We start from the raw sequence: 57,671 nt of genomic DNA on the forward strand, positions 1-57,671 counted from the left end.
GTCTAGAACGTCAAACCACCCTCTACTGGGGGCGCGTCCAACTGCGATGGTCATTGAAATAAAATCCTCTTTTTTACTAAAATTTCAGCGTTACTGAGGAATTAACGTTTTTTTTTGACAATTTTCAGTAGCCTTGAAACTACCGATATTCTGAGAAATTACTGCCTAGTCAGTCAGCATTTCTCAGGGTTATGCCATTACCCGTACCATTGGCTAGTAGTCTAGTCTGTGGTAACTTAATGATTCTTAACTTATCACATCCATTCGGGTTTTTGACCGATCCACGCAAGTGAATCAGGTGATTTAACACGAAGCTATTAAATATTATGAATATCAGAAATTTTACAATCTGACACAACTTTTCTCATAAATCTCAAAACTAATAGTTCCTAAACTTGCAAGACATACTGCTCAAATGGCAGACTTTTAAAGGGTATATCTCACAGGCCAAGGTAGTTCAATGACGGCATCAACAATTAACAAAGGCGATTCACCTAACGGCGATAGCTCCACGGCACGCATCCTACATCAAAAGGTTCTAGGTTCTCGTCGGTTCAGCAACTACTGGTGGGCAGCTGTCGTTACCTTAGGAGCTACAGGCTTTGTCTTAGCTGCAATCTCCAGTTATCTAAAAGTTAATTTACTCATAGTTACCGATCCAACACAACTGGTTTTCGTACCCCAAGGGTTAGTTATGGGGTTGTATGGATTGGCTGGCTTACTTTTAGCCTTATACCTGTGGTTAGTGATTTTATGGGATGTAGGCGGCGGATATAATGAGTTTAATCAAGAAACTGGCACAATCAAACTTTTTCGCAAAGGATTTCCTGGTAAAAACCGTCAAATAGAGGTAGAAAATCGCATCCAAGATGTGCAATCTGTACAAATAGCCATCAAAGAAGGCCTAAATCCTCGTCGCGCACTCTACCTACGAGTTAAAGGACGGCGAGACCTCCCTCTAACCAGGGTAGGTCAACCTTTATCCTTAACAGAGTTAGAAATTCAAGGTGCAGAGTTAGCTCGCTTTTTGGGAGTACCTCTAGAAGGACTGTAAAGAATTTTGAAGTTGGCATTTTTGGATAAGACGTAAATCCAAAATCTAAAATCATCGAAAACGGTAAGATACTCTGGTTGAATCAGTAATTGGTCATGCGGTTAAAATTTCCACAATTTTTGGTTGCGCTTGTGATTGTTGGTGCGTTGGCGTTGGGAGGATGTTCAACACAGCAAGATGCCTCTAAAGCTTCTGCTCCTACCTCAACAGCTACTTCAACAGCAACCGAGACAAGCAGCAGGACAAGCGCTGAAGCAACGTCCGTATCAGAAACCACTAGTGAGAGTATTCCTGGAATGAAAGATTTACCACGGCTCGAAGGTAAAGCTACTGTGGTGATAACGGTGAAAGGCTCGCCGATTACTATCGAGGTAGACGGCACTAATGCCCCAATTACAGCTGGCAACTTCGTAGATTTAGTACAACGGGGTGTATACGATGGAACAGTGTTTCATCGAGTAGTGCGCGATCCCCAGCCGTTTGTAGTTCAAGGGGGCGATCCCCAAAGTAAAGATCCTAAAGTTCCAGTAAATAGACTGGGAACAGGTGGCTTTATTGATCCCAAAACCAAGAACGAGCGCTATGTACCCTTAGAAATCAAACCCAAAGGGTCAGATCAACCGATTTATGGCAAAACTATTACTCAGCCACCTGTTTTGACCCATAAACTCGGTGCAGTAGCAATGGCGCGATCGCAACAACCAGACTCTGCATCTTCTCAGTTTTACTTTGCTCTAGCAGATCTGGGCTTTTTAGATGGGAACTATGCTGTATTTGGCAATGTCACCGAAGGCTTTGATGTTGTGAATAAAATTCAGCAAGGCGATCGCATTGATTCTGCTAAAGTCACCAAAGGCGCAGAAAACTTAAAAACCCCTGGTCAATAGTTAGAGATTGAGTAATGGGTAATAGTTTTTTCTATTACCCATTACCAATTTAAAATGCCAAATTCAAAAGCCCAAATTGGTTAAGGTAGTTGTTACTGGTATTGGTCTAGTTTCTGCATTAGGAGAAAGCTTAGAAACTAGCTGGCAAAAACTGATAGCAGGTAAATCTGGAATTAAATTTCAGCAAACGTTTCCAGAACTGGAAGTATTTCCTTTAGGGTTAATTGGGCAACAACCAGCCTCATTGGAAATGCTGACTCAGTGGGTTGTGGCTGATGCTTTAAAAGATGCTGGATTATCGCCGCCTTTACCTGACTGTGCTGTGGTCATCGGTTCGAGTCGCGGTCATCAGGCGTCGTGGGAAATGCTGGCGCGGCAAATTTACGGCAGCGATCTTCTTCAATCCTCCTTACAAATCAGGGAGATGGAGAATTGGTTAGATACTTTGCCTCATATGAATGCGATCGCCGCCGCCAGACAAATCGGTGCATCTGGGAGCGTATTAGCACCAATGGCTGCCTGTGCTACTGGAATTTGGGCGATCGCGCAAGCTACTAGTCTTGTGCAAACTGGACAATATCAACGGGCGATCGCCGGAGCAGTTGAAGCCCCAATTACACCCCTGACTTTGGCAGGGTTTAAGCAGATGGGCGCTTTAGCAAAAACTGGAGCTTATCCCTTTGATATGCGCCGTGAAGGCTTAGTTTTGGGTGAAGGTGCAGCTGTGTTTGTCCTAGAATCAGCAGACTTGGCAAAGCAGCGACAAGCCAAGATTTATGGTGAAGTTCTCGGTTTTGGCTTACTTAACGATGCATATCATCAAAATGCTCCCGATCCAGAGGGTAGAAGTGCGATCGCATCTGTTAAGCAATGCCTAGAGCGTAGTTACCTGACACCAGCCGATATTGATTATATTCATGCTCATGGTACAGCAACTCAACTAAACGACCGTATAGAGAGCATGGTGATTCAGCGTTTGTTTCCCCAAAAAGTAGCAGTGAGTTCGACTAAAGGGGCTACAGGTCATACTCTAGGTGCATCAGGAGCTTTAGGCGTAGCTTTTTCTCTACTAGCATTACAACATCAGATTTTGCCACCATGTGTGGGATTACAGCAGCCAGAGTTTGATTTGAATTTAGTCAGAGTGGCGCAGCAACATCAAGTTCAATCCACGCTTTGTTTCAGTTTTGGCTTTGGTGGACAAAATGCAGTATTAGCTTTAAGTAAAAAGCTTCTTGAAAACAGCAATTAGGAATTGGGTCATTACAAACTGTATTGTTTTTGGGGAGGGCAAGATGCTCTCCATAACTTATACAACTTAAAGATACATTAGCTAATTAACCTGAGCTCGGGATAAGAAATCCTCAAACCCTTTGATTTTGCGTTGTCCGGTCTGAAGCTTGGTTTTCATATATTCTCAATAAGGCATGTTGTTGATATTAATCTCATTTGTAAACCTTATTGACGCAACGATTCCACTTTAATCACTTCTTTTACGACTTAGAATTTTTCTCAATCTATACACAATAAGCTTTTTAGCTTCTGGCTTAACCCGAACTCAGGTTAATTATGCAAAAGTGCAGTAATTATTCTTTGCCTCATTTCTACCCATTTACTTAGTAGCTGATGATATTTTTGTGACTGATGGCAATATTTATGAATCTAGTATGGAGCTATAGTCACAAATTACCTCAACTACCATCTCAAAACCCTAAAATAAATAGTTTTTGAATTTTGAATGAGTAAATTTTAAATTCCGTGCAGCGGTACTACTTGTCGGGAACAATACGAGTATCTTTTCGACTGTTATCAGAGTGTAATACCTTTCTCCGGGTAATACTATATTTTAGCTTCCCAATAATTCAGTACTTCTAGAGTCTATTGATTGCCTCAGTTGATAGTTGCCAAAATTTTGGTTTATTAACAATTAAGGCATTTTTATGGTTATATAACTAGTTGAGAGGGGATTTAGGCATGAAATGGATCAAGCAGTCTCTATGTTTAGTAGCCTTTTCCATACCAATGTTGTTGGAACTCGCTACTATTCCTGGTCTACCAACACGAGCACAAGCCCAGGTTGACCCTGCATCGCTCAGTCAGCAGCTAAAACAACCTTGGCTAATCTCTCAGGTATTTAAGCCACCAAAGCGGGGATTACCGCCAGAAAGCGCTGGTGGTGCTACTCGTCAATTTACACCTCCACAGAGGGGATTGCCACCTGCAAGTGCTGGTGGTGCTACCCGTGGCTCCTCCTCTTGCGTCCAAAAAAATCAGTTATTAACTCCTTTAGTACCAAAAGAGAATATAGGGCTGACCTTTTCAGAACGTCCAACCTTTTTCTGGCATGTACCTCAATCTACTGTCAAAACAGCCCAGTTTGTAATCTTGGATGACACAAATAAGGATGATGACACAGTTTATGAAACAACTTTGACCCTGCCAACTAAATCAGGAATTATGAAGTTTACCCTTCCAGCGAGTGCCTCTCCTTTACAAGTAGGTAAGCGCTACCATTGGTACATGACATTAGTTTGTGATGAACAAAATCCCAGTAGAAATCCTAATTTAGAAGGATGGGTGGAACGCACACAACCAGAACCAACGCTATCAAAAGCACTACAACAAGCAGATTTGCGCAAGCGTCCAACTCTTTATGCAGACGCTGGAATTTGGCATGAAGCACTGACCAGTTTGGTTGAATTACGTTGTGCTGAACCAAATAATTTGAAGCTCATATTTGATTGGAGAAAATTTTTTCAATCAGTAGGCTTGAGTGAGTTCGCTTCAGATCCAATACTTGACTCTTGCACAAACAAGCGATAATCACTAACGCCGTGCTAATTGATAAATTTTGTAGACGCTGTTGCCGCTTCTTGTAAGGTGTGGTGCCAGCGCTTTTTGCGTAGACGCGTTCGAGGTATGGTGTAGCCCACTCGTATTGCTAGACATAGCAACTTCAGGAAATTAGCATCCTATTGAGCCAGTGCTATGGAAGGGTTAACCTAACCTAGGCGACTGGCACAAGTCTGGCAATAATCTCAACTTTAAATTAGTATGAATGTCGATGAAACGACCTCATGCAGAGATTTAGGGGTATTACTACTAGAGAGATGTAATAAGCTTTGCAAAGAAAGAAGAACGAAAAGATAACAATTGCTGACTCTACCTTTTTTTTGATGCAAAATAGTGTTCACAAGTTTTATCAGTAGTGTTAGCTAAATTAAATAAATTGAAGACTAGCTTATAACAATTAAAAAATCGGATTGAAAGCCTTATTTTGCTTAAATTAATTTGAAGGGAACCCTAGTAAGGGATTTACTCTTAATTAGAGCTAAGCACTTGGAACTCTGGAATTAATAGTATGCGTGCAAAGCTAAAACAGCTAATCTGGCAATGGCGGGGAGTTTTGTTGGCAGTGCCCAATGTGACAGCTGTTGTGATTGCGCTGCGGGTTACAGGATTACTGCAATTATTAGAGTTGACAACGCTAGATCAGTTTTTTCTTTTGCGTCCACAAGAGCCTGTTGATGAGCGCATTGTCATAGTTGAGATTAATGAGCCAGATATCAGCAAGTTGAAGCAGTGGCCTATAAGCGATGGTGTACTTGCCAAAGTCTTGGATAATTTAAAGCAGCAACAACCTAGGGCAATCGGCTTCGACATTTATCGAGACTTACCTGTAAATCCTGGTCATCAAAACTTAGTAAAAGTATTTGAGACTACACCTAACTTAATTGGAGTCCAAAAAGTATCTCATAAATCTGATAGTTTTCAAGTTAATTCGCCTCCAGAACTTAAGCAGCGCCAACAAGTGGGAGCAAATGACTTACCTTTAGACGGAGATGGTAAAATCCGTCGAGGTTTGCTGTATGTAGGTTTAGACGATGGCAACACTCTGGAAAGCTTTGGGCTGAAACTGGCATTGCTGTACTTGAAAGCTGAGGGGATTACTGAAAAACCCGCAGCAAAAAATCCAAACTTCTTGCAGCTAGGTAAGGGTATTTTCCCTATTTTTGAAGCTAATGATGGAGGTTACGTTGGAGCAGATGCAGGTAGCTATCAAGTACTTTTGAACTACCGAGGCACAATTAATCGGTTCCGAAAAGTTTCTATAAATGATGTTTTGGAGAACCGCATTCCCACAGGCTTGATGCGAGACAAGATTGTTTTAATTGGTTCTACAGCTGAGAGCTTGAAGGATCTCTTCTGGACACCCTATAGCAGTAATTTGTTCAATGCTCCCGAACGCATGGCGGGTGTAGCAATTCATGCTAATTTGATTAGTCAAATTTTGAGTTCTGCTTTACAGGGTCGTCCAGAGATCAAGACTTTGCCTGAACCACTAGAGTGGTTATGGATTTTAGTTTGGTCAATAGTAGGTGCTACTTTGTGTTGGCAAAATCGACATAGTAGTGCTGAGAACAAGAAATTGGCCTTACTCACAAATACTACTAGCGGTATTGTATTAGCAACTAGTTGTTTGGTAGGTGGGAGTTTCTTGGCATTTGTTTTTGCTTGGTGGATTCCTGTGGTACCACCGCTGTTAGCTTTAACTGGGTCTGCGATCGCAGTTACTCAGTATATCGCTCGTAGTGCTGCTGAAATGCGACGTACCTTTGGTCGCTACGTCACAGATGAAGTTGTCGCCAGTTTACTAGAGACTCCATCTGGGCTACATCTGGGCGGAGAACGAAAAAAAGTCACAGTCCTCATGTCTGATTTAAGAGGATTTTCCGCCGTATCAGAACGACTACCACCAGAACAAGTCGTAGCAATCCTCAATGTTTATTTGGGAGCTATGGCAGATGTAATTAACGAGTACAACGGTACGATCAATGAATTTATTGGCGATGGCATCTTCGTGATGTTTGGTGCGCCTGTAAGCCGCGAAGATGATTCACAAAGGGCGATCGCCTGCGCTATTGCCATGCAATTGGCGATGAAGCCTGTAAATGAGCAGAATCAGCATATGAATTTACCGCTTCTAGAAATGGGAATTGGCATTCATACAGGTGAGGTTGTAGCTGGCAATGTAGGCTCTCAAAAACGTGCTAAATATTCAGTAGTAGGTAGCCATGTGAATCTAACCGCCCGGATTGAATCTTATACAGTAGGTGGACAGATTTTGATTTCTGAGGAAACCATAAAAGACGCGAACATTGACCTCAAAATTGATGGGCAATTAAGGGTAGAACCTAAAGGAATTAAAGCTCCCATTACCATCTACGACATTGGGGGCATTGGCGGTAAGTATAATCTTTACTTGCCAAAATCTGAAGAGAATATGGTGAAGCTGAATCAGGAAATCCCTCTAGAATATACGATTTTAGAAGGTAAACATGCAGTGGGAACCATATTTAAGGGTCAGCTTGTCTGCTTGTCAGAAAATGGAGGGCAATTGCGCTCAGAGCATTCACTAGAACCCTTAAGTAATCTCAAAATGAAATTGTTAAATGCACCAGAAGTGGCTCCTGGTGATGGCGATATCTATGCCAAGGTGCTGAAAAAATCTACTGCGGAGGAACATCATTTTCTGATTCGTTTTACAGCCGTTCCCCCACAAGTGATTGCCATACTTGATACACTGCGTCAGTCTGTAATGTAATACTTAGTAAGTATTTAAAACAGTATAAGACTTATATTTGATTTTTGAAAAACTCACTACATCTCAAAGAGCCTTCTTTTCTCTTCCTAATTCCCTGTTTCCTCGCTACGCAAGTAATTTCAGAAATAAAATTGGATTCTTAATATCAACCAGCAATTGATGCCTTTAAAAAAGAAATAGCGCTGCGGTAAGAAATAAGCGATCGCAATAACCTTAAATTTGCCCATACTTAAATAGAAGTGGCAATTGCAATTTTTGAAAATATCCGCACTAAAGTTACCAGCCAAGATCTGTGGGCTTCCTACTTTGCCTCAGTTCAAAAATATTCCCAGTTCTACATCGACCTATTAATGCAGTTGCACAAACAGCAACGATCCAAAGGATACGATGACCAGCTAGCGAACGCATCCGCAACTTTCACTTTCTAAGGTGAGTGGCAATGAGGTGTTCTAAAATTGTTGTATGAGATGTACGATTAGCTGCTTGCAAAAGTCAATTTTTTAAAAAAGTACAGATAAATAACGATAAACACTGATAAATATTGTATCTGTGCTTCCGAATAAACAACTTAGGATTTTTGCAAGATGTATAGTAAACGCAATTTTTCAGTCAAAAATACAGTCATAACTCACAGAAGGGTGGGCGGTTTAATCTCAAGGCAAGTGCTATCAGTTTTTAGCCATCGTACTTTTGTTCTCTTTGTCAGTATGATTTTGTTGTCATCTTTTGGGATGACAGCTAGGGCAATCAATGTAGAAATCACCCAAAAAACAACGAATGCTCCGCAAAATCTCAGCCCTGCTCAACAAAAAGTATACGCACAGGGAAAGCAACTTTTACAACAAGCAGACCAACTCTTGCAGCAGGGAACATCCGCATCTCGACAGCAGGCTCTTGCTAAATACTCACAAGCACTAAAAATTTGGCGCGAAATAGGCGATCGCGTTAATGAAGCTGGAACGCTGTTAGGTATTGGCACTGTTTATTATCTCCAAAGGGATAACGCAAAAGCTCTGGAATATTACAATCAGGCATTAGTCATTAAACGCGAATTCAAAGACCGTTTTGGGGAAGCTCTAATGCTGCAATCGATCGCAGGAGCATACTCCAACTTAGGAGACAAGCCCAAAGCTATAGAATCTTACAATCAGGCATTATCAATATTTCAAGCTGAGAAAAAATCTAATTTTGCAGCTATTACTTTAGTTAGCATTGGTAGAGTTTATTTCAGTTCGGGTGAAACTAAGAAGGCACTTGACTACTACAATCAAGCTTTGGAGATTCAACGTGTCATTGGCGATCTTGGTGGACAAGTAGATACCCTCCAGACCATTGGCAAAGTCTATGCCCAATTTGGCGAAGCACAAAAGGCTGTAGCAGCTTTAAATCAAGCACTAGAGATTCAGCGTACAAACAAAGATATAGCTGGGCAAACTGATACGCTGACGATAGTAGCTACCCTCTATAGCTCATTAGGTGAGAGCCAGAAAGCGAGGGAAGCCTTAACCCAAGTACTGGAATTGCAAAAACAGTTACCACAAATTGACCCTAGCAGACAGGCAGTAACTTATATGGGTATAGGTGTAACCTATGTAACTGCGAGCGATTATCAAAAGGCTTTAGGCTATTTTAACCAAGCGCGATCGCTTTTACAAAAGTCCGGAGACCCCTATGCAGAAGCCGAAGCCTTAGCGCAGATCAGCTTTGTCTACGACCAATTGGGACAACAGCAAAAAGCCCTCGAAGCATTAAATCAAGCACTTGCACTCCAGCGTGCTCAAAAGGATCGCACCAGAGAAGCCTTCACACTCAACAATATTGCCGACATTTACTCATCATTTGGCGATTATCAAAAAGCCCTCGACTTTTATAACCAAGCCCTAACTCTCCAGCGTCAGATCAGCGATCTGCCTGGGGAAGCAACTACACTCACCTATATTGCTAAACTTTATCAAGCATTGGGCAATTATCAGCTAAGTATCGACACTTATAACCAAGCGTTAGATAAATTCCAGGCTGTAGGCGATCGCAGCAGAGTTGCCCAAACCCTTGATAGTATTGGTGGTGTTTACCGCAGTGCAGAAGATCCGCAAAAAGCATTGGACTATTACAATCAGGCAATAAAATTGTGGCGCGAACAAGGCGGATTATTCCAAGAATTCACTACGCTTACAGGCGTTATCAGAGTTTATGAGTCATTAAAGGATTATCCCAAAGCCTTAGATACTACCAACCAGGCGTTAACATTGGCGAGAAAACAGCAAAGCGGTTTGGCTGAAGCCTCTGCTCTGGGACTTTTAGGTAGGGTATATCTAGCAGCAGGCGATTATCAAAAATCTCTCGATTTCTCTACGCAAGCTGCCTCCAAATTTCGTGCATTAAGCATTCCTAGTGGAGAAGCCAACACTCTACGTAATATAGGCAAAGTCTACAATTCATTAAAGCAGCCCCAGCAAGCAATCACGAATTATAATCAAGAACTAAAGCTGTTGCGGCAGTTGGGCGATCGCACAGGAGAAGCAGAAACACTGTATAACATGGCAGTAAGTGAACGCGATCGCAATAATCTTGAGGCGGCTCGTAATCAAATCGAATCAACAATTAAAATCGTTGAGGATATCCGCACGAGAGTTACCAGCCAAGATCTGCGGACTTCCTACTTTGCCTCAGTCCAAAAATACTACCAGTTCTATATCGACTTATTAATGCGGTTGCATAAACAGCAACCATCCAAAGGTTACGATGCTCTAGCACTACAAGCCAGCGAACGCGCCCGCGCCCGCAGTCTTTTGGATCTGCTCACCGAAGCTAATGCGGATATTCGTCAAGGTGTAGATCCCAAACTCCTGGCAGCAGAACGCAGCTTGCAGCAACAACTCGATGCCTTAGAAAAACGCCGACTCAAATTATTAAGTGGAAACGATACCCAAACCCAAGTACAAAAACTAGAACAGGAGACCGAAACTCTTTTAGAGCAGTATCGGCAACTGCAAGCAAAAATTAGAGCCACCAGCCCCCGTTATGCAGCACTAACGCAGCCCCAACCTCTTTCGCTCAAACAAATTCAGTCCTCAGTACTCGATGACAACACCTTGCTGTTAGAGTATTCTCTCGGGGAAGAACGCAGCTACCTCTGGGCTGTGAGTAAAAACAACATCAGCAGCTACGAACTGCCCAAACGCACAGAAATTGAAGCCGCTGTTCAACAGTTCCGTAAAGTCCTAGTCTCACCAATTCAAAAGACGAAACCAGGCCAAGCCGCCAATGCTTTATCACAGTTGGTACTCGCACCAGTCGCCCAGCAATTGGGACAGAAACGCTTAGTTGTTGTGGCTGATGGGGTTTTGCAATATATTCCTTTTGCTGCTTTGAATACACCAAATCAAAAAGACAGCAATTATGAGCCATTAGCAATTAACCACGAAATCATTACTCTACCATCAGCCTCAACAGTCGCTGTACTTAGACAAGAAATCGCTGGGCGTAAAACAGCACCGAAAGCACTAGCTGTAATTGCCGACCCCATCTTTTCCCTCAATGATGAGCGCGTCAAGGGTCGCACAACGAATCCGCAAAATATTAGCAACAGCAGTCAGAACTTGGATTTGCAACAACTAGATAGGTCTGCTAGAGAAGCAAACATCAACTTTGAACGTCTACCATTCACCCGCCAAGAAGCCGAAACAATTCTTTCTCTAGTGCCAGCAAAAGAACGTAAGCAAGCCTTTGACTTTGTTGCCAATCGTGATGTGGCTACGAATGCGGAGTTGAGCCAGTATCGAATGGTTCATTTTGCTACTCATGGCATTCTCAATAGTCAACATCCAGAATTATCGGGTGTGGTGCTGTCGCTATTTGATGAAACTGGCAAACCACAAAATGGCTTTTTGCGTTTACATGATATTTTTAATCTCAAACTTCCAGCCGAACTAGTAGTGCTCAGTGCCTGTGAGACTGGTTTGGGTGAAGAGGTTAAAGGCGAAGGATTAATCGGCTTGACAAGAGGGTTTATGTATGCAGGAAGTCCCAGAGTCTTGGTGAGTTTGTGGAGTGTGGATGACCAAGCCACCTCGGAACTAATGAAGAAGTTTTATAGCTTCATGTTGCAAGATGGCTTAAAACCTGCTGCGGCACTACGAGCTGCACAAACCCAGATGTGGCGCGATTCCAACTATAGTGCACCATACTTCTGGGCGGCTTTCACTCTCCAAGGTGAGTGGAAGTAGTTATGAGATTGAGAGCGATCGCTAAAAGCTAAAGGTCGTTCTCAATCCACCAATTACAATATCTTTGTTATCTGCATCCTGGTTTGGTGCTGTTATCCAGGTGAGAGAGGGTGTAATCGAAATCTTGTCTGAAAGCCGATGTGCATAGTAAGCTTCGATATGCAACGACAGATCATTTTTAAATGGGGCATAGGGGATATTGCTTCTCACACCCGTGAGGGTAGGTTCCATACCGACAATTAATCCCCCATGATTACCTTTTTTAAACAGATCGGGAAAAGCAGCTTGAATCGAGTAAGTCCAAATATCGGCATCTCCTACTCCTAGAAGTCTGGCTTTGATCAGGTTAGCCCAACCGCCAAGAGCAAATTTAGGGCTAAGAGCGAAGTAACCACCAAGTGAATAAGCATTAGTAGTAACAGCAGATGCGCGATCAAACAACACACCAGCATCATCAAAGCGGTTTGCTAAAGCTGTACCGACAAAGCCATTCCCTCTAAAACCTTGACCATTATTAAACCCAAAGTTACCAGGGTAAAAGTAACCGTGTTGATATACAAATTGCAAGAACAAACCAGGATTAGGATTGTAGTTAATTTGGGCAGCAGCTAAGTATTCTCCCTTAAACAAACCTCCAAAAGTTGAGTTATCACCGAAGGTTGCTAAGTAGCTCAAATTTATTAGTGTCGAATCTAAAACTTTATAGTTGATTGAAATTCCTGTACCGCCTCCGATCATAAAAATTGGTGGTACTTCTGAAAATGTCCCCACAGGGCCTACACCACTTATATAGTATGGGGCATATTTGGAAAGTTGAATCGGATTAAAACGAAATCGGTTCCCAGCGATCAAATTTACGTTTAAATTATCACTGAGAGGAAATTGATAGTCTAAACTAATGATGCGGAAGTTACTGCCAAGATCGCCTGCACCGGAGGCATTACTTGCGCCCTCCCTAGTTCCCCCAACTTCTCTGCCATTATTAGTGGATGCTGTCTCAGCAAAAGTTGTGTTTGTAGTGCCTATACCAGTTAATAACAAATCCCGACCAGTAAAACTAGTCAACAACCCCAGGAAGGTAAGATATTGAATGTTCGCTTGTGCCTTTTCATCACCTGAAAAATACGTATTAGTCTGTACTATGACATTACCAAGAAGTTTGGTAGTAGGAGAGAACTGATGTGCCTCCAACTCTGTAGTGCGTGCAGTTAAAGTATCCACACGACCACGCAAGGCTGCTAGTTCTGCCGAAAACTCTTCTTGTAAGCGCTGTATAGATGTGAGATCTTCTTTTTTAACGAGGTCAGAAGTAGCTGTAGCGATCAGTTCGTTGATCCTCTCTAGACAAGCATTGATACCTGCGGCAAATTCATAACGGGTAATAGCTCTGTTACCGCGAAATGTACCATTAGGATAACCTGCAATACAACCATAGCGCTCAACTAAAGATTGCAAAGCTTGAAATGCCCAGTCTGTTGGTTGCACGTCCGAAAACTGAGCAACGCTGTTGACTTGTGCCATGTTATCGTCAGCATTGCTTTGAGCATCGTCTAACTCGTAGGTTGATGAGAAGACATTTGGTAGTGGTTCTAGTTGGGTATTGTCTGCTAGTTTGAGATTCGATGGCGTATTTTTAGCAGTGGGATCAGATTGGGCAATAGAATCAGCAGTTGCGAGATTTTGAGTATTTACCGGATTTAATAGCGGAATTTTAGGCTTTATTAGATTTGATGAGTTAGGAATAGGTATTTCTGGAAGTGGAAATGTTTGAGATGCAGTTGAACCATCTTTAATTGATGCTTGAGAGGGACCTACACTAATAATTATTGATGAAGTAGCGATCGCCACCACTTTTGCTATCGGACTAGCCAAAAATTTTTTTAATTCAAACATTTGCTTTCTCTCACACATCACACTAAATGCGCTGATAACTGGAAAACCAACTTAATACTTGAACTTTTAGACTAGAACCTTTTTAAACGTTGGTATTGAGTTAAAGATTGTACTTTTGTAAAGTATTGCCAGAAGAACCAATACGCAAAGACATCACTATATATTCAGCTGTGATGCATTTAAACTGTAGATTGACTCGTCAGGGTCGTTCTTTGTCATTAGTCCCCTGTTACAAAGTTCAGATCGCCGGAACCCGGTGATCTGACGCCAGATGCTTTCCGACGCAAGGCGACACGCCACCCCCGCACTGGCTCGACTTTGCGCTTTGCCCTTTGTCAACACAAATGATTAATGACCAATGACAAATGACAGTTTTCACGAAAAAATGTCTTATTTAGACACGTATTAGCTTAATGGGTCAGATGACACAAGCATAGCTATCACCCAGTTATGGCAGACTCAAGATTGAATCACACTGAGAATTTTTTAGCTACAAGCGTGCCAAATGACCCACTAGAACTATGCCAGACTCAAATTTACTTTGACAATGACATCGTTATAATCTTTATCACCACCACTAGGCAGATCTTCAAAGCCAAAGATGTTATTTCCTAACATCCGAACATGATCTACCTTATCTGAGTTAGCTCCTAAGAAGGGGAAGTAAACGGCAGGATCGTTACTGGCATTCCCATCTAAAATGGCATCTGGTCTGCCATTGACAATAATAAATGGCACGACGATGGAACCAGGCTGGAAATTTCCTGTAAATTTTGCCGTACCTTGGTTACTAACTGTGAGGCTAATATCCGAAATACTCTTACTAATGGCTGCTTGAGTATAGCCAGCCTGTCCTGGGAGAATATCTGCTTTACCATCACCGTTGGTATCAATACCACCATTCTCATCAGCCGTTTGATAAAAGCTGATAAAGTTATTGAAAGCTGCTTCTCTGTTGACCACAAACTCAGCTTTGATTAGTTGTGTCACATTACGAAAATCAAGCTGTTCTCCTTCTGGTTTTCCTTGCAGATTTGTACCAAGAGGTAACGAGTCATTTGTAGACTGGATATTCACTACCAGATCGTTGAACTCTTTACTGCTACTATTCACCTTCCAACCGAGAGAGAAGCCATCTGCGCCTAAATCTGTAATTTTTTGTGTTGAAGAATCAGCAAATACCACTTCTGTGGTAGAGGCTCCTCCAGCCAATACAGTCTCTAGAGTGCTATTTCTAACTAAGAAAAATCTCAGGTTAGCACCAGAGTTAAATTTGAGTGAGCTTTTTAGATCCTTAGCATCGAAACCATTGGGGTTATTAGCAATAGCTGAGAAAATAATCTGCGATCGCTTTAAAGCTGCTTGGATATAACCTGCTGCACCTGGAGCAATACCGTCAATCGTACCTTTAGCATCGTCAACAACAAATAACCCTAATTCATTCACCACATTGGAACTGCGTCCTGTAAGTGTAATTTTGAGTTTAGGGTTGCCACCACCACTACTTTTAATGGTAAAGATGTCATTATCAACGTTCTTCGTCAGGGTGGGAGTTTTTGTGCCTGCCGCAATTACTGTTGATTCGGGTGTATTTTTATCTCCCAAATGAATTATCTCATAATCACCGTTCTGCTTACGGCTATAGAGAACAGGTTCACCTTTAGGTAAACCAGGTAGATCTGCAAAAGTTCCAGAAATTTCTTGCGTGTTACCCGTAGGAGTTAATGATACTTCTTTACGAAGTTCCTCCGCCATTGGATCAGTGGGCATAGAAGAGTCATGAGTATGACCCTGATCTGCTCCTACATAAGTAAACACCTGAATCTGCTCTTGACCTTGAGGTACAGGACCCTTGGCAAGAGTTGTAATATTGGCATTATTAGTTTGGGTAGTCGCATCATTTGGTACATCTGGTCTTTGAAGAATATAACCAGATGTAACATCTACCTCTCCTGTGTAGTTTGTACCATAAGGTTGGAATTCCTTAGATAGCATTGCTGTATGATGTGCTGTGTCTTTGGCAGTCTCTGATAAGGTTGCTGTTTCATTCAGCTTTCTCCCATCGTATAATTCCACCAATCCACGTCCACCACTACCTTCACCAACAATGATGTCGTCATAGTTGTCGCCATTCACATCGCCAACTGCCAGGTTAATTTTGCCTGTGAAATTTTCGTGGTGAAATGGAGCAAGGCGAGCTTTTAGCTGGTAATCTTTACCACTATAAATCTCAATTATGGGTGCGACTCCTCCCCCTAAACCCACAACTATATCTGCGAAGCCGTCACCGTCGATATCACCAGAGGCTACCGAGGCAATTTGATTAGTTGAGGGAGCAATATTTTGGAAAGGATTGATTTCTGTGAGCAGGAGTGATGAATCTAAACTGTTGATATTAGATTTGGATTCTTGCTTTTGAATTAATGTCTCACCATCAAATACTTTAACTTTGAATTTATCAGTAGGCTTATCCAAAGAACGTTGTATGGTGATAACATCAGTAACGTTATCCGTTACATTTTTATTGTCGCTCTCCTTACTTTTGTAACCAACATCTGCAACTGCGACATCTACGCCTTTATTAAAGGCTGTACCGTAAGGTGTTAGGCTAATACCTGCCGCAGCGGGATTGTTAGCTCTAGATAAGTCTATTTGTCCACTGGTGTCATCTGAATCCAAACCTAACCAAGTTTCTTTTGTATTCAGGATAGGTCTGAGAATCATCATCATCCCTGCATCTTCATGGAACAGAATGTGACAGTGATTCACATAGCTACCAGGGAAGTCCTCAAACTGCATCAGAATTTTGACATCTGATGCCTTAAGTTTGGCTGACTCTTCAGGTTTTGTGGGATCTGCGGTTCTACCGAAGGGGTTTTCTTTTGTGGCGCTGCCTTCAACATAGGCAGGCGGAAGCGCTATTGTATCACTTAACACCCCAGCAAGGTAGTTTTGATCAATATCTTTAACATCGATTCCATTGATTGATAAAACAACAAAATCGTTTTGGTGAATGTGAAATGGATGCCATTCTGACAAAGGAATATTAGCTTGTGGCGGATAATTGGGATTTGGCAATCCAGATCTGTTGATGACATCCCATATCTCCGTCGTACCCAACATAGGCATAGCGAGTGGAGGTATACTCGCAGGTTCACTAGAGGAAAAATACCTCCCATTGATGGTGTAAGTTCCCTGGAAAGTTGAAACATCCGTGTCTGATGGCACTCTCCCTGCTAGTATGGCACCGCCTGGATTTGCATCCCAAGTAAACGTCCTTTCTCTATCAACACCTGCCTGTGCTGCGTTTACAAGATCGTTAATCCTTTTACTCTGTTGAACTAGGGTGTCATAAGGTTTAGGAAATTCACCTTGAGGAACTGCATTTCCTGTGACTTGAACGGTTGCTAAAACTTGCGGTCCCCAAATTAAGTGACCATCGTTGAATCCCCCATTTTGAGTAAAAACTGGGGCCTGCTCGCCTTCAAGCTCTGCTGTTGGATTGGAAATAAAGTAATAAGTACCTGGTTTATCAAACCAGTGTTGAACAGCTAAACGAGATCCAGGATTCAAGATTGGAAGATTAGTTACTTCCCTTCTCACACCATCAACAACACCAGCAGCGTCACCATCAATAGCAACTAGGGTAACGTTTTGAGGAGTCAGCTTGGTACCATCGTCATAAACCAGTTGAATCACATGGAAAGCATTGGTACTCATGTTGGCGAATGAAAACAAGTCCCATTGGCCAGTCGTCAGGTTTAGAGTTGGGTTGTATTGTCCATTGACAGTATGAATAACGTTTTCTACTGGTGTTGCTAAACCTCCACCACCATATTCAAACTTAAAATTCTGCGGATCGCCTGTAGGCTTTGTAGGGTCATAGAATAAAGGCTTGGCGTTATAACCTTCAAAAGGTGCATCTGAGAGTTGATAAACATTTTGACCATTTTGCTGGCCTAACACTTGCAGAGGTGAACCCGCAGGAACTTTTATAGTTGGATCGGAACTTTGATTCAGGGGGTCGTTCGCATTCGGAGATCTAAGTTCTTGCTGGATTCCAAAAGTATTAATAGCAAATGTATAAAACGGACTAGTTGTGGGATTAAAGTTATCCAGATCCGGTAGGTTATAAGGAGGGTTAATCGCTAAAAGAGCGCCCAATCCTGAACCAACTTGATCTGCTGTTTCTCCATGCAGGTGGGGATGATACCAGTCAAGTCCTATAAAGTGATTGTCGGGGATTGGTATGTCTATTTCTCGAGATTCACCAGGCTTGACGCTAACAAGAACGTTATCTCCATCTCCCAAAGGTGAAACATGTAGCCCATGAGTATGTAAGTTAGTTGGATCGGTTAAGTCATTTTCAAGTGTAATCTTGAGGGTGTCTCCTGGCTCTGTAATCAGCATGGGTCCAGGAATTAGACTGTTATAAGCCCGCAAAACATCATAGGGAGTTGCTTCGTTATTTAACCATTCAATTACCCCGTTTCCTGCTTGGACAATACCCAACCCATCAATTTGAGTCTGGGTCAGCTGTGACATCTTCAGAGTAACTTTCAGTTCTTTAGATGGACCCCAACTTGAATAGTAAGTCCCTTGAGCATTCGTGGCACTAAACTGACCATTTTTATAATTCTGGTTATCTTTTTGCCAATCTATAAAAGGGTCTTTAAAAGCAACTGTTTGGGTAGGATGAGGTAAAACTTTTAAGTAACCTGCTGTGTTATTAGGAAAAGCTTGACTCCAACTATCAAAATTACTTTTACCAATAACGTATGCATTTTCTAATGTGGGATTAGCCATGATGAAATTAGCTCCTTACACAACCATTAGTAATAAATTCAACCAACATCTATTATGAAGATGTTTAAAAAGTCTCAGAACATATTTAACACACTTGTTTTATAAAAGAAGAGAGACTTCAATTTTGCCCCTTCTTACAAGAAAACAGTTAGGGAGATTACTCCTCGAGGACTTTGATGCTTACTGGCACACTTTCTCAATAATTATTTGAAAAATGTTATGCTCATACCGATACTAGGATGCTTCTGATTTAATAGCAAAAGTTTGTCATTATTACTTCTGGTATTAAAAATCTTTAAAAAAATACATATTAATTTGCCATTACATCGCACATCCATATTTTATTATGCTAATTTTTGGCTCAAGGATTTTTTCATATCTTGACTTCAATGGGTAATTGGGCAATCTATCTATTAAGAAACTTTGACTATAAGCGGTTTTGCATAAATAACCAGAGCTTGCTGGCAAAGCAAAATTTTAGTGTGGAGAAACTTAGAAATAATTCACATATTGGTTGCTAGTTCATGCAAAAATTTATCTTAAATCAACCAAATTGTCATTTAAGTAATTATACTTAAAAAAATCTTGAGTAAGCTATCTTTTTTAAAAGATAATTCTTTATAACATACCCAATTTTGATAATAGCAGAAGTGTAGAGGCTTTTTCTTTACATAAGGTAAGAGATATATGCAAGCTCAAATCAAGCAAGATTCTGGAAATATTCCCTAGCTTAACCTTACTCTTATTATTGCTGAATAGAAGTTCAAGGAGTTTTGCAAAAAACACTTCTAAAGTTAATTTTCTTTAATTGTTCGGACTCTTCAATAAAAAGGTTGTTAACTTGAGAGCTTTGTTCCAGCCCTGATAGCTATTTTCACAACTGTTTTGTCTTTGATGAAGTTTTTATCCTTATAGAAAATAGAAACCAAGCTCCTTAACAAGCAATTTTATATTTATAGACTTACTAAAATTTTTTAGTCCACCCTAAATACAAATTCCAAATTGAGTCTATTCATCCAATGATTAGATTAATGGTGTCAATAATTATACATAAAATATACTTGACAACTCTGTGTAGAGTAAAATTAAAAACATATAATTCTAAGTATTTTCTTGGCTTTAGGTTGATCGGTTGGCACTCTGGTAGAGACTATCTTATGGTTTATGATTAAAACTTGCAATGACAGATTTAAGCAAATTCTCAAGCTTGAGACTAGGAATCTTCGTTAATTGAGCGATTTTGGGTTGCGATCGCTATCAAATTTTGTCATCATTTTAGTGTAAAAACATACTTGTATAATTAATAATACTGAAAGTTTTTGTGATGTTTGTTTTGAGAATTATGTAAATGCTACCAAAAGTACCATAGTTTTTGCAACATAACCGATGAAACATTTTTTACGCATTATCACTTATATAAGTATATCTGAATACTATTATTGTACTTAGTTGCTTAAGAAGTTAAAATTTTGTCGTTCAATTAAGTAAAATTACTCGCCTCTTTTATCTAAATTTTGAGTAATTTAGTATACAAAAGCAATGTAAGGGTTATTCTCTTTGAGATTCAGAACAATTATGTAGAAACAATATATTCTCCAAGCTTAAAAGATATATCGATATATAGTTATCCACTTATTTAAGAGGATACTAAACTATCTGAAACTATAACTGTTGATTAAAATAATCTGGAATTTACTAACCAACCCTTGAAGGTTAGCAGTAGCTCAATAAAACGGCAAAGCTATCTAAAGCAAAGAACGACTTGGCTATAGAGATATAGACGTAAAATGGCTCTGTTTATGAGTCAATATCTTATAGTTTGAGTTTAATTTGCCCAAAGAGCTTACATACTAATTTATGAAGTAAATCTTAAATTTGTCAGATGGGTTAATAGAGCGTAATGTACTAGTTAAAACAGCAGACTTGGGCTATGGAACGGGCAAAATTGTAAATAATTTATTTTGTTTTAGAGGTGTCTTACCCACTGGAGAAAAATTTTATTTTTAATTTATAAATGGTCTATAGGACAACAGATTCACATCCATAGATATTCTTATGTAACAAGTTATTAAATTAACGGTGAGAAGAAAATAGAGTTATGTCAATATTTCCTAAGGAACATATATGATCAAAAATTGCAAATAAACTTTTCCGGGTTTATGCTGAATATTGCCTAGATACTGATTACACCTAAAGATTGAAAATAGAATTCAGAATTAATTAAGTCAGAATCTCGGTTTAAATCTGCCCCATCTAGGCTTTTGAGTACTGACTTCTAATTTTCATACTCGGCAGTGTACGCAGTTCATAAAATATGTCTACTTAGATAATTAGGGAAAAGTCAAGTAATGAAATACAAAAATGCGGTTTTAGATGATATAGAACTTCAAGAGGGTTTAAAACAAATCAATCCTAAATTTGGCGACTTTGTGACAAGGGTAGCAGGTGAAGCCTGGGGTTTGCCATTAATTGACCAAAAAACGAAGGCTCTGATTACTATCGCTATTGATGTTGTCAATCAGGATCAGGTTGGACCAGGTAATCCTTTTGGTGCTCATGTCAATATGGCGCTCAAGCAAGGTGCAACTCGTGAGGAGATTGAAGAACTGCTATTGTTTGTGTGTGTTTATGCAGGCTTCAATAAGGTAGCTGGCTGTTTTGGCGTACTGAACGAAATACTGGATACACCGTCCTAAAAAAATATTTAGGATTTTACGAAATCAGTAAATACCAAGATGTAGTCCCAGAAAGTGCCTGAGAAATGGAGATATGCAGAGATTAAAGAGATATCATCTTTAGCTCGCCTAATAGATCATCTTATTTCCCGCATTCATTACGGGAAAGACTACTGATCAAGGAAAAGCAAGCAGTGCAATTTCAGAAAGTGAGGAGTTAGGAAGTTGCGAGATAGCGCCTTCATAGGATACTCCAAATGCACTTAAAGGCTATTAAATTAAGGATCGAAGAAAATATTATTTTATTTTAAGATCCTGATGCGATCGCCACCAATTGCTCACTTCCCAAATGAGAAAGATCTCTTGATATTGATGATGGTGATAGCTGTCGTAGCCAGTTTGAGACACTTTCATCAGAGAATTTGAGGTTTTTGCGGACGAATTTTTTGTAACCTTCAACTAACGTAGAGATTACAATTCAAGACCTTGATTTTCCCTAAAGTTGAGCTTTTTTGTTACCCAGAGTGACATAAGTAGAGTGTGACATCAAGAGAGTTTAACCATAGTGTGGACAAAGGACAGCAAGCATGGTTTCAACAATCAACAAGGCGACCAAAGTTGATTATTCAGCACGGGACGGCAAAGGAAAAGTAGCCTTCTACGTACTCCTATGGAAACGACAAGGCATCTCCTTAGAGATTTTCGATAACTATTGGAGAGACGTACATGGCCCAGTCTGCGCCAGACTACCAGGACAGTATCAATACTGGCAGTTTCATGTAGCGCACAACGAAGGCGGGTTGTGGCCAGAAATCGCTGGGTTAGATTATAGATGGGATGCCGAAGATAACTTTGATGGGATTGCAGAGTTAACTTTTGAAAGTGAAAGCGATCGCAATACCTGGTTCAAAGCTTCAGCTATTTTGATGGATGACGAACATAATTTGTTCCGTAAAGCCATCGGTTACAACACTAACCCTGGCAATTCCATCACCTATGTAGACCGCATTCCCACTGGCGACCCCAACGGCGAAGTCGGAGCCATTAAATTTCACGTCTTAGTGAAAAAAGCCAATGGCGTGAGTACACAAGCATTCCGTCGCTATCTCACTGAGACTTTTGCTCCCAAAGTCAGCAGTAGCGATGCGGTACTGAAGTTGCGCTTGCATCTATTTGAAGAAGTAGACAATTCTCGTCCCGATGCTGCTGGAGTCAGTCATTACGAACCAGAAGCCAAGCAATATCATGCAGCTTATGAAATTGCTTTTGCCAATCATCTGGAAAGAGAAAAGTTTTTTGCCTCTAGCGAATACGCAGCCGCAACTCAAGATGCTGCCAAATATATTAAACAAATTCAGCCTTTTCCCGAAAGAACGGCTTACACATTTGTATACAACTCTCAGATGACCTTAGCCGGTCAACGTAGTTCCTCGGTAGCAGAACTGATTACAGAAATTGGCGCAGTAAATCAACTTAAGGAGGATATAGAATCTCTCATGCTCAATTACAATCTCTTCACCCCACAAACCAACGGTCATGCTTCTGCTCAAGCAACCCAAAGCAAGCCCAAACCAGCAAAAAAGCGGACTAATTATTACGAAGGTTTGTCGGCTGACTATTCTCGTCCAGGACTTGTTAGCTCCTACGTGGCGAAGAAACTGATCGAGGATGCAGAAAGAATTGTGGCAATGAAAGAACCAAGGTTGCCAGAAATTGGTCCTAACTATACTCTCGAACAAATTGAAAGAGAAAACAGAGACTGGTGGCCTACTCATTGTGAAGCATTGAGACAAGGACGAGGTGATATCCTAACCGGAGAATATCGCGACGACCTAGTTTATTTGTGCCAAGACGGTCCCTACCAAGGCTTAGAACAACAAAAAGAAAGAGAAAAACATTGGTGGGCATTGATTGCACAACCAGGCGTTACCATGTGCTGGCCAATTGTCATGTTTTATGGTGAGCATACTTACTTCGAGTGGAAGTGTGTGGACGACGAAACCAACGAAACTCTGGCCAAAGGTAACGTGACATGGGTGCGTCGCGGTCATCGCGGTGCTTGCTATCTGAAAACCGAGCAGCTGACTTTCTACCGTGATGTTTATGCTCCTAACGAACTAATTCAATTGATCACTACCGCGTGAGATGAAACTCGAGTTAGCAGTTAAAAATGCCGTCCTCGATGACCCAGAACTGCAAAAGAATTTAAAACAAATCAATCCCAAATTTGGTGATTTTGTAATTCGGGTAGCAGGTGAAGCTTGGGGTTTACCACTAATTGACCAAAAAACTAAGGCTCTGATTACCATCGCTATTGATGTTGTCAATCAGGATCACAGAGGTCCAGGTAACCCCTTCGCCGCCCATGTGAATATGGCTCTCAAACAGGGAGCCACCCGCGATGAAATTGAAGAACTGCTGCTGTTCTTATGCGTTTATGCGGGCTTTAATAAGGTCGCGCCTTGCTTCGCCGCCCTGAATCAGATTTTTGACAATGTCAATTACATACCAAGGACAGCAGCAATGGTTTCAGCGCTTGAAAAATCAAACCAAGCTGATTATTCAGTCAGGGATCGTAAAGGAAAAGTAGCTTTCTATGTACTCCTGTGGAAACGGGAGTCCATTTCCTTAGAGCTTTTTGATAATTACTGGAAAGACGTACATGGCCCAGTCTGCGCCAGACTACCAGGACAATATCAATACTGGCAGTTTCATGTAGCGCACAACGAAGGCGGGTTGTGGCCAGAAATCGCTGGGTTAGATTACAGATGGGATGCCGAAGATAACTTTGATGGGATTGCAGAGTTAACCTTTGAAAGTGAAAGCGATCGCAATACCTGGTTCAAAGCTTCAGCTATTTTGATGGATGACGAACATAATTTGTTCCGTAAAGCCATCGGTTACAACACTAACCCTGGCAATTCCATCACCTATGTAGACCACATCCCCACTGGCGACCCCAACGGCGAAGTCGGAGCCATTAAATTTCACGTCTTAGTGAAAAAAGCCAATGGCGCGAGTACACAAGCATTCCGTCGCTATCTCACTGAGACTTTTGCTCCCAAAGTTAGCAGTAGCGATGCGGTACTGAAGTTGCGCTTGCATCTATTTGAAGAAGTAGACAATTCTCGTCCCGATGCTGCTGGAGTCAGTCATTACGAACCAGAAGCCAAGCAATATCATGCAGCTTATGAAATTGCTTTTGCCAATCATCTGGAAAGAGAAAAGTTTTTCGCCTCTAGCGAATACGCAGCCGCAACTCAAGATGCTGCCAAATATATTAAACAAATTCAACCTTTTCCCGAAAGAACGGCTTATACCTTTGTATACAACAGTCAGATAACCTTAGCTGGTCAACGCAGTTCCAAGGTAGCGTCGCTGATCCAAAGTGTAGGAGCCACTAATCAATTAAAAGAGGACATAGTATCTCTGATGAACGGACAGGTAGCGTCGCTTAACCAAAATCTAGGAGCCACGAATCAACAAAAAGAGGACGTAGTATCTCTTATGCCTAGCCAGGTCAATGGAAAGTCTAGCAGTTTAGGTCATTATCTCCAAGGTTTGCAACACGTTGGCATAACTGTCAACGATATGTCAAAAGCCTTAGAATTTTACGTTGACGTGTTAGGTGGAAAACCGGCAATAGGTGGGGATGGATTTGTTGGTGAAGACTTGCACAATCTCCTTTTTCAAAAAGAAGAATTGGAAGCATGGAAACAAGGTCTTAATCCAAAAACAGTAGGTGTTCCTAATATTAGAGATGGCTCTCAAGAAGCCTTGGATGTGAGATTCATTTCTTTTGGTAACACCTGTGTTGAACTCATCCATTTTAGAGATGCTAAGTTAAACTCTCAAGCACCAAACTGCATTGGCAAAATACCTTCCGGCATCGGTTATGTCAATGCGCCACATCTTTCTTTTTATGTAAAAGATGATGTGGATATCAATGACTTCGCCAAGATGTTAGAAGATGAATGTCAAAAGCGAGGACTTAATAATGTCGTTGCTAACCGAATTATTCATATTGATTCGGAAACTGCCAGAAAAAATGCTCCTCTTAAATATGCCAAAGTAGAGTTTGCTGGCGATTTTGATGGTTGGTCTTTATTTTATTGTAAAGGCCCAAATGGGGAACAGTTAGAATTCAACCAGGTTAGAAGAACGGCTAAAGAAATATTTAGCAAAGCTCAAAAAGAATATAACCAAGCTAACAGCACAAATTACTGGTTTTACAATAATACTGCACCCACAACTTCAGCCAGCAGTGTCAATACAAACCACCGCATATATGGAACATACAGTTCTACTATCAATGCTCCAGTAGAGAAAATTTGGCAAGTTTGGACAGATCAAGCTTTCACTGATAAATTTCCCATTTTAGAACGTTATAGCGATGGAGTTCTACGCGAAGTCAAAATGCCTGGCATGGAGATGAAGCAAAGAGTTGCCATCGATCGCCAAGTGGGATCTCTAACGATCAATCTTGTAGATCACCCTCTATTTACAGGTCGGTTTATCAATTATCTGTATCCACCTCAAGAACCTGGTGCTTTGCCAATAGTAACTTTTACCATTGATTTGCAACCTATCAATGAAAGTGCACTACAGCACAAAGATGCACAAGGATTTATTGAGACGGCTAAACCAGAAAATATCCGTCTGGCTGTCGAGCAACTAAAGCAAAGTGTAGAAAATACAACAACCAAGGAGGACAAAACTATGACTCAGTCACTCACACGTCCTGGAACCAAGTCTGAAATTGTCAAACGTATGTTTGAAGCAGGCGAATCGATGAATGTAGAAAACTTTATCAAGTTCTACACCGAAGATGCTCACTATCAATTTAGTAACTTTCCAGTTGCTTATGGTCCGCAAGGAATTAGAGAAAGTTCAACTGACTTTCTAAATACAGTTGCTCAGTGTTACCACCACATCAAAAATATGTGGGAACAGGGAGACACAGTTATCTGTGAAATGGAAGTTACCTACATCCGTCATGATGGTAAAGTTTTCCGACTGCCTTGTTGTGACACTATCATCTTCAAGGGTGATAAAGTTCAAGAACTGAGAATTTACATGGACATTAGTCCAGTATTCCAAACCGAAAAAGTGCAACCCCAAGCTGCTGCTGCACCTGCTTCTAATGGTTCTCTGCTAACAATTATTGGCAAAATGTATGAAGCATTGCACGCTGAAGATTGGGATAAATTCATGAGCTTCTTCACACCTAACTTACTCTACAAAGTTGGTGCTAACGACCCTGTAGTAGGGCCTGAAGCTTGTCGAGACTTTTTAATTAATATCTACAAAGTTCTGAAACTGACAACCCATAATGCTAGAGGAACATGGGAAATTGGTAATACCGTAATTCTGGAAATGGATGCGAATTATGTCAACAAAGTTGACAAGCGCTTTATTCAAGTTCCTTGTACAGATATCTATCGCTTTGATGGCGATCGCATCTACGAATGGCGCGTATATCCCGATCCTTCTCAACTAAATCTCAAGTTTTAAAACTATCTAAATCTAGAAAAGTTCTAGATAAATAGTTCAGCAGAGGTAAGTTGAAACTCAGCAATTAATTAACAAAACCTGCCTCTGCTTTTACCCAAAAGTAAAACCAGCAAATAACCGTTAGCTCATCAATGACAGTCACTCTCGATCAGAAAAAAAATGTAACTACAGTGATGGTTGTATTTTCAGTAGAACCATCGCAACAGCAGGAACTACTTGACCATATCATGACGTATGGTGGTTCACAGGTGAAGTACCAGCCTGGTTTTATCTCATCTACCTTACACCGGAGCATAGATGGCAAGAGAATTGTTAACTATACACAGTGGCAATCCCGTGAAGACTACGAAACTTTTGTCAAAAGTTCTATGTCAGAAAGACCTCAGATATTCCAAAATTTCCCTCCAGATACTCACATCTATGAAATTGTGGAGCAAACTGTACAAGAGGGCTGAAGCAGTGTGTTCACCAGTAAAATTCCTGTTTTCTTACTCGACATAGCTTAACAAAAAAATCTTTTTGGTAATAGTTAGCTTTGAGAATTGGTCGTGTGTTTGCAATTACCTTAACTAGTTAGAAACAAGGTATTTGTATATTATGAAAAAAACTAAATCGTCAAAATTTTGGCTAGAGATAAGGTGAACTTAGGCAAGCTTTCCTAGCTTCAGCCTCAGCCAACGTTGATTGGACTTCAAAAGAGCAGTTTGGTAGATTCTATTACTTCCAAGAATAAGTAAGGGTTTAAGACAACATGGCAACTGAATCCAAAGGTAAAATTGGTGTACTTATTGAAGAACATTTTGATGCTACAGAATTTCGGCGCTTCAATGAGTACTTCCCCGAACAAGGTTATGAAGTAGAATACATTTCGCATTTATGGGGTAATAAAGAACTACACTTCGGTTCTAACCCCGAAAATGACCAAATAGAATTTCATGTCACAGTTACTACCGAAGTTAATGATATTGACCCTGCTGATTATAAAGGTATCATTTGCATCGGAGCCTATGCAATGGATCGCCTGAGATATCAGGTAAATGTTAAAAAGGGTCAAAAAAATCAAGCTCCAGCAGTTGCTTTTTTGAGAAAAGCAATGGCAACAGATAATGTGAAATTAGGAACTATATGCCATAGTTTGTGGCTTTTCTGTGCCGATCCAGATTTACTAAAAGATCGAAAAGTAACTTGTGCTCATAACATTATTTGTGACGTCGAAAATGCTGGAGCAGACGTTGTTTATGACAATGATGTAACTGCTGATTTAGTCGTAGATGGCAATTTAATTACAGGCAAGCATCCGGGCGTGGTAGAGGAATTCATGGCAGAGTTTGTCAAAGAAATTGAGAAAGCTAGCTCTCGGAATCAGGAAGTTGTTCAGACCATCTGAGAATAAAAAAGCAAAGCGGTTGTGTGGGGTCATACAACCGCTTTGCAAAGCTACTTCTAAGAGATAATTTGAGATCGACTCTTGCCAAATAAATCTAGAGCAACTGCGATCGCACAAGCAGCTGCAACCAATGCAATTAAAGCTACAGGAGCTAGATTCTTACCAGCAATCCCCAGGAAGAAAACAAAAGCTCCTGCTCCTAAACGATAAGCACTCAAAATTTTTCCTTGCCGTTGTTTTTCCAGAATACAGGTTGTTAAATTAATCACTGCTAAAATTACCAAGCACAGTGTGACTGCACCGCAAAACAGTAAGCGTTCATTGTCTGGTAAGACATTAAGCGCACTTTTGAAAATCATATGCTCAACTGCTACTCCTGTTGCGGCCAAACCCATAGCTAGGAGCAGATGAGAGTAAAGCCAAGTAAGGAAAATATTGACTCTACCCTCTTTCATAGTCTCTAGTGGTGAGCCATCGATGCTATCGAAGTAAAGCCACCAGAAACTAAAAGCAACGCTCATACCGAAAAGAGCAACTCCTGTAGATGAAATAATCCATTCCTTTTGAGCTACACCTCTCACCACAGCAGCAACAGACTCTCCTAAAACTATCATGGTAAAAAGTCCTAGTCGCTCTGGCACATGAGAAATATCTGGTGTGATTTGAGTAGCAAAACGACCTGTACCTAAAGGGGCAATAAATTCTACAAGCAGCCCAATTGCCCAGAGTCCAAAACGCCAAGGCGCTGGTACAAATAGTGATATTAACCAAAAACTAGCACCTAGACTAAACCCCAATATATAACGATTGAGTAGGGGACGAGCTATTGGAACATGATATTTGGCAATGAGAAATTGAACAATAAGAATGCTGCGAGCACCTACATAAGTAATTGCAAAACCAACAGCAGAGGTACTGAGACCATGATGCACATTGACAGCTAGAGCCGCAATCAGGATCATTTGGAGAAGGGTTAATAAGCGATCGCTTAAATCATCAGTATCAAACAGAGTGGCGTAAAAAGTTGCGCCTAACCAACAAGACCAAATTGGTGTAAAAAGAGCAATAAAGCTCAGAACGCCTGCAAAAGAAACATCTTGGCTGAGATTGTGAGCTAATTCCGCGATCGCGACGACAAATATCAGATCGTAAAATAACTCCAGCCAGGTAGCACGTCTTTCTTCTCCACGATCTTCGCCAATCCGTAATCTTGGCGGCTGCCATAATTTTTTGTTCATCAGAACGGTAACATCAACTACTCATGGAAAACTATTTTACGAGTTTAGAGAAATCCCAACGATCTAAATTTCCTCCCACCAATTATTTTGCTTAGTTTCAAAGCTAGTTTGCATAATTTGTTCAAATTCAGGCGTATATATTATGTAGAGATATTAAGTTATGCCTTCAGCACTTTTACTAGACTATCTTTAGTTTTTGCTACACAAGCAAACAAAAACCAGGTAGAATGTCTGTTGTCTTCAGCCAGTGCAATTCCAAGAGTTAACCTTGATATTGCCGAGTAGATAGACAGCTAAAGTTCTCAGAAGGATACATAAAGCCATATCTAGCCCATCATTAAAAAAGTTACGTTGGTTAATTAAAATTGTCCTCAAAATTAGAGGATAGCAGTGCTAGATCTTCATTACTTCAAGCACTATTACAAACAATTACTCCGGCGTTTCAATCAGTAACAAACCTGCGAAATTGAACTAAAGGGCTACATAAGTCGAGTTTTAGATTTAGCAACAATATCTACCCTTTTATTTCTGTAACAGTAAAGATGAACAAACTCAGCTTCTCTTTCTCAGACACAATCACTGGTTACGTCACTGACTTTAACTCCAGCGATAAGTCTTTTGGCATTAAAACCTCAGATGAGCGGGAATATAGAGCATACCTCACCCCAACTGTTTATGCCAGAATCGCGCAAAACTTGGAAGAGCCTTATAGAGATTGCACTGGTGACATTGAAAAACTACTAGTACCTGGTCAGCACGTATTTGCTTACGGTATTTTTTATCCTCAGGGAGATGACCACAAATTTGAAGTCAAGTCCTTAGTCTTCCCTAGCGATAAACCAGGTGTCTATCGCCACGAAGAACCAGACTGGTGGGTTAAGCAAATACGTTCTATTGCTGACAGCTACCTGAGATGGCAGTTCAACTATCCCGATCGCGAAATTGATTACCACGAATACCGCACTTATCTACACTTAGCTGGTGGTAAAAAGCGTGACGACTTTTTGCAAGAAACTGATACCATTTCTCGTCTCGTCTATGGCTTCGCTTCAGCTTTTCTATTAACAGGTGAAGACCGTTTCCTCGAAGCCGCAGAAAGAGGAACAGAGTACTTGCGCGAACATATGCGCTTCTACGATCCAGATGAAAACCTCATCTACTGGTATCACGGTATTAAAGTCACCGGACGCCGTGAACAAAAGCTGCTCACCTCTGAGTTTAGTGACGACTACGACGCTATTCCCGCCTACGAACAGATTTATGCCTTAGCAGGCCCGATTCAAACCTACCGGATTACAGGCGATCCCCGGATTCTTAAAGATGCGGAAATGACCGTCGATCTCTTCGATAAATTCTTCCTAGACAAAGAAGGCGGCGGCTATTTCTCCCACATTGACCCAATTACCCTTGACCCTCGTGCCGAATCTCTAGGTCGGAACCGCGCTCGTAAAAACTGGAACTCTGTTGGTGACCATGCCCCTGCTTACTTAATTAATCTGTGGCTGGCAACAGGTGATAAGAAATACGCCGATTTCCTAGAATACACCTTTGACACGATCGCCAAATATTTCCCAGACTACGACGACAGCCCCTTTGTTCAAGAGAAGTTCTTTGAAGACTGGAGTAAAGACCAAACATGGGGTTGGCAGCAAAACCGAGCCGTTGTTGGTCATAACCTGAAAATTGCTTGGAACTTGATGCGGATGAATTCCCTCAAGCCCAAAGATGAGTACGTACAACTGGCTGAGAAAATTGGCTACTTAATGCCCAAAGTTGGTAGCGATCAACAAAGAGGTGGCTGGTATGACGTAGTCGAACGTGTTCTAGGTGAAGGCGAAGAACAGCATCGCTTTGTCTGGCACGATCGCAAAGCTTGGTGGCAGCAAGAGCAAGCTATTCTGGCTTACCTAATCCTCCACGGTATCTTGGATAAGCCAGAATACAAACGTCAGGCTAACGAAGCCGCAGCCTTCTATAATGCCTTCTTCTTGGATCATGATGACGGCGCGGTTTACTTTAACGTTCTAGCAAATGGCTTACCTTACCTGTTGGGTAACGAACGCTTTAAAGGCTCTCACTCCATGAGTGCTTACCACTCAACAGAACTGTGCTATTTGTCAGTAGTCTACACTAATCTACTAATTACCAAGCAACCACTAGACCTATACTTCAAGCCTCAACCAGGTGCATTCAAGGACAACATTCTGCGGGTGCAGCCAGATATTCTCCCTCCTGGTAGCATCAAGATTGGTAAAGTCTGGATTGACGACCAACCATACACCGATTTTGACGCTAATGGCTTGACGGTGAAACTACCAGATACCAAAGCGCAAGTCAAAGTCAAAGTTCAAATTGTCCCTACTGCGTAGTCTGCCGGAAGTAATTAATTATGGAGATCATGATCAAGACACTGCAAGTAACTGCAATCAGCACTGCAAACGGCGATGCAGCTTCAGCAGTACACGAAGAAGTGACCGTGGTGGAACTCGATGGCGATGTAGATGGCAAAACTGCACCTGAAGTGCAAGCGCAAGTATTACCTTTAGTTCAACCAAAGAGTAAATTACTGCTGGATTTGACAAAGGTGCCTTATATGTCTAGTGCTGGATTACGCACATTGCTATTGCTACATCGGCAGTTTGCTGGTCAAGATGGACAACTAGTGCTAGTAGGAGTTGCTCCAGAAATTCAAGATACGATGTCGATTACTGGGTTTCTCAACTTTTTCACCCTTAGCGAAACCATAGAATCGGGGTTAGAAGCTCTCCAGGTCAAGGTTCACGCTCTACCTGCTTAATCAAGCAAAAAAGAGGGAAGTAAAGTGAAAACTTAACTCCCTCTTTCCAGGTTCAACGCGTCTAAAAGTTATTTGTCATCACAAAGAACAAATGACAAAAGACAAAATTTTAGATGCGATCGCTCTTTCTCCCTACTCCTGTTGTCTTAACACTCACTACCAAAGAACAATGGAGCGCATCGACGTTAATCCCACTCATACCTACGGCGACTTTAAGCTACGTCGAGGTAAACCTTTCCCGTTTGGAGCCACACTAGTTCCAGGCGGGGTGAATTTTTCTATATTTTCCAGTCACGCCAAATCCTGTTCTTTAGTGCTGTTTAAGAAACATCAGCCCGAACCTTTGGCAGAAATTCCTTTTCCCGAAGAGTTTCGGATTGGGAATGTTTTTTGCATGGTGGTTTTTGACCTGGATTACGAAGAAATCGAATACGGCTATCGCATGGATGGCCCATTCGACCCGAAGGCCGGCCACTGGTTTGACAAGAGCAAAATTCTCTTAGATCCCTACGCCAAGATTATTGGCGGACGCGATGTTTGGGGAGTAACGCCAGATTGGAGTGACATCTACCATCATCGTGCCCGGATTGCCTTCGATGACTTTGACTGGGAATCAGAGCGTCCGCTGGAACTGCCTCCAGAAGACTTGATTATTTACGAAATGCATGTCCGCAGCTTTACCCGCCATCCATCTTCTGGGGTGAAGCATCCAGGAACCTTTGCGGCGATTCGGGAGAAAATTCCCTACCTCAAAGAGTTAGGTGTGAACTGCATCGAACTCATGCCTGTATACGAGTTCGATGAGTTTGAAAATTCTCGTCCCAATCCTCAAACAGGTGAAACGCTACTGAACTATTGGGGCTATAGTACTGTTGGTTTCTTCGCGCCCAAGGCGGGGTATGCAGCCACAGGTAAGTTCGGTATGCAGGTCGATGAGTTGAAAGCATTGGTCAAAGACCTCCATGCCAATGGAATTGAAGTCATCTTAGATGTGGTCTTCAACCACACTGCGGAAGGTAATGAGAATGGTCCGGTGATTTCCTTCCGGGGTATTGACAATAAGACATACTACATGCTTACCCCGGAGGGTTACTATTACAACTTTAGTGGTTGTGGTAACACACTCAATTGTAATAATCCGATTGTGCGTAATATTGTGCTCGACTGTCTGCGCTATTGGGCAGCAGAGTATCACATCGACGGCTTCCGCTTTGACTTGGCATCAATTCTTGGACGTGACCCTTGGGGCGCACCACTAGCAAATCCACCTCTGTTGGAAACCCTGGCCTTTGACCCAATTCTGGCTAGATGTAAACTGATTGCCGAAGCTTGGGATGCTGGCGGTTTATACCAAGTAGGCTCCTTCCCGGCTTTTGGTCGCTGGGCAGAGTGGAATGGTAAGTACCGCGATGGTATTCGCAAGTTCCTTAAAGGCGAACCTGGGCGAGTCGGAGATATGGCGCAAAGGCTGCAAGGTTCACCAGATTTGTATGCTTGGGCGGGACGTGCACCTGCGACTTCGATTAATTTCATCACGGCCCATGATGGGTTTACCTTAGCTGACTTAGTTTCCTATAACGGCAAACATAACGAAGCTAACGGGGAAAACAACAACGACGGCACCAACGATAACGATAGTTGGAACTGTGGAGCAGAAGGCTGGACAGAGGATGCAGGTATCAATGCCTTGCGTCAACGCCAAATGAAAAATGCGATCGCCATGTTGCTGGTAAGCCAAGGCGTACCAATGATTCTCATGGGTGATGAAGTTGGCAGAAGTCAGCGAGGTAATAACAATACCTACTGTCACGACAACGATCTCAGCTGGTTGGATTGGAATTTATTGGAGTCAAACTCTGACCTATTCAACTTTGCCAAGCACTGTATCGCTTTCCGAAATGCACATCCTGTATTAAGAAACCATTGGCATTTCCAAAATCGAGACTACGTTGGTAGCGGCTATGCTGATATTACCTGGCACGGTACTAAAGCCTGGAATGCAGACTGGTCTGACTCTAGCCGGACTTTAGCCTTTATGCTTTGTGGCAAACACGCTAAAGGTGGCACAGTCAACGATAACTACATTTACGTTGCCATGAACATGCACTGGGAAGCTCACTGGTTTGAACTTCCTCAGCCACCAGCGGGTCTGAAGTGGCATGTGTTTGCGAATACTGGCGCGAACCCAGCAGAAGCTAGCTGGGAACCTGGTAAAGAACCTTTACTAAACACTCAACAAGGAATTTTACTAGGCGATCGCTCAATAGTTATTCTAGTAGGCAAATAAATTTTTGTTTTTCGTCAGTAACCAATACTGAAAGAGCAATCAAAAACCAAATCTCACAAAAAAGGAGAATAAAATTATGGCTTTTAGTGCAACTCTTGAAATTCTAGGCGATACCGCTAAAATTACCTTGACTGGCGAACTAGATGCGAGTTCTGCGCCCATTTTTAGAGTAGAAGTGGAGAATGCAGCTAAAGCCGGAGTTAAGCGTCTGGTATTGTTCATCCAAGACCTAGAATATATCGCCAGTGCCGGGCTACGAGTGCTGATTTTCGCTAAGCAAAAGATGGGTTCTGATGCTGATATTTATGTAGTTGGTGGACAGGAACAAGTGATAGACACCCTTGAGAAAACAGGTTTCAGCCAAAGCGTGATTTTACAGGATGAGTACGAAGTTGCCTAATTCCTAGTAATGGAAGGTTAAGAATTAAGTATGAAGGAAGTATGAAGGCTAAAATTGTTTAGCCTTTAGCTTTTCTTATATTTAAGCGCTTATTCCAGGCAAATAGAGAACGACTCCTATTATCTACCGCGACGAAAAATATATGGATACTCACAAACCATTAAGGGAACAACCGTATTATCAAGAACTGGAGTCGTTGCGCCAAGAAGTGGCTGCACTCAGAAATGCACAAGCTGCTTTTGAGGCTCAAAGAGAACTGCTAGCAAAGGTAGTAGCAATGGCACGTTCTCCAGAACAGGAGGAAGTGCTAAAAATTACCTTAGAGGAAGCATTACACGTCTGTTGCAAACTCACGGGAGCCGAAACAGGCAGTTTATTTTTACTAGATAGTCAAGGAGTAGTTACTGATAGTATTCTCACCCAAAAGGCTACAGCAGAAGAGGCCCGCTCTCGTTTAATTGGTAGCGTTTTAGACAAAGGTCTAGCAGGTTGGGTGAATCGTGAGCGAAATATTGGATTGATTGCCGATACGATTAACGATGACCGCTGGTTGCAGTTCCCTAATCAGCCTTACACTGTGCGCTCTGCATTAGCTGTCCCGATTCTCAAGGAAGAAGTTTTGCTAGGCATTCTCACCTTGCTACATAGTGAACCTAATCGCTTTAGCTGGGAAGTAGCGAATTTAATGCAAAAAACGGCTAATGAGATAGCGCTAGTTCTAGAAAACGCCGAGCTATATGGGAAATTAGAAGAATCTTACCACTTTCTAGATCAAGCCAAACAAGAGATTGAAGCTTATTCAAAAGCACTTGACTATGAATTAGAAAAAGGTAGACAGATTCAGAAAGATTTTCTCCCAGAAGATTTACCAAAACTTCCTAATTGGGAGATCGCAGCTTCCTTTTATCCGGCTCGCCAAGTTGCAGGCGATTTTTATGACTCTTTTATGCTTCCTGGTGGTTATGTAGGGCTAGTCATTGCAGATGTTTGTGATAAAGGTGTGGGCGCAGCACTGTTTATGGCTTTATTCCGCAGTCTGATTCGTATTTTCTCTGGGCAGAGTCTTTTGTGTAGTTTAGCAATTGTTGGCGACGATCAAGTGCTGGCAGGCTTGAACGATCTGGATCTGAACAATCACGAAGAACAGATTCACGCCCTGAAAGCTGTGGGACTGATCAATAACTATATTGCTCAACAGCACGCTCAGATGAGCATGTTTGCGACCTTGTTTTTTGGAGTATTAGATCCCGCTACTGGTATCATCGACTACGTTAATGGTGGACATGAACCATTGTTTGTGATCAGTCCAGAAGGTGTGAAAGCAACTCTCAAGCCGACAGGACCAGCAGTGGGAATGATGCCGAATATGAAATTTAAAGTTCAGCAGGTACAACTCGAGCCAGGCGACATCTTGATTGGCTATACAGATGGTGTTACAGAAGCCCGTGCTCCAGATAACAAGTTGTACACTACCGAGCGACTTCTTTCGCTTTTTCAACCGCCACCAGCGTCGGCTAGTCAACTTCTAGAGTGGATCAAGACCAACTTGTTTGCCTATATGGATAACGCTCCTCAGTTTGACGATATTACTATGCTGGCTGTACAGCGATTAGCGAATTAATGACTCAGGAATTCACTAATTCCCATTCATTTTTTAGTAAAAATTATTACTTGCATCAATGAGATAGTTTATGGAACCTTTAACGGTCGCTGGAACGCTCGACTCTTTGAGCGAGATTGCAAAATACGTCATGGCAGCAGCAGCAGCAGCAGGCTTGGACAAAAAAACTTCTTACAGACTTAGGCTGGCAGTAGACGAAATTGCAACCAACATCATTGTACATGGTTATGAGGAAGCTGGGCGCGAGGGCATAGTAGTTTGTCAAGCTACACTTGCAGATGAGTCTTTAACAATTACCCTTGAGGACACAGGCGAACACTACGATCCTACAAAGCAAGCCCTTCCTGATGATATGGATTTGCCCTTAGAGCAGCGCCAGATTGGTGGACTAGGTGTTTACCTGACTATTCAAGGTGTTGACAGGTTTACCTATGAAAGAGTGGGAGAACGCAATCGCAATATATTCGTTGTGAATCGAATTCCTTCTACTGCGTCTAAATAATTTTCATCAAAAATATCCCATTGCTCTTTTTGGGTTGACCTTTCATCCTTTGCTGCGATCGCTTGAGAAATCTTTTATCTTGCTAAATTCGCGTAAAGCTTTGCCATTCCCTGGGGTTCATGGCTGTACTTACCGCTGTGCAACGGATGATACGTCTCGTTATACAAACAGAGACTATTGGGATTTTTCATCACAAACTGCATCATCCGCCGATGGGGTTCACCTCGGAAGAACTGTTTAAGATCTTGTTCGGAACGCCAGTAACTCACCATGATTACTTCGTTGATTCCACAAATACCAGCTTTCGCTTGCACACAGCCTTGAGCTTGAGTAGTTGCATTATTGATCCACAGCAGATTTTTCCACATCCAGAAAAACCCCAGGCGATCACGTGCTAAAAAGCCATTGACAAAGACAACCGCTTCTGGGTGTTCCGGCAGATCGATTTGGTAAACAGAATAATTCATGACTGTTGCCCTCTTCAAGTTCTCTAGTGGGTAATATTGCTTTATCTAGCTACATAATCAATAATTAGATTATTCACTTAATTGAATATAATATTTAGTTTATATTCAATTAAGTGAATATGTCAACTTATAACCTATGTCTCTTACCTATGCCATTCTGTCAGTCTTGATCGATGCCCCCAGCAGCGGCTATGACCTTGCCAAGCGCTTCAATCCTTCGGTAGAAGGGTCGGTTGGTTTTTTCTGGAGTGCCAGCTTTCAACAGATTTACCGAGAACTGAACCGCTTGGAAGAAAAGGAGTGGCTGCAAGCCGAATCTGTGCAGCAAGAGAATCGACCCGACAAACGAATTTATGCAGTGACAGCATTAGGTAAACAGCAGTTGTGTCAGTGGATTGCTGAGTCGGAGGAGATGGCACCAATTAAGGATGATTTGCTAGTGAAACTTTATGCTGGGCATCTGGTGTCTGACCGGATGATACTGGCAAAGCTGGAAGCGCATCGTCAGCAACATCAGCAGCGATTAGCGATTTATCAAGAAATTCAGAGTCAGCACTTCCAGAATCCGCAGGCGTTGACAACAACCTTAAAGTTTCAATACATGACGTTGTTGCGGGGAATTCACTACGAAACAGGCTGGTTGGCTTGGTGCGATCAAATCATGCCGTTGCTGAAATGAGTGCATTAATAATGGTTAGATTGCTGAATTCGGGATTTCTCAGAAAAATATCTTGTTCGGTGAAAGGCTGATTAAGGTTAAAAATGCAATGACACAATGCGCTCACAAGTTCTTGGGCAGTCATTTACAGGAGGCTCTATGGCAACTATTAACCATTTTTTCTTATTGAAGCTTTTCTCGGCCTTAGGCTGCGGACTGATAGCTGGAGTCTTCTTTGCATTCTCGTCCTTCGTGATGAATGCCCTTGCCCGACTTGAGCCGAAGCAGGGCATTACCGCTATGCAATCTATCAATATCACGGTAATCAATCCATTATTCATGGCAGCATTCTTGGGAACGGCTGTGGCTTGCGTCCTTCTTTTAGTCTCATCACTGTTAAAGTGGTATCAACGCGATGCTACCTACTTGCTTGTCGGCAGCCTGCTGTATCTCGTCGGCACATTAGGTGTAACAATTGTATTTAATGTATCGCTGAACGATGCGCTGGCAAAGGTCGATCCGGGCAGCACTGACGGTGCGAATCTGTGGGTCAGCTACCTTGCTAACTGGACGCTCTGGAATCATGTTCGGACAGTAGCGGCACTTTTAGCAGCAGCTGCATTCTCAATTGCGCTCTGTAATCGAGCAGTGCAATAAAAATGTTGTATATCAGTCAAGCTTTTTCGCGATCGCTTAAATTCTGAAGTTGCAAAATTTACTAAGCATACCTGCCATCTATTCTGAAAACTCAAAAGGTTTTATTCAGTAATTTTTAATCATCAAAAAGCGATCGCTCCGCTTTCTATCTCCTCCTTGCAGAAATGGATATGATAGAAAAGTAGATAAAACTTAAAAAATATTTATCAAATGCTGATTCACTCCTCTGGCTTGTCCAAGGTCAAAGACTCAGTAAAAGAAAAAATTTTCTTCGGTCATGAACCTAATGCCGAGTTAATTGCAATTCTTACCGTCTACTTTGTCCAAGGCATCTTAGGGTTGGCGCGTCTAGCTGTCAGCTTTTTTCTAAAAGATGAACTGCTGCTGAGTCCGACGCAGGTATCAGCGCTATTAGGTATAGTCGCCTTACCCTGGATTATTAAGCCAGTATTTGGCTTTATCTCCGATGGCTTGCCCATATTTGGTTATCGCAGGCGTCCATACCTAATTTTATCGGGAATATTAGGGACTATTTCCTGGATAAGTCTTGCAACAATAGTTCATACTACCTGGGCAGCTACAAGTGCGATCGCACTGGGGTCACTCTCAGTTGCAGTCAGTGATGTGATCGTTGACTCCCTAGTAGTCGAACGGGCAAGAGTAGAATCCCAAGCAGATGCAGGTTCATTACAATCTATTTGCTGGGCTGCTTCCGCATTTGGGGGTTTGATCACAGCTTATTTGAGCGGATGGCTCCTAGAACATTTTTCCACACATACTGTATTTGGGATTACCGCGGTTTTTCCCCTGTTAGTTTCATCTGTAGCTTGGTTAATTGCCGAGTCTCCTGTTAATCAAGATACTCAAGATCCGCATCAAAACAACTTTGTAAGTGTCAAGCATCAACTGGGACAACTCCGCCAAGCCGTTACCCAAAAAGCAATCTGGCTACCCACAGCATTTGTTTTCATTTGGCAAGCTACCCCAACAGCTGACTCAGCTTTTTTCTTCTTCACTACTAACGAATTGCACTTTGCACCAGAATTTTTGGGACGGGTGCGCCTAGTAACGAATCTGGCTTCATTAGTTGGCATTTGGATTTTCCAGCGTTACCTCAAAACCTTACCTTTTCGCGTCATCTTTGGTTGGAGTACGGTGCTTTCCGCAGCTTTAGGGATGACGATGCTATTACTGGTGACTCACACCAATCGGTCTTTAGGTATAGATGACCACTGGTTTAGTTTGGGTGATAGCTTAATTCTAACTGTGATGGGGCAAATAGCCTATATGCCAGTACTGGTGCTAGCAGCCAGAATCTGCCCTCCGGGAGTGGAAGCGACATTATTTGCTTTGTTAATGTCGGTATCTAACTTAGCAGGAATGGTTTCTTATGAATTTGGTGCAGTCATCATGCATTGGCTAGGAATCACTGAAAGTAATTTTGAATTGCTTTGGTTACTGGTGATAATTACTAACCTCAGCACACTGTTACCGCTGCCATTTCTGAGCTGGTTACCAGCAGCTGAAGAACAAACTCAGATTTCATCATTGCAACCAGCTTCAGCAAATATTAACGAGCCTTTTCTGCCTGAGTTGATATCTGAAGTTGAGGCTACGAGAACTCAAATCCAAAGTCGTTAACAAGAAATTATTTTGCCCAAAGACTCAAAGACGAAGAGTCTTCGCCACATAAATATTGAGCGGTTGAGGCTGACACGGGAACGCGGTGAAATTTAATTTATTACTCTCCAGGTCGGTCTACAACCATCATTAATAGTTTGGCAGGCTACTTTTGTGTCTTTGCGCGAGGTAACAAAAGGGTATAAAGCATATGCAAAGTTCAAAAATTCGAGAAAACGCAATTTTAGAAAAATCATACAGTCGCACTGACTGGCAAGGAGGATATGAATCTCTATATCAAGAGTTTGATTATTGGATTGATGATATAGAAGGACAAATTCCCTTAGAACTACAAGGTACATTATTTAGAAACGGCCCTGGTTTATTGGATATCAATGGTCAACGCATTCATCACCCCTTTGATGGCGATGGCATGATTAGCCGCATCAGCTTTGTTAATGGTCGTGCCCATTTCCGCAATCGCTTTGTCCGTACTGAAGGCTATGTAGAAGAACAAAAAGCCGGAAAAATCCTCTATCGCGGTGTGTTTGGGACGCAAAAACCTGGTGGTTGGTTAGCGAATCTCTTCGACTTCAAAATCAAAAATATTGCCAACACCAACGTCATCTACTGGGGTAGTAAACTGTTGGCACTGTGGGAAGCTGCTGAACCCCATCGCCTTGACCCTTACACCTTAGAAACCTTAGGCAAAGAATATTTTAATGGTGTTTTGTCCACAGGTGAAGCTTTTAGTGCCCACCCCCGCCTTGATCCCAGTTGCAACCAAGATAATGGCGCACCTTGCTTGGTCAATTTTTCTATTCAGCCGGGACTATCCACCAAAATTACGATTTTTGAGCTAAATCCAGCAGGTGAAATTATCAGAAAACACGCTCATAGCGTGCCTGGTTTCTGCTTCATCCACGATTTTGTCATTACTCCTAATTACTGCATCTTCTTTCAAAATCCTGTCACCTTCAATCCCATACCTTTAGCTTTGGGAATCCGTGCAGCCGGGGAATGTATCAAATTCAACCCAAATCAACCAACTCGAATTATAGTTATTCCTCGCAACCCCAACGCTGGGAAAGCAGATGTCAAAATTCTGGAAACTCAATCTGGTTTCGTCTTTCACCACATTAATGCTTTTGAAGTGGGAGATGAAATTGTGATTGACTCGATTTGCTACGAATCTTTACCAGAAGTCGAAGCCGAAAGTGATTTTCGCCAAGTTGATTTTGAGGCCATTGCACCTGGACAACTCTGGCGATTTGCTCTTCAACTTCAGAATGGCACAGTTCAAAAGAACTTAATTGAAAGCCGTTGTTGTGAGTTTCCTAGCATTCATCCAAATAACGTGGGACGCCCATATCGTTATTTATATATAGGTGCGGCTCATGCTGAAACGGGGAATGCTCCCTTACAAGCACTGCTAAAAATGGATTTAGACTCTGGAGAGCGGCAACTTTGGAGTGCTGCACCTCATGGTTTTATGGGTGAGCCGATTTTTGTTCCTCGCCCAGGGTCAGAAAAGGAAGATGACGGCTGGGTGTTGGCTTTGGTCTATGATGCTGCCCATCATCGCTCAGATTTGGTGATTTTGGATGCCACTGATTTAAATAAAGGTCCAGTAGCAAGGCTACATCTCAAGCATCATATACCCTACGGTCTACATGGTAACTTCACTTCTGAGGTATTTATCCGTTAATTTCTTAGAGTAGGGTAGGCAATACGCTACTAAATTTGACTGAACCAGCAGACTCTAAGCAATTAAAAACCAATATAGCGATCGCCACTCTACAAATGAACACAGAATATCTGTGTTCATTTTTTATATGATGCACAAAACTCAAATAAAATTGTAACAAAAACTACAAAAATCCTAAATTTCTTTGGTAGAAAGGATAAGCTAGGCATATATGTATCCGGTTCGCAAAGATACCGCGATTAGGAGTAAATTTTATGATTGCAACACCTATAATGCCGCTGGAGCCTGCTAGTCCAGCGCATATTTGTCCTTTCGATCAAGCCTGTAGCTACTTAGAAGCGGCGGCTAAAGAATTAAAACTAGATCAAGGAATTTTAGAAATACTCAGCCACCCACGCAAAGTTGTTACAGTTTCCATTCCCGTAAAAATGGATAATGGAGAAATACGTGTATTGGCAGGGCATCGGGTGCAACACTCCGATATTTTAGGCCCCTACAAAGGTGGAACTCGTTACCATCCGGCTGTGACACTACGGGAAGTCTCCGCCCTGGCAATGCTGATGACTTGGAAATGTGCGCTGTTAGGTATTCCCTACGGTGGTGCAAAGGGCGGTATTGCTATAGATCCAAAGTATTACAGTGTCAGTGAACTAGAACGAATTACGCGGCGTTACACCAGCGAATTAATTAAAGATATTGGCCCATCAGTAGATATACCCGCTCCAGATGTAGGTACTTCCGCCCGTGAGATGGCGTGGATGATGGACACGTATTCCATGAATGTTGGTCATGCTGTACCAGGAGTTGTAACTGGTAAACCTATTTCCGTTGGTGGTTCCAGAGGGCGAGAAATGGCAACTGGACGTGGGACAATGATTATTGTCCGTGAAGCCTTAGCCGATGAAGGGAAATCCTTGGTGGGTGTGCGAGTAGCAATTCAAGGTTTCGGAAATGTGGGTATGTCCGCAGCAGAATTGCTATATGAAGCAGGAGCAATTATTATCGCTGTCTCTACAAGTTCTGGGGGAATATATTCGGAAACTGGTTTAGATATTCCCGCTTTGAAAGCCTACGTCGCTAAAAATCATCGGAGTGTTTTAGGTTTCCCTGGCACAGTAGCAATTAGCAATGCAGATTTACTAACTTTACCTTGCGATGTCCTCATTCCAGCAGCTTTGGAAAACCAAATCACTGAAGAGAATGTGAATCAGGTACAAGCGCATATTGTTGCAGAAGCAGCTAACGGGCCAGTGACTCTAGAAGCCAACCAAGCACTAGAAGCGCGGGGTGTAATAGTGCTACCAGATATTTTGGCGAATGCTGGGGGTGTTGTAGTTAGTTATTTGGAATGGGTACAAGGACTTTCGTATTTGTTCTGGGATGAAGAACGCGTTAATCGGGAAATGGAACATTTGATGGTGCACGCTTACCGTCAAGTGATTGAACATTCCAAAGCTCGGCAAATTACTCTGCGTTTAGCAGCTTATACCCTAGGGGTGGGTAGAGTTGCCCAAGCACTTAGCGATCGCGGTCTTTATCCATAATTTTATTCATAGCAATTAATTTGAGAGGCGGATAATTTATCTGCCTCTTTTTGTTTGGCGATCGCTTAATTAGCAGGTAATAAATCCACCAGTTACTTAGCGATTAGCTCACCAATGTCTTAAGTTGACTTGCCCTATTCAATCATTGACAATTACACTAAAATTCATCAGGTTTGTGGGAGTTGACAGTCATCTTGAATACACTGGCTGGACGCTACAAAATCATTCGGCAATTAGGCGGCGGTGGTTTTGCTGTAACATTTCTGGCTAGGGATAATTTGCAACCTAGCAAACCTTTATGTGTAGTCAAGCAACTGCGTCCTAACCAGTCCCATCCTCGGGTTGTGGAATTTTTTGAAAAAGAAGCCGCTATTCTGGAAAAGCTGGGTAAACATCCCCAAATTCCCCATTTACTGGCACATTTTAGCGAAAACGAAATTCTTTACATAGTGCAGGAATTTATCGAAGGGCAAGACCTGAGTCAAGAAATCATTCCTGGTAGGCGGCTGAGTGAGGATTATGCAACCAAGTTGTTGCAAGATGTTCTAGAAGTTTTGTCTTTCATACATAGTAAAGGAGTGATTCACCGCGATATTAAGCCCCAAAATCTGATGCGACGACATGAGGATGGTCAGATATTCCTGATTGATTTTGGCGCGGTGAAAGAACTTGGTTCTTTAACTGTGAATTCTCAAGGCGAAGTCTATTCCAGCGTCGTCATCGGTACTTCCGGCTATATGGCGTCGGAGCAAAAAAATGGTAGACCTTGTTTGGGTAGTGATGTCTATGCTTTAGGGATGACGGTAATTCAAGCTTTGACAGGCGTTTTACCCTCTAATTTGCAAGAAGACCCATTGACAGGTGAAATCATCTGGCGCAATCAAGTACAAGTAAGCGATCGCCTGGCTGAGGTGTTAACTCAAATGGTGCGCCGTCACTTTAGTTTGCGCTATTCCCAAGCAGCTGAGGCATTGCAAGCTTTAACAGTACCGCCAACAATTCTTCTTAATCCGTCTGTCGAGCAAGTATACCGTCAAGAAGCTAGAAATCGCGCACAACAAGGTCTGGGTAATTTTTCGGTTTTCGCTTTGAAAATACTAGAATCTAAGCGGATTGAGTTGGGGTTATCTGAGGATGAAGCTAGGGAAATTCATGAACAAGTTCTCAAACCCTATCGCGAGTATCAGCAGAAATTACAGGAGTATGAACAGGTATTAATTGATGCAGTTAAGCAACATTATCCCTTTAATGAGACGACTCAAAAAGATTTGCAAGACTATCAGCGCCATTTAGGATTACGAGATGAAGATATCGCGGCGATAGAATCACGGGTAGTTCCCCAACAACCACAGTATAGGACAATGGAAATTCAAACTGAGCTTTTTGAGTTTGAGTTCGCCACCCTAACTGTCAAATCTGGAATTTTGGAGGCAACAAAAACCTGGGAAATTAACCGCATTCGGGGACGAACCAAGTTTTTCACAGAAAACCTGGGTAATAATGGCATAGTTTTAGAAATGGTTGCAATTCCTGGCGGAGAATTTCTGATGGGTTCCTCAAGGGATGAACCAGAACGATATAACTCTGAAAGTCCACAACATACAGTCACGATTCAACCCTTTTTCATGGGAAAATACCTGGTTACTCAGAGTCAATGGAAAGCTATTGCTGCTCTTGAGAAGGTAAATATTCAATTAAATCCCGAAACCTCTCATTTTAAAGGGGCTAATCGACCTGTTGAACAAGTTTCTTGGGATGATGCGGTGGAGTTTTGTGCCCGACTTGCTCAAGAGACGGGAAAACCCTATCGCTTGCCAACTGAGGCAGAATGGGAATACGCCTGTCGCGCGGGAACGACTACCCCGTTTTATTTTGGCGAAACAATTACAACTGATTTAGCTAATTACAACGGGAAATACGCATACGGTTCTGGGCCAAAGGGTGAATATCGTGGGCAGACAACTGATGTCGGGATATTTCCCGCCAACCCCTTTGGTTTATTTGATATGCATGGTAATACATGGGAATGGTGCCAAGATAGCTGGCACAAAAATTATAACGGAGCGCCAGCAGATGGAAGTGTTTGGATCAGTGATAATCATACTCATCTGCTACGTGGTGGTTCATGGAATATCAACCCCTGGAATTGTCGTTCAGCGGTACGCAACTGTAACGCACGAGACAATAAATACATCAATGTTGGTTTTCGAGTTGTGTTGGGTGAGTTGAGCAATTAGTAAGAATACACTATTTCTGAATGTCAGACATAGACAACCATCGCTTCCACACCAAACCCGATTACAATAAATACGCAACTCGCACTTCCTTAAGGAGTATCCAGCAGTGCAGCCGGACTTATTAGGTTTGGAAATTAGTAAAGGAGAATTAAGGCGTTTAACTGGATTCGATCCAGAGGACGTTTTTCGACCCTCTATTATGGCAGACCGCGAGAAGCGATTAGGATTTTTGATCAACGAAGGATTGGTAGCCTTAGCGCTAACACCGATAATTGTTGGTGGTATTTACGCTTTTATTATTCTGCCAATAATTGGTTCTTCAATTAAATTAGGAATCATTTTACTAATTCTAGTGCCAATTGCTGTGATAGTTGGGCGATCGCTATGGCGGCGGTTCACCTGTCCTCAAGGGTTAACAATTCTTTTAGATGAAGTTGATAAATATCATTCTGTAATCAACGCTATAGATATTAACGACCAATTAGCAACATCTGGAAATGCTCAAAGCAGTATCAATGACCGAGATAAAGTTATCGCTGCTTTACAACTAATCAGAGAAGATTTAGTTCGAGCTTTGAAAACCGAACGAATTTTACGGGATAATAAAAAACTGCTTGCTAATAATCAAGAGTTATTTGTCAATAATTTAGCCAATCTCCAAGCCCTGCAACTTAGTAGTCAGGCAGGTGAATACGCCCAATTCCTCAATCAATCATTGCAGATTGCCCTCGATGTGCAAGCGGAAATCAGCAAATTACAGTCGCCACGTTGATTTAAATGACCAACAAACCGAAAATTATTGTCCTGGATGACGATCCTACGGGTTCTCAAACAGTCCACAGCTGTTTGCTGCTGATGCACTGGGATGTGGAAACTTTACGAGTCGGTCTGCGAGATAATTCACCAATTTTCTTTATTCTGACAAATACACGCGCTTTACCACCAGAATCAGCTGCATCTGTTACTAAAGAAGTCTGTCGTAACCTAAAAATTGCTCTAAATGCTGAAGGTATTACAGATTTTCTTGTTGTTAGTCGTTCGGATTCGACTTTAAGAGGACATTATCCGATTGAAACCGATGCGATCGCTCAAGAACTCGGGCCATTTGATGCTCATTTTCTCGTCCCAGCGTTTTTTGAAGGCGGACGCATCACCCGCGACAGCGTACATTATTTATTTATTGATGGTGTCCCTACCCCAGTGCATGAAACTGAATTTGCTCGTGATTCAGTGTTCAGCTACCATCACAGTTATTTGCCCAAGTATGTAGAAGAAAAAACCCAAGGACAAATCCCGGCTGAATCTGTTGCCAGATTTTTGCTCGATGATATTCGTGCTGGTACTCTAGAACGATTACTACAACTGAGTGGTAATCAATGCGTTGTTGTCGATGGTGAAACTCAAGCCGATCTTAATGCCTTTGCAGTAGATGTTTTAACAGCAGCAAGTCAAGGGAAACGCTTTTTATTCCGCAGTGCTGCTAGTATTTTAACGGCTTTGGCAGCCTTACCTCCCCAACCGATTGCTCCAGAAAACATGGCAGAGTATGTACGTGGTGGTAAACCAGGTGCTGTGATTGTTGGTTCCCACGTTAAAAAGACAACTCAACAGTTAGAAGCACTGTTGCAAGAAGTGGGAACGGTAGGAATTGAAGTAAATGTTGCCCTACTACTTAACGATCCAGCGAATCAATCTGCTACACTGCTAACCGAGATCCTGGAAAGTACAAAAGCGGCACATGACGCTGGTAAAACACCAGTCGTTTATACAAGCCGTCAAGAACTTACTTTTAAGGACGTTAATACACGCTTAGAGTTTGGCATCAAGGTTTCCAGTTTATTAATGGATATTGTGCGAGGTTTACCATCTGATATAGGATTCTTAATTAGCAAAGGCGGCATTACCTCTAACGATGTCCTCAGTACTGGACTGGCCTTAACTTCAGCCCGTTTACTTGGTCAAATTTTAGCTGGTTGTTCGATGGTTTTGACAGCTTCTGACCATCCTCAGTTTTCTAAGTTGCCAGTAGTATTATTTCCTGGTAATGTTGGCGATGCTGATGCTTTGGCAATCGTTTATCACAGGTTGACAAAAACAGTTTCCCGTTCTGAGTGAAGATTTTATTCATGTCTGATATACTCAGCGCTTTATGGTGTAAGGATGTTGTTGCATGATGCAAATAATCCAATATTGATAATTGCTCTGATTGTTCCTTGTTTTTTGGCTGGTGCTGCATGACTTCTGATTCTGCCGATTTAGAGTCAAATTCTGCACTTCCTGATGCAGATTCAAGATCTAACGTTTCTGATAAAGAGTCAAACTCTATTCTCCCTGAGGTAGAGCTCAATTCTGTTCTTCAGTATTTAAAGTCAAATTCTACGCCTGCTGATGCGGTATCAAAGCCAGAAAAACCTGACTCTCAGACAAATTCTGCGCCTGCTGATGCGTCATCAAATCCAGAGAACCCTGACTTACAAATAAATTCTAATTCTAAGGATGCAGCCTCCAATGCTGCCATACCCAGTTTAGACTCAATTTCTGCCCTTTCCGATCTAAATGCTCTTGATTCCCCATTACCAGAAAATAAAGTAAAAAATAATATTCAAGTCCAATGGAAAACTGAGGAGGGAAGACTTTTATTAATTTTGCCAACAGAAGCACAAGTACCAGCCACAGAATTTAGCTGGTACGAAATTTGGCAACAGATGCGCCAACGCCTACAAACCGATCGCCTCCGGATACCAAATACACCAGTATATCTGTTGGCAAAAGACCGCTTGTTAGATAGCCGACAACTGCAAGAATTAGCTGAAGTTTTAAGTGAAGTTCAACTACAGCTAAAATCTGTAGCTACTAGTCGCCGTCAAACTGCGATCGCGGCTGTCTCCTCTGGCTATTCTGTAGAACAACTACAACCAGAAACTTCTCTAAGTTCGGAAATTAAAACTACCCCCACTCCCTTAGCAGATGCTTTATATCTAGAAATGACGGTACGTTCTGGAGTAGAAATCCGTCATCCAGGAAGTGTCATCATCTTGGGAGATTTAAATCCAGGTGGTATTGTAGTTGCAGATGGAGATATTTTGGTTTGGGGTCGGTTACGCGGAGTCGCCCACGCTGGTGCTAGTGGCAATCGTGAGTGTCTAATCATGTCTTTGCAAATGGAACCAACCCAATTGCGGATTGCAGATGCTGTAGCTAGGGCACCAGAAAAATCGCCAACGCAGTTTTCCCCTGAAGTAGCGCATATGACACCGCAAGGCATTCGCATCGCTAGAGCAATTGATTTTTCCCGCAACCAATTAGGCAGGATCAATCAGGAGCCATAAATAATTACTATAATTCCTAAACCCTAATTGAGCGTGTTTCGATCATGACTCGCATTATTGTCATTACCTCCGGCAAAGGAGGGGTGGGTAAAACCACAGTTTCAGCAAATCTGGGCATGGCTATAGCCAAAATTGGGCGTCAAGTAGCCTTAGTTGATGCGGATTTTGGTCTGAGAAATTTAGATTTGCTACTAGGGCTAGAAAACCGCATCGTTTATACGGCGGTGGAGGTTCTAGCTAGAGAGTGCCGTTTAGAACAAGCTTTGGTGAAAGATAAGCGGCAAACTAATTTGGTACTTTTGCCAGCAGCCCAAAATCGCACCAAAGAATCAGTTACTCCCGACCAGATGAAGTTATTGGTGAATGCACTGGCGCAAAAGTACCAGTACGTGATCATCGATAGCCCCGCAGGTATTGAAATGGGTTTCAAAAATGCGATCGCACCCGCTAAAGAAGCCCTAATTGTGACTACGCCAGAAATTTCTGCTGTCCGTGATGCTGACCGGGTAGTTGGGTTATTAGAAGCACAAGGCATTAAGCGTATTCATCTCATAATTAACCGGATCAGACCCGCAATGGTGCGAGCCAATGATATGATGTCTGTTCAAGATGTTCAGGAACTTCTCGCCATCCCCTTGATTGGTGTGATCCCCGACGATGAGCGTGTTATTGTCTCTACCAATCGTGGCGAACCTCTAGTATTATCGGACACTCCCTCTATAGCTGCTACAGCCTTTGAGAACATTGCTCGCAGATTGGAAGGGGAATCTGTGGAATTTCTTGAACTCGACTCACCTAATGACAACATCTTCACTCGTCTGAGAAAGTTGTTGTGGACTAAGATTGGTTAACTAATTTTCCTGTCTCCGCAGACCTATTTGCAATGATTCTTGAACTTCTAGAAAGGCTTTTTGTTCGTACTCCAGATACCAGTCGCACTCATGTTAAACGTCGCCTGCAATTGGTGATTGCCCACGATCGCGCTGACATAGACCCCCAGAAGTTGGAAAAAATGCGACAAGAAATCCTAGAGATTGTCTGTCGCTACGTAGAAGTTGATACAGATCACTTGGAGTTTTCCCTAGAAAGCAACCAACGAACCACAGCTTTGATTGCCAACTTGCCCATCCGTAGAGTCAAAGAAGATACAGAGGAATTAGAAAGCAGCGAAACAACTCTGTAGTTTAGTACTAAGTATCGTTCTAGCTAATAGCGATTAGCTGAGTGCTAATGGCTATAATTTTTTTGCGCTGAGGTCAAAATTTAAAAGGCTTTTATTATAATCTTTAAAGCTATGTTGAATATTACTTTTATTATTGTTTAGGCATTATTAAATGAGTTTGCTATTCAACATTTCATTTTTAATGAAAGGCTACTTGATTTTTCATAAAATTAAGTGAAAAATCTTTTAATTTATCGACTGCAAGCCGTAATAAATACAGGCTAGACTGCCAACTAAATAGACAAACCAAGTTGAGAAAAAGCCAATTGCTCTTCCAACAGAAGGACCATAGGTGTTAATTAGACCCCAGGCATGGGCAATCCGAGCAATCGTGAGTGTACCACCAAGAAGCCACACCAACCATATTTGTGCCTGCATCAATTCCAGCGCAAGTACAAACAGCAATCCATGAGGTACATACTCAGCAAAATTGCTATGGGCACGAACCTTTCTTTGCAAGAGACTAGGATCTTTCCTCGGTTCGGGAAAGAGTTTTTGAGTCATATTCTCAACGCTACTAGCCCAAGGATTAGGATTAGCTAGGGGATCGGGCTGTTGCGCTACATCTGCTTTAGATTCGCCATGCCAAACCCTTGTTTTTAGCCTTTCATCTGCTGCAATATACGACAGAGAAAAAGCAATAAGACCATTTAGCCCAATAAATAGAGTTGATACTGGAATACTATTTTCAATCATCTTGATTTTTCAACTACATTGCTATATTTAATTGAGAATATCAAACTCAGAACTTATTTTTTAATCATACGACTAATAGACTTATTCCAAAAATCTCAATAAGTTCAAAAGTAACCATCTGTATAAACACCTCTGAAAAATGACAAATGACTATAAAAAAATTCCCGTTGTCAACTCAGCAACAACGGGATTCTATAGTTTTTTATATAAACTAAACTATCGAGAAGCGACTTGTGGGCCTGCCCAAACTTCTGTAAGTTTTTGACCAAAAGTAATTGGCTGATCTGTATCTGTATTTGTATTTACAGTCTTACCATCAATTGCCACTTTCACTAAAGGCCAGTCTTCATCACCGAGTTCGCCTGCACGGAAAAGTGCGTGATCGGGTTGACTCTTACTCCAACCTAATAACACTGCAATTTTTTCATGCTCATCTGCATCACTAACAGGAGAAACAGTGCTGGCTTGATTGTTTTGTCGATCCCAAATTACTGCACGATCTGTAGAATCGGCTGTGTTGAATATACCTTCAAACTTGCGTGCTAAAAAGCGATCGCCTTTTTCTGACCAGCTGACAGGCACTAATACCCCAATTTTACCATTGCCCTCTGTCACTTCTGGAGACTGCGCTTTTGCTTGTAATAGAGGATCGCTAAGGACAGAAGTTGAAGCAATTACTCGTAACTTCTTAGTTTGTATATCTTCAACAAACAAAACACTAGTGACACGGCTATTGTACATTTCGGGTTTTACTTCTAGTCGCACCCTACTATAAACAACATACTTTCCATCTGGAGAAACTACAGGAACACTGCGGTAGTAACGTACTCCAGAACGTCCCTGAGAACCAATCGCCTCCTGAGTAGCCGTAATCCATTTCCAAGGAATAGGATGGGGACTACCAATAGGATCTGCTGCTACTGCTTGTTCTGGTCCAGGTTGTTCAGAAACAGGTATTTCCGTGTTGGTGTTTGGTTGTGATTCTCTCAAAATGGGAGAAACTTGAGTTGCTGCCAATGATTGGGTAACAATTATTTCTTTTGGCTGAGAATTATCTGCTGTTAAAGATTGAATTTTTGAATTTCTTAATTTTTTTAATAAATTCAATTGACTAGAAGACAGCTTTGCAGATGGTGCGAGTTCCACCGCTGCAAATGGATCTTTATTAGGTACATTGCTGCTGGAAACAGAATCCTCTTTGAGAGGATTTGCTACTTCTGCCGACGGCTCAATTTTGTCTGTTGGTAAGGATTGAGATTCTCCAACAGTACCCATTCCTTGTGGCTGAGATTCAGATTCTTTTGTCAAGGTATTACTTGGTGCCGCTTGTAATATATCAGCTACATCAGGTTCGCTAACAGCAGCCATTTCTATTGACGTTGAACCAGATTTTTCACTCTCAGATGTGCTTTTTGCTACTTCTGATTGCCTAGCTGAGGTAGAGTGTCCTGATGCTGCTACTAGCGGCGCAATCAGTACAACAACAGCAGCATATTTAATAAATGGTTGTACGCGAAACCATCCTGACAGCAAAAGAGGTTTAAGCATGGGTTGACTCTCTAAGGGGGCGGTTGCTGTGTGAGGAGCAGACCTGGGCAGCAATGGGGTTGGCTATAACTATAGGTATAACAAGAAACTCAAAGCTTTAACGAGATAATTTGTTCAAAATTATCACACTTTTACAAAACTTAAGTATCATAGTTAACACCTAAAAACAGTACTATATTGATATTCGTCAGCCATCTGTTATTATAGTAATAATACAGATTAACCGAGCAATATAAATCACAAAATAGGCTGGCTCAAGACTTAATGCCCAATCGTACCTAGGGGTATCGCTAAAGGGGAATTAAGGCTACCATTCCAAGCTGTTAATAACCACAGCCAAGATTAAAATAACTGGGCTGTTAGGAGTTGTATTGAGGATAGCTAACCTGCAGGCCGCTTCCCTACTCATAACCTACCTGCGACAAGAGCGCAGAATTTAACTCAGGGTAAATTTGAGGCGTTACTTGAAAAGCTGGCAAAGCTGACGCGCAACATATTTAATTCTCAAAAACCACTACTAGTATCTACCCAAGAGCATAAATTGTCATCTGTTCTACATTAATTGTGAGAACATAGTGACATTTCGATGTAAATCCACCATCAGCTCAATTCTAGGAAACACACGAAACGATAGTCAGCAGGTAGATGCACAGAACATTGTCGCCAGACATCGCCAAAGAACTGATAACGCTAGCAGCACAAGCAGTTATTACTAGCTTACTTGCTGCTTAACTTAAACTTAATTATAAGTCTATCAAGGAACTTTTGCTTTCACCAATACCAAACCACTTTAGCACCAAAAAACTTATTTATTGGCTGATTATTTTGCAATAGTTAAAAGTCTAAATGTTGACTGTTGACTGCTAACCCTTGACTATTGACTAACATGAAAATCGTATGTTTTGGTACTCCCCAGTTTGCTGTTCCGACTCTAGAAAAATTGCTGAATCATCCAGATATAGAGGTTTTGGCAGTTGTCACTCAACCAGATAAACGCCGAGAAAGAGGGAATAAACTGACACCTTCACCAGTAAAAACCCTTGCTACTGCTGCTAACTTGCCAGTATGGCAACCCCAGCGACTGAAAAAACATACTGCAACGTTAACCAAACTCAAACAATCAGGTGCAGATGCGTTTGTTGTAGTGGCCTATGGGCAAATTTTGTCGCAACAAATTTTAGATATGCCGAAGTTGGGTTGTATTAACGTGCATGGCTCAATTCTACCGAAGTATCGGGGTGCTGCTCCGATTCAGTGGTGTTTGTATAATGGCGAAGTGGAAACGGGGATCACCACGATGTTGATGGATGCAGGGATGGATACAGGTGCAATGCTGCTCAAAGCAACTACACCTATTGAATTACTAGATAATGCTCAAACTTTAGCCGAAAAGCTAGCTACACTCGGTGCCAACTTATTGCTGGAAACCTTATTTAAACTGGAACGACAGGAAATCACAGCAATTCCTCAGGATAATTCAAAAGCGACTTATGCACCGTTAATTCAAAAGCATGATTACGGGTTAGATTGGTCCAAGAGTGCTATGCAATTACACAACCAAATTAGAAGCTTTTACCCTAACTGCACTGCCAGCTTTCGCAACCAAGCGCTAAAAATTACTGCTACCGTTCCCCTTGGTTCTGCTTACAGCTACAATCTACCACCAGAATTAGAAAAAATTATTCATAAATTGCCTGATTTGTCAACGTTATCCGGTAGTCCGGGAGAAGTAGTAAACATTACCAAGGGAATTGGAGCGATTGTCCAAACTGGCGAAGGTATGTTGTTGTTGCGAGAGGTTCAGCTAGCTGGCAAACGTCCTCAGTCGGGATGGGATTTTGTGAATGGCACCCGCTTAACTATAGGAGAAGTGTTTGCTTCTGGAAGCTAACAAAGGGGGAGATGGAGTTTTTAACTCCTCACTCCTGGTTGCAGGCTACATCACTCTCGACTGTTTACTGTTAAATTTTCGTAAAAACGGCAAGATTTACAAGGACCACTGGGATTGACTGCACAACGGACGATTTCTGAATGAGCATTGTAGCTACAAGTGGCATCGCCGATTACCCAACGTCCCTCTACCAAACTTTTCTCAGCTGGTCTTTGAGCAGACTGTACGTAAAGGGCTATATTATGCAAGCGGTAGCGCCCTGCTTTAAGTTGGTATTTATGACGGCGTTCCAAAACTGCATAGGTTTTGCCTTCAAAATCGAGGTAGTTCCCTGGTTGGGGTGTCCAATCAAGTTGCGCTCTCCCGAGGGACTGACGCGGATGCGTCAATATCACCTCGGTTGGTAAAGAGTTTGGCTCCATAAGCTTATGTGATTTGATTTACATTATAAGGATGGTATCGTAGTAACCTCTTTTAGCTTACCGAATTTAGATTATAATTAATAGTTTGCTAAATTTTTTGGGCTTATATGCAGCGATCGCCTTGTGAAAGTGCATATTGATAGACAATCGCTGTCTGTTGGAGCTATGTAAATCAAAACCTGCCAATTGTAGATCGTTGTTGAGGCTATATTAAAGCATCAATCTCAGTAACGATTGTGTATGGCATTTATACAAGAAAGTCCAAACAAACTTACCCTGACATTCCGACCTTGGTATATGTGGAGCGTAGCGGGATTATGCTGCTTGGTCTGGTCACCCTTGTTTAGCATCTTTGCATCCCAATTCACCACTACTGCATTAATGTGTCAGCGTCCAAAGCCGCAGTCAGAAACTTGTCAGTTAGTCAAGACAAACATTTTCTTGTTTAACACTAAAAATATCCCGATAAAAAAATTGCAGGGAGCGAGGATTTATAAACAGAGTATTAGTGATTCAACTGGTCAATTCCAAACACTTGTATTAATTACTAACGAAAAAGAAATAGTTTTTTCTTCTACCAAGACTTTTCGCCCTAGCATTACTAGTCATGAACTCGATAAGATTGCATATCAAATTAATCATTTTGTCAACAATCCTCAAGAGTCATCTTTAAAGATAGAGAAAGGAGATATTTTAATAATTAAAATTTTTATGGCTGTAATCACGCTGAATCTGTTGTAGTTTGCTTTTTGTAGTGATGTTGTTACTTGCGTTTTTGATAAAAGTCGCGGTTCTCTAATTAAAAAACGTCAGTGGTTTTTGATCATTACTAAAACCGTAGAGTATCAATTGCAAGATATTATTGATATTCAGGTTCAAGAAAAGCAAAGTCGCAGCTTTACAGGCTATCGCATCACCTTATTTAGAGATTCTGGCAAAGATATACATCTGACTAGTTACCAGACTAATTATTTCAAAGACAGGCAAAAAATGGATGAAACTGCTGATGCGATCGCTAAATTTTTGAGTCGGTATAGCAATTCCCGATTTGATTCATAAACTGACTCTTAGAAGTAGGAACGGGAAGCAAGGAATAAGAAAGAGCAGCGATGGAGGTGTACATAGCTTTGGAAAAATCAAATACAAGTCCTATATAAAATTCTACAGATCAATAATCTCTGAATCTGTAGAGAAATCTGCTTCTCAGAATACCTAACTGTGCAATATAATCAGCTATTTAAGCTACAAATTAACAAAGGCGATCACATTATTCAAATCTATTATAAAATGCTAATAACACTTAAAATTAGCATTGACAAAATGCTATGATTAGCATCGAATCAATCACAATATTACTTAGTCAGTTCTTCAGTTGAATTTTGTATCCAAGTTTAGGCTGCTAAGTAGCATAGGCGACTTTTTTGCCTCTCTTTTGCTGTCTAGAATAGATTGAGTAAGATTTATAAATCTTTACAATTGATGTAGCCTCGGGAGCAAGTGGGAAAATTCTCTCCTATGAGGTGATTGATTTATCGGGGAATCAGGCGAAAGGGACGAGATTACAAAGGCAAATTTTAGGGATGCTTATTACATTGTTTAAAGTTATGTAGCCTTTTGATTACGGAGCCTCAGCCACTGCGGTAAACTATGCCTTGATTATGATTCCTTCGCAGAGAAGAACACTCGAAAGGAGCCTTTTTTCAATGTCTCATACCGTAAAAATCTACGATACCTGCATTGGCTGCACTCAGTGCGTCCGCGCTTGCCCAACTGATGTATTGGAGATGGTACCTTGGGATGGCTGCAAAGCTGCTCAAATTGCCTCTTCACCCCGCACAGAAGACTGCGTAGGATGCAAACGTTGTGAAACCGCTTGTCCCACCGACTTTTTGAGCATCCGGGTTTATCTGGGTGCTGAAACAACTCGCAGTATGGGTCTAGCCTATTAGGTTATTGAGGAATTCATTTTAATTTCTCATTTAGCTCGCAATCAAGTTTCTTAATTAGCAAGCACCTTTAGTAAGGTAGGGTGGATACTTGCCACCCTACAGTATCGTTCTTTAAAAATAATCACTATCAAAAGGAGTAATATGCTCCTTTTTTCTTTGCTAAAATGTCACTTCTATGGTAACAACTAAACAGGTTGGAATCATCCTCAATAGGGAGTGGTGAACTAAAATGTGCGGAATCGTTGGCTATATCGGCACTCAAGCGGCGACAGAAATTCTACTGGCTGGGTTAGAAAAACTGGAGTATCGTGGGTACGATTCTGCGGGAATCGCTACCATCTGGGAAGGTGAGGTTCAATGCGTGCGGGCTAAGGGCAAACTGCATAACTTACGTTCTAAACTTGAACAAATAGAAAACTCAGCGCAAATTGGGATTGGTCACACTCGCTGGGCAACTCATGGTAAACCAGAAGAGTACAACGCCCATCCTCACATGGATACGGCGATGCGCATAGCGGTAGTGCAAAACGGCATTATTGAAAATTACCGTGAGTTACGAGAGGAACTAAAACACAAAGGACATCAGTTTCGGTCGGAAACAGATACAGAAGTGATTCCTCACCTGATTGCCGACATTTTGAAAACATCTCCTTCTTCTTTGTTAGATGCAGTTCGCCAAGCCGTAAACCACCTTGAAGGCGCATTTGCGATCGCAGTTATTTCTGCTGACTACCCAGATGAATTAATTGTTGTTCGCCAACAAGCACCCTTAGTAATTGGATTTGGGCAAGGAGAGTTCTTTTGCGCTTCCGATACACCTGCGATCGTTTC

41 protein-coding genes (1 of these 41 running past the window's edge) are annotated in these 57,671 nt (G+C 41.8%); 34 read left to right on the forward strand and 7 right to left on the reverse strand.

Translation table 11 applies throughout. The features are described 5' to 3' along the window. Positions 1-460 precede the first annotated feature (460 nt). The 7 genes from BV375_RS26855 to BV375_RS26885 all read left to right on the forward strand — a co-directional run bounded on the left by BV375_RS26855 (position 461) and on the right by BV375_RS26885 (position 11,772). The gene (locus tag BV375_RS26855; protein WP_086766155.1) at positions 461-1,054 is read left to right on the forward strand and encodes a photosystem I assembly protein Ycf4; all 594 of its coding nucleotides are present in this window, start codon (positions 461-463) and stop codon (positions 1,052-1,054) included. 95 nt (positions 1,055-1,149) lie between these two features. Beyond that, positions 1,150-1,941 (forward strand): peptidylprolyl isomerase, encoded by a 792-nt coding sequence (locus BV375_RS26860; protein ID WP_086766157.1) that lies wholly within the window; start codon positions 1,150-1,152, stop codon positions 1,939-1,941. Positions 1,942-2,017: 76 nt separating this feature from the next. Next, the gene (locus tag BV375_RS26865) at positions 2,018-3,193 is read left to right on the forward strand and encodes a beta-ketoacyl-ACP synthase (protein ID WP_086766160.1); all 1,176 of its coding nucleotides are present in this window, start codon (positions 2,018-2,020) and stop codon (positions 3,191-3,193) included. Between the two features lie 722 nt (positions 3,194-3,915). Next, on the forward strand, positions 3,916-4,764 hold the full coding sequence (locus BV375_RS26870) for a DUF928 domain-containing protein (RefSeq protein ID WP_086766161.1): 849 nt from the start codon (positions 3,916-3,918) through the stop codon (positions 4,762-4,764). 538 nt (positions 4,765-5,302) lie between these two features. Further along, positions 5,303-7,546: an adenylate/guanylate cyclase domain-containing protein gene (locus BV375_RS26875; protein ID WP_086766163.1), complete on the forward strand. Its 2,244-nt coding sequence runs from the start codon at positions 5,303-5,305 to the stop codon at positions 7,544-7,546. A gap of 239 nt (positions 7,547-7,785) precedes the next feature. Then, positions 7,786-7,974 (forward strand): hypothetical protein, encoded by a 189-nt coding sequence (locus tag BV375_RS26880; RefSeq protein WP_086766165.1) that lies wholly within the window; start codon positions 7,786-7,788, stop codon positions 7,972-7,974. Between the two features lie 234 nt (positions 7,975-8,208). Then, a complete protein-coding gene (locus BV375_RS26885) occupies positions 8,209-11,772 on the forward strand; it encodes a CHAT domain-containing protein (RefSeq protein ID WP_243714065.1) in 3,564 nt (1,187 codons plus the stop codon). A 21-nt stretch (positions 11,773-11,793) separates the two neighbouring features. On the opposite strand, the gene BV375_RS26890 is transcribed toward BV375_RS26885, so the two are convergent. Next, positions 11,794-13,665: an iron uptake porin gene (locus BV375_RS26890; RefSeq protein WP_086766169.1), complete on the reverse strand. Its 1,872-nt coding sequence runs from the start codon at positions 13,663-13,665 to the stop codon at positions 11,794-11,796. Positions 13,666-14,184: 519 nt separating this feature from the next. After that, positions 14,185-18,471: a DUF4114 domain-containing protein gene (locus BV375_RS37795; protein ID WP_086766171.1), complete on the reverse strand. Its 4,287-nt coding sequence runs from the start codon at positions 18,469-18,471 to the stop codon at positions 14,185-14,187. A 2,348-nt stretch (positions 18,472-20,819) separates the two neighbouring features. Here BV375_RS37795 and BV375_RS26900 point away from each other — a divergent pair. From BV375_RS26900 to BV375_RS26920, 5 genes are all read left to right on the forward strand, one after another. Continuing rightward, the gene (locus BV375_RS26900; protein ID WP_086766173.1) at positions 20,820-21,167 is read left to right on the forward strand and encodes a carboxymuconolactone decarboxylase family protein; all 348 of its coding nucleotides are present in this window, start codon (positions 20,820-20,822) and stop codon (positions 21,165-21,167) included. A 566-nt stretch (positions 21,168-21,733) separates the two neighbouring features. Beyond that, the gene (locus tag BV375_RS26905; protein WP_086766175.1) at positions 21,734-23,290 is read left to right on the forward strand and encodes an EthD domain-containing protein; all 1,557 of its coding nucleotides are present in this window, start codon (positions 21,734-21,736) and stop codon (positions 23,288-23,290) included. A 1-nt stretch (position 23,291) separates the two neighbouring features. Continuing rightward, positions 23,292-26,660, forward strand: coding sequence for a nuclear transport factor 2 family protein (locus tag BV375_RS26910; RefSeq protein ID WP_086766177.1), 3,369 nt, complete (start codon positions 23,292-23,294; stop codon positions 26,658-26,660). A 131-nt stretch (positions 26,661-26,791) separates the two neighbouring features. Beyond that, the gene (locus tag BV375_RS26915) at positions 26,792-27,115 is read left to right on the forward strand and encodes an antibiotic biosynthesis monooxygenase family protein (protein WP_086766179.1); all 324 of its coding nucleotides are present in this window, start codon (positions 26,792-26,794) and stop codon (positions 27,113-27,115) included. A 296-nt stretch (positions 27,116-27,411) separates the two neighbouring features. Next, positions 27,412-28,047: a DJ-1/PfpI family protein gene (locus BV375_RS26920; protein ID WP_086766181.1), complete on the forward strand. Its 636-nt coding sequence runs from the start codon at positions 27,412-27,414 to the stop codon at positions 28,045-28,047. A 56-nt stretch (positions 28,048-28,103) separates the two neighbouring features. Here the strand turns inward: BV375_RS26920 and BV375_RS26925 are convergent, their stop codons facing one another. Beyond that, positions 28,104-29,285, reverse strand: a complete 1,182-nt coding sequence (locus tag BV375_RS26925; RefSeq protein WP_086766182.1) for a low temperature requirement protein A — start codon at positions 29,283-29,285, stop codon at positions 28,104-28,106. Between the two features lie 542 nt (positions 29,286-29,827). Between BV375_RS26925 and BV375_RS26930 the strand changes: the two genes are divergently transcribed. From BV375_RS26930 to BV375_RS26955, 6 genes are all read left to right on the forward strand, one after another. After that, the gene (locus BV375_RS26930; RefSeq protein WP_086766184.1) at positions 29,828-31,654 is read left to right on the forward strand and encodes an AGE family epimerase/isomerase; all 1,827 of its coding nucleotides are present in this window, start codon (positions 29,828-29,830) and stop codon (positions 31,652-31,654) included. 20 nt (positions 31,655-31,674) lie between these two features. Continuing rightward, complete coding sequence (locus BV375_RS26935) at positions 31,675-32,082, forward strand: anti-sigma factor antagonist (RefSeq protein ID WP_243714066.1); 408 nt, start codon at positions 31,675-31,677, stop codon at positions 32,080-32,082. Positions 32,083-32,173: 91 nt separating this feature from the next. Further along, on the forward strand, positions 32,174-34,369 hold the full coding sequence (glgX, locus tag BV375_RS26940; RefSeq protein WP_243714067.1) for a glycogen debranching protein GlgX: 2,196 nt from the start codon (positions 32,174-32,176) through the stop codon (positions 34,367-34,369). A gap of 76 nt (positions 34,370-34,445) precedes the next feature. Next, a complete protein-coding gene (locus BV375_RS26945; RefSeq protein ID WP_086766188.1) occupies positions 34,446-34,769 on the forward strand; it encodes an anti-sigma factor antagonist in 324 nt (107 codons plus the stop codon). A gap of 142 nt (positions 34,770-34,911) precedes the next feature. Continuing rightward, positions 34,912-36,390 (forward strand): GAF domain-containing SpoIIE family protein phosphatase, encoded by a 1,479-nt coding sequence (locus BV375_RS26950; RefSeq protein WP_086766190.1) that lies wholly within the window; start codon positions 34,912-34,914, stop codon positions 36,388-36,390. Between the two features lie 70 nt (positions 36,391-36,460). Further along, positions 36,461-36,892 (forward strand): ATP-binding protein, encoded by a 432-nt coding sequence (locus tag BV375_RS26955; protein ID WP_086766192.1) that lies wholly within the window; start codon positions 36,461-36,463, stop codon positions 36,890-36,892. A 74-nt stretch (positions 36,893-36,966) separates the two neighbouring features. Here the strand turns inward: BV375_RS26955 and BV375_RS26960 are convergent, their stop codons facing one another. Then, positions 36,967-37,359 (reverse strand): DUF4188 domain-containing protein, encoded by a 393-nt coding sequence (locus tag BV375_RS26960; RefSeq protein ID WP_086766194.1) that lies wholly within the window; start codon positions 37,357-37,359, stop codon positions 36,967-36,969. A gap of 136 nt (positions 37,360-37,495) precedes the next feature. Here BV375_RS26960 and BV375_RS26965 point away from each other — a divergent pair, with 136 nt between their 5' ends. From BV375_RS26965 to minE, 11 genes are all read left to right on the forward strand, one after another. Then, the gene (locus BV375_RS26965; RefSeq protein WP_086766195.1) at positions 37,496-38,038 is read left to right on the forward strand and encodes a PadR family transcriptional regulator; all 543 of its coding nucleotides are present in this window, start codon (positions 37,496-37,498) and stop codon (positions 38,036-38,038) included. Between the two features lie 138 nt (positions 38,039-38,176). Continuing rightward, positions 38,177-38,674, forward strand: coding sequence for an anthrone oxygenase family protein (locus BV375_RS26970; RefSeq protein WP_086766320.1), 498 nt, complete (start codon positions 38,177-38,179; stop codon positions 38,672-38,674). Positions 38,675-38,884: 210 nt separating this feature from the next. Continuing rightward, positions 38,885-40,315 carry a folate/biopterin family MFS transporter gene (locus tag BV375_RS26975; protein ID WP_086766197.1) on the forward strand — a complete coding sequence of 477 codons (1,431 nt, stop codon included), beginning with the start codon at positions 38,885-38,887 and terminating at the stop codon, positions 40,313-40,315. Between the two features lie 190 nt (positions 40,316-40,505). Then, entirely contained in the window at positions 40,506-42,002 is a 1,497-nt protein-coding gene (locus BV375_RS26980) for a carotenoid oxygenase family protein (RefSeq protein ID WP_086766199.1), read from the forward strand. Between the two features lie 254 nt (positions 42,003-42,256). Then, positions 42,257-43,546: a Glu/Leu/Phe/Val dehydrogenase gene (locus BV375_RS26985; RefSeq protein ID WP_086766201.1), complete on the forward strand. Its 1,290-nt coding sequence runs from the start codon at positions 42,257-42,259 to the stop codon at positions 43,544-43,546. Positions 43,547-43,740: 194 nt separating this feature from the next. Then, on the forward strand, positions 43,741-45,783 hold the full coding sequence (locus tag BV375_RS26990; RefSeq protein ID WP_086766322.1) for a bifunctional serine/threonine-protein kinase/formylglycine-generating enzyme family protein: 2,043 nt from the start codon (positions 43,741-43,743) through the stop codon (positions 45,781-45,783). Between the two features lie 106 nt (positions 45,784-45,889). After that, positions 45,890-46,555: a hypothetical protein gene (locus BV375_RS26995; RefSeq protein ID WP_086766203.1), complete on the forward strand. Its 666-nt coding sequence runs from the start codon at positions 45,890-45,892 to the stop codon at positions 46,553-46,555. Between the two features lie 5 nt (positions 46,556-46,560). Next, positions 46,561-47,898, forward strand: coding sequence for a four-carbon acid sugar kinase family protein (locus tag BV375_RS27000; protein WP_086766205.1), 1,338 nt, complete (start codon positions 46,561-46,563; stop codon positions 47,896-47,898). 119 nt (positions 47,899-48,017) lie between these two features. Continuing rightward, on the forward strand, positions 48,018-49,112 hold the full coding sequence (minC, locus tag BV375_RS27005) for a septum site-determining protein MinC (protein WP_086766207.1): 1,095 nt from the start codon (positions 48,018-48,020) through the stop codon (positions 49,110-49,112). A 44-nt stretch (positions 49,113-49,156) separates the two neighbouring features. Continuing rightward, the gene (minD, locus tag BV375_RS27010) at positions 49,157-49,963 is read left to right on the forward strand and encodes a septum site-determining protein MinD (RefSeq protein WP_086688150.1); all 807 of its coding nucleotides are present in this window, start codon (positions 49,157-49,159) and stop codon (positions 49,961-49,963) included. A gap of 32 nt (positions 49,964-49,995) precedes the next feature. Then, the gene (gene minE, locus BV375_RS27015) at positions 49,996-50,295 is read left to right on the forward strand and encodes a cell division topological specificity factor MinE (RefSeq protein WP_086688151.1); all 300 of its coding nucleotides are present in this window, start codon (positions 49,996-49,998) and stop codon (positions 50,293-50,295) included. 225 nt (positions 50,296-50,520) lie between these two features. Here the strand turns inward: minE and BV375_RS27020 are convergent, their stop codons facing one another. Together BV375_RS27020 and BV375_RS27025 are read right to left on the reverse strand one after the other, a co-directional pair. Further along, positions 50,521-51,030: an MAPEG family protein gene (locus BV375_RS27020; RefSeq protein WP_086766209.1), complete on the reverse strand. Its 510-nt coding sequence runs from the start codon at positions 51,028-51,030 to the stop codon at positions 50,521-50,523. A gap of 216 nt (positions 51,031-51,246) precedes the next feature. Further along, positions 51,247-52,578 carry a hypothetical protein gene (locus BV375_RS27025; RefSeq protein WP_086766211.1) on the reverse strand — a complete coding sequence of 444 codons (1,332 nt, stop codon included), beginning with the start codon at positions 52,576-52,578 and terminating at the stop codon, positions 51,247-51,249. A gap of 886 nt (positions 52,579-53,464) precedes the next feature. On the opposite strand from BV375_RS27025, the gene fmt reads away from it, so the two are divergent. Further along, on the forward strand, positions 53,465-54,469 hold the full coding sequence (gene fmt, locus BV375_RS27030; RefSeq protein ID WP_086766215.1) for a methionyl-tRNA formyltransferase: 1,005 nt from the start codon (positions 53,465-53,467) through the stop codon (positions 54,467-54,469). A gap of 50 nt (positions 54,470-54,519) precedes the next feature. Here fmt and BV375_RS27035 read toward each other — a convergent pair whose 3' ends face one another. After that, positions 54,520-54,891 carry a DUF6464 family protein gene (locus tag BV375_RS27035; RefSeq protein ID WP_086766217.1) on the reverse strand — a complete coding sequence of 124 codons (372 nt, stop codon included), beginning with the start codon at positions 54,889-54,891 and terminating at the stop codon, positions 54,520-54,522. A 240-nt stretch (positions 54,892-55,131) separates the two neighbouring features. On the opposite strand from BV375_RS27035, the gene BV375_RS27040 reads away from it, so the two are divergent. From BV375_RS27040 to glmS, 4 genes are all read left to right on the forward strand, one after another. Beyond that, on the forward strand, positions 55,132-55,632 hold the full coding sequence (locus BV375_RS27040) for a hypothetical protein (RefSeq protein ID WP_086766219.1): 501 nt from the start codon (positions 55,132-55,134) through the stop codon (positions 55,630-55,632). 78 nt (positions 55,633-55,710) lie between these two features. Beyond that, positions 55,711-55,950, forward strand: a complete 240-nt coding sequence (locus tag BV375_RS27045) for a transmembrane domain-containing protein (RefSeq protein WP_086766221.1) — start codon at positions 55,711-55,713, stop codon at positions 55,948-55,950. Positions 55,951-56,594: 644 nt separating this feature from the next. Further along, a complete protein-coding gene (gene psaC, locus BV375_RS27050) occupies positions 56,595-56,840 on the forward strand; it encodes a photosystem I iron-sulfur center protein PsaC (protein ID WP_012411495.1) in 246 nt (81 codons plus the stop codon). A gap of 229 nt (positions 56,841-57,069) precedes the next feature. Then, positions 57,070-57,671 carry the 5' portion of a glutamine--fructose-6-phosphate transaminase (isomerizing) gene (gene glmS / locus BV375_RS27055; protein WP_086766223.1) on the forward strand. It continues 1,276 nt past the right edge of the window, so only the first 602 of its 1,878 coding nucleotides appear in the window; its start codon is at positions 57,070-57,072; its stop codon lies off the right edge, out of view.

Origin of the sequence: Nostoc sp. 106C (assembly GCF_002154725.1) — a bacterium.
In the GTDB taxonomy this organism is placed as follows: Bacteria; Cyanobacteriota; Cyanobacteriia; order Cyanobacteriales; family Nostocaceae; genus Aulosira.

Excerpts from the sequence above, each read along its gene's own strand:
- BV375_RS26890 (WP_086766169.1), bottom strand. The coding sequence starts at position 13,665 with ATGTTTGAATTAAAAAAATTTTTGGCTAGTCCGATAGCAAAAGTGGTG.
- BV375_RS26920 (WP_086766181.1), top strand. The coding sequence starts at position 27,412 with ATGGCAACTGAATCCAAAGGTAAAATTGGTGTACTTATTGAAGAACAT.
- BV375_RS26860 (WP_086766157.1), top strand. The coding sequence starts at position 1,150 with ATGCGGTTAAAATTTCCACAATTTTTGGTTGCGCTTGTGATTGTTGGT.
- BV375_RS26950 (WP_086766190.1), top strand. The coding sequence starts at position 34,912 with ATGGATACTCACAAACCATTAAGGGAACAACCGTATTATCAAGAACTG.
- BV375_RS26855 (WP_086766155.1), top strand. The coding sequence starts at position 461 with ATGACGGCATCAACAATTAACAAAGGCGATTCACCTAACGGCGATAGC.
- BV375_RS26945 (WP_086766188.1), top strand. The coding sequence starts at position 34,446 with ATGGCTTTTAGTGCAACTCTTGAAATTCTAGGCGATACCGCTAAAATT.
- glgX (WP_243714067.1), top strand. The coding sequence starts at position 32,174 with ATGACAAAAGACAAAATTTTAGATGCGATCGCTCTTTCTCCCTACTCC.
- psaC (WP_012411495.1), top strand. The coding sequence starts at position 56,595 with ATGTCTCATACCGTAAAAATCTACGATACCTGCATTGGCTGCACTCAG.
- BV375_RS26960 (WP_086766194.1), bottom strand. The coding sequence starts at position 37,359 with ATGAATTATTCTGTTTACCAAATCGATCTGCCGGAACACCCAGAAGCG.
- BV375_RS26905 (WP_086766175.1), top strand. The coding sequence starts at position 21,734 with ATGGTTTCAACAATCAACAAGGCGACCAAAGTTGATTATTCAGCACGG.
- BV375_RS27035 (WP_086766217.1), bottom strand. The coding sequence starts at position 54,891 with ATGGAGCCAAACTCTTTACCAACCGAGGTGATATTGACGCATCCGCGT.
- BV375_RS26935 (WP_243714066.1), top strand. The coding sequence starts at position 31,675 with ATGGAGATCATGATCAAGACACTGCAAGTAACTGCAATCAGCACTGCA.
- BV375_RS26870 (WP_086766161.1), top strand. The coding sequence starts at position 3,916 with ATGAAATGGATCAAGCAGTCTCTATGTTTAGTAGCCTTTTCCATACCA.
- minD (WP_086688150.1), top strand. The coding sequence starts at position 49,157 with ATGACTCGCATTATTGTCATTACCTCCGGCAAAGGAGGGGTGGGTAAA.
- BV375_RS37795 (WP_086766171.1), bottom strand. The coding sequence starts at position 18,471 with ATGGCTAATCCCACATTAGAAAATGCATACGTTATTGGTAAAAGTAAT.
- BV375_RS26965 (WP_086766195.1), top strand. The coding sequence starts at position 37,496 with ATGTCTCTTACCTATGCCATTCTGTCAGTCTTGATCGATGCCCCCAGC.
- BV375_RS26980 (WP_086766199.1), top strand. The coding sequence starts at position 40,506 with ATGCAAAGTTCAAAAATTCGAGAAAACGCAATTTTAGAAAAATCATAC.
- minE (WP_086688151.1), top strand. The coding sequence starts at position 49,996 with ATGATTCTTGAACTTCTAGAAAGGCTTTTTGTTCGTACTCCAGATACC.
- BV375_RS26910 (WP_086766177.1), top strand. The coding sequence starts at position 23,292 with ATGAAACTCGAGTTAGCAGTTAAAAATGCCGTCCTCGATGACCCAGAA.
- BV375_RS26925 (WP_086766182.1), bottom strand. The coding sequence starts at position 29,285 with ATGAACAAAAAATTATGGCAGCCGCCAAGATTACGGATTGGCGAAGAT.
- BV375_RS26975 (WP_086766197.1), top strand. The coding sequence starts at position 38,885 with ATGCTGATTCACTCCTCTGGCTTGTCCAAGGTCAAAGACTCAGTAAAA.
- BV375_RS26970 (WP_086766320.1), top strand. The coding sequence starts at position 38,177 with ATGGCAACTATTAACCATTTTTTCTTATTGAAGCTTTTCTCGGCCTTA.
- minC (WP_086766207.1), top strand. The coding sequence starts at position 48,018 with ATGACTTCTGATTCTGCCGATTTAGAGTCAAATTCTGCACTTCCTGAT.
- BV375_RS26955 (WP_086766192.1), top strand. The coding sequence starts at position 36,461 with ATGGAACCTTTAACGGTCGCTGGAACGCTCGACTCTTTGAGCGAGATT.
- BV375_RS26875 (WP_086766163.1), top strand. The coding sequence starts at position 5,303 with ATGCGTGCAAAGCTAAAACAGCTAATCTGGCAATGGCGGGGAGTTTTG.
- BV375_RS26915 (WP_086766179.1), top strand. The coding sequence starts at position 26,792 with ATGACAGTCACTCTCGATCAGAAAAAAAATGTAACTACAGTGATGGTT.
- BV375_RS26985 (WP_086766201.1), top strand. The coding sequence starts at position 42,257 with ATGATTGCAACACCTATAATGCCGCTGGAGCCTGCTAGTCCAGCGCAT.
- BV375_RS27000 (WP_086766205.1), top strand. The coding sequence starts at position 46,561 with ATGACCAACAAACCGAAAATTATTGTCCTGGATGACGATCCTACGGGT.
- BV375_RS27025 (WP_086766211.1), bottom strand. The coding sequence starts at position 52,578 with ATGCTTAAACCTCTTTTGCTGTCAGGATGGTTTCGCGTACAACCATTT.
- BV375_RS26900 (WP_086766173.1), top strand. The coding sequence starts at position 20,820 with ATGAAATACAAAAATGCGGTTTTAGATGATATAGAACTTCAAGAGGGT.
- BV375_RS26930 (WP_086766184.1), top strand. The coding sequence starts at position 29,828 with ATGAACAAACTCAGCTTCTCTTTCTCAGACACAATCACTGGTTACGTC.
- BV375_RS27020 (WP_086766209.1), bottom strand. The coding sequence starts at position 51,030 with ATGATTGAAAATAGTATTCCAGTATCAACTCTATTTATTGGGCTAAAT.
- BV375_RS27040 (WP_086766219.1), top strand. The coding sequence starts at position 55,132 with ATGGCATTTATACAAGAAAGTCCAAACAAACTTACCCTGACATTCCGA.
- fmt (WP_086766215.1), top strand. The coding sequence starts at position 53,465 with ATGAAAATCGTATGTTTTGGTACTCCCCAGTTTGCTGTTCCGACTCTA.